This is a genomic window from Streptomyces sp. NPDC004111, assembly GCF_042874215.1.
GTDB lineage: Bacteria > Actinomycetota > Actinomycetes > Streptomycetales > Streptomycetaceae > Streptomyces.
In genome coordinates this window covers 318,745-375,742 of sequence record NZ_JBIAMU010000006.1, presented here as the reverse complement: position 1 = coordinate 375,742, position 56,998 = coordinate 318,745, and the positions used below count along the sequence as shown (strand labels likewise).

General features: G+C 73.1%; 46 protein-coding genes (1 of these 46 cut by a window edge). 16 read left to right on the top strand and 30 right to left on the bottom strand.

The window, feature by feature from the left end:
- The 13 genes from ACFYVL_RS15540 to ACFYVL_RS15480 form a co-directional block, all read right to left on the bottom strand.
- Positions 1 to 7,225: the 5' portion of an amino acid adenylation domain-containing protein gene (locus ACFYVL_RS15540; RefSeq protein ID WP_389244810.1), read on the bottom strand. It extends 3,650 nt beyond the left edge of the window; 7,225 of the gene's 10,875 nt are visible here — the first part of the coding sequence; its start codon is at positions 7,223 to 7,225; its stop codon lies beyond the left edge, outside the window.
- On the bottom strand, positions 7,222 to 7,911 hold the full coding sequence (locus tag ACFYVL_RS15535) for an FMN-binding negative transcriptional regulator (RefSeq protein ID WP_389244808.1): 690 nt from the start codon (positions 7,909 to 7,911) through the stop codon (positions 7,222 to 7,224). The genes ACFYVL_RS15540 and ACFYVL_RS15535 overlap by 4 nt, the downstream gene beginning before the upstream one ends.
- Position 7,912: 1 nt before the next feature.
- The gene (locus ACFYVL_RS15530) at positions 7,913 to 9,241 is read right to left on the bottom strand and encodes a lysine N(6)-hydroxylase/L-ornithine N(5)-oxygenase family protein (protein WP_389244807.1); all 1,329 of its coding nucleotides are present in this window, start codon (positions 9,239 to 9,241) and stop codon (positions 7,913 to 7,915) included.
- Positions 9,238 to 10,071 carry a phenylalanine 4-monooxygenase gene (locus ACFYVL_RS15525; protein WP_389244805.1) on the bottom strand — a complete coding sequence of 278 codons (834 nt, stop codon included), beginning with the start codon at positions 10,069 to 10,071 and terminating at the stop codon, positions 9,238 to 9,240. Before ACFYVL_RS15525 ends, ACFYVL_RS15530 begins: the two co-directional genes overlap by 4 nt.
- Before the next feature lie 473 nt (positions 10,072 to 10,544).
- On the bottom strand, positions 10,545 to 11,045 hold the full coding sequence (locus ACFYVL_RS15520; RefSeq protein WP_389244803.1) for a peptidylprolyl isomerase: 501 nt from the start codon (positions 11,043 to 11,045) through the stop codon (positions 10,545 to 10,547).
- Positions 11,046 to 11,120: 75 nt separating this feature from the next.
- A complete protein-coding gene (locus ACFYVL_RS15515) occupies positions 11,121 to 11,312 on the bottom strand; it encodes an MbtH family protein (protein WP_389244801.1) in 192 nt (63 codons plus the stop codon).
- Between the two features lie 148 nt (positions 11,313 to 11,460).
- Positions 11,461 to 12,045, bottom strand: a complete 585-nt coding sequence (locus tag ACFYVL_RS15510; protein ID WP_389244800.1) for a sugar kinase — start codon at positions 12,043 to 12,045, stop codon at positions 11,461 to 11,463.
- Positions 12,042 to 13,322 carry an ROK family glucokinase gene (locus ACFYVL_RS15505; RefSeq protein ID WP_389244798.1) on the bottom strand — a complete coding sequence of 427 codons (1,281 nt, stop codon included), beginning with the start codon at positions 13,320 to 13,322 and terminating at the stop codon, positions 12,042 to 12,044. The genes ACFYVL_RS15510 and ACFYVL_RS15505 overlap by 4 nt, the downstream gene beginning before the upstream one ends.
- Positions 13,323 to 13,690: 368 nt before the next feature.
- Complete coding sequence (locus ACFYVL_RS15500; RefSeq protein WP_389244796.1) at positions 13,691 to 14,542, bottom strand: ATP-binding cassette domain-containing protein; 852 nt, start codon at positions 14,540 to 14,542, stop codon at positions 13,691 to 13,693.
- A complete protein-coding gene (locus ACFYVL_RS15495) occupies positions 14,509 to 15,564 on the bottom strand; it encodes an ABC transporter permease (RefSeq protein ID WP_389244794.1) in 1,056 nt (351 codons plus the stop codon). Before ACFYVL_RS15495 ends, ACFYVL_RS15500 begins: the two co-directional genes overlap by 34 nt.
- Complete coding sequence (locus tag ACFYVL_RS15490; RefSeq protein ID WP_389244792.1) at positions 15,561 to 16,574, bottom strand: sugar ABC transporter substrate-binding protein; 1,014 nt, start codon at positions 16,572 to 16,574, stop codon at positions 15,561 to 15,563. The genes ACFYVL_RS15495 and ACFYVL_RS15490 overlap by 4 nt, the downstream gene beginning before the upstream one ends.
- A gap of 110 nt (positions 16,575 to 16,684) precedes the next feature.
- Entirely contained in the window at positions 16,685 to 17,701 is a 1,017-nt protein-coding gene (locus ACFYVL_RS15485; protein ID WP_389244790.1) for a substrate-binding domain-containing protein, read from the bottom strand.
- Positions 17,702 to 17,919: 218 nt separating this feature from the next.
- Positions 17,920 to 18,684 (bottom strand): GntR family transcriptional regulator, encoded by a 765-nt coding sequence (locus tag ACFYVL_RS15480; protein ID WP_389244788.1) that lies wholly within the window; start codon positions 18,682 to 18,684, stop codon positions 17,920 to 17,922.
- Positions 18,685 to 18,822: 138 nt separating this feature from the next.
- Between ACFYVL_RS15480 and ACFYVL_RS15475 the strand changes: the two genes are divergently transcribed.
- Complete coding sequence (locus ACFYVL_RS15475) at positions 18,823 to 19,824, top strand: Gfo/Idh/MocA family oxidoreductase (RefSeq protein ID WP_389244786.1); 1,002 nt, start codon at positions 18,823 to 18,825, stop codon at positions 19,822 to 19,824.
- A gap of 135 nt (positions 19,825 to 19,959) precedes the next feature.
- Here the strand turns inward: ACFYVL_RS15475 and ACFYVL_RS15470 are convergent, their stop codons facing one another.
- Positions 19,960 to 20,610 (bottom strand): NAD(P)-dependent oxidoreductase, encoded by a 651-nt coding sequence (locus ACFYVL_RS15470; protein ID WP_389244785.1) that lies wholly within the window; start codon positions 20,608 to 20,610, stop codon positions 19,960 to 19,962.
- A 110-nt stretch (positions 20,611 to 20,720) separates the two neighbouring features.
- On the opposite strand from ACFYVL_RS15470, the gene ACFYVL_RS15465 reads away from it, so the two are divergent.
- On the top strand, positions 20,721 to 21,665 hold the full coding sequence (locus ACFYVL_RS15465) for a helix-turn-helix domain-containing protein (protein WP_389244783.1): 945 nt from the start codon (positions 20,721 to 20,723) through the stop codon (positions 21,663 to 21,665).
- 151 nt (positions 21,666 to 21,816) lie between these two features.
- Here the strand turns inward: ACFYVL_RS15465 and ACFYVL_RS15460 are convergent, their stop codons facing one another.
- Genes ACFYVL_RS15460 through ACFYVL_RS15450 form a run of 3 tightly spaced genes read right to left on the bottom strand, consistent with a single transcriptional unit; the run spans position 21,817 to position 24,940 of the window.
- Positions 21,817 to 23,001, bottom strand: coding sequence for a cytochrome P450 (locus tag ACFYVL_RS15460; RefSeq protein ID WP_389244845.1), 1,185 nt, complete (start codon positions 22,999 to 23,001; stop codon positions 21,817 to 21,819).
- 35 nt (positions 23,002 to 23,036) lie between these two features.
- A complete protein-coding gene (locus tag ACFYVL_RS15455; protein ID WP_389244781.1) occupies positions 23,037 to 23,720 on the bottom strand; it encodes a response regulator in 684 nt (227 codons plus the stop codon).
- Complete coding sequence (locus tag ACFYVL_RS15450; protein WP_389244779.1) at positions 23,717 to 24,940, bottom strand: sensor histidine kinase; 1,224 nt, start codon at positions 24,938 to 24,940, stop codon at positions 23,717 to 23,719. The genes ACFYVL_RS15455 and ACFYVL_RS15450 overlap by 4 nt, the downstream gene beginning before the upstream one ends.
- 158 nt (positions 24,941 to 25,098) lie before the next feature.
- Between ACFYVL_RS15450 and ACFYVL_RS15445 the strand changes: the two genes are divergently transcribed.
- Positions 25,099 to 25,341, top strand: coding sequence for a hypothetical protein (locus ACFYVL_RS15445; protein WP_389244777.1), 243 nt, complete (start codon positions 25,099 to 25,101; stop codon positions 25,339 to 25,341).
- A 91-nt stretch (positions 25,342 to 25,432) separates the two neighbouring features.
- On the opposite strand, the gene ACFYVL_RS15440 is transcribed toward ACFYVL_RS15445, so the two are convergent.
- Positions 25,433 to 26,356: a DMT family transporter gene (locus tag ACFYVL_RS15440; protein WP_389244843.1), complete on the bottom strand. Its 924-nt coding sequence runs from the start codon at positions 26,354 to 26,356 to the stop codon at positions 25,433 to 25,435.
- Positions 26,357 to 26,588: 232 nt separating this feature from the next.
- Between ACFYVL_RS15440 and ACFYVL_RS15435 the strand changes: the two genes are divergently transcribed.
- Entirely contained in the window at positions 26,589 to 27,356 is a 768-nt protein-coding gene (locus tag ACFYVL_RS15435; RefSeq protein ID WP_389244775.1) for an SDR family oxidoreductase, read from the top strand.
- 155 nt (positions 27,357 to 27,511) lie between these two features.
- On the opposite strand, the gene ACFYVL_RS15430 is transcribed toward ACFYVL_RS15435, so the two are convergent.
- Both ACFYVL_RS15430 and ACFYVL_RS15425 read right to left on the bottom strand, forming a co-directional pair.
- Complete coding sequence (locus ACFYVL_RS15430; protein ID WP_389244773.1) at positions 27,512 to 29,170, bottom strand: SpoIIE family protein phosphatase; 1,659 nt, start codon at positions 29,168 to 29,170, stop codon at positions 27,512 to 27,514.
- Positions 29,171 to 29,536: 366 nt separating this feature from the next.
- Complete coding sequence (locus ACFYVL_RS15425; protein ID WP_389244771.1) at positions 29,537 to 30,058, bottom strand: MarR family transcriptional regulator; 522 nt, start codon at positions 30,056 to 30,058, stop codon at positions 29,537 to 29,539.
- A gap of 44 nt (positions 30,059 to 30,102) precedes the next feature.
- On the opposite strand from ACFYVL_RS15425, the gene ACFYVL_RS15420 reads away from it, so the two are divergent.
- A complete protein-coding gene (locus tag ACFYVL_RS15420; RefSeq protein ID WP_389244769.1) occupies positions 30,103 to 31,275 on the top strand; it encodes a PP2C family protein-serine/threonine phosphatase in 1,173 nt (390 codons plus the stop codon).
- A gap of 88 nt (positions 31,276 to 31,363) precedes the next feature.
- Here ACFYVL_RS15420 and alc read toward each other — a convergent pair whose 3' ends face one another.
- Positions 31,364 to 32,476 carry an allantoicase gene (gene alc, locus ACFYVL_RS15415; protein WP_389244767.1) on the bottom strand — a complete coding sequence of 371 codons (1,113 nt, stop codon included), beginning with the start codon at positions 32,474 to 32,476 and terminating at the stop codon, positions 31,364 to 31,366.
- 2 nt (positions 32,477 to 32,478) lie between these two features.
- Entirely contained in the window at positions 32,479 to 33,843 is a 1,365-nt protein-coding gene (gene allB, locus ACFYVL_RS15410; protein WP_389244841.1) for an allantoinase AllB, read from the bottom strand.
- A gap of 289 nt (positions 33,844 to 34,132) precedes the next feature.
- On the opposite strand from allB, the gene ACFYVL_RS15405 reads away from it, so the two are divergent.
- Complete coding sequence (locus ACFYVL_RS15405) at positions 34,133 to 34,939, top strand: IclR family transcriptional regulator (protein WP_389244765.1); 807 nt, start codon at positions 34,133 to 34,135, stop codon at positions 34,937 to 34,939.
- Positions 34,940 to 34,987: 48 nt separating this feature from the next.
- On the opposite strand, the gene ACFYVL_RS15400 is transcribed toward ACFYVL_RS15405, so the two are convergent.
- Both ACFYVL_RS15400 and ACFYVL_RS15395 read right to left on the bottom strand, forming a co-directional pair.
- Entirely contained in the window at positions 34,988 to 36,142 is a 1,155-nt protein-coding gene (locus tag ACFYVL_RS15400) for a serine hydrolase domain-containing protein (protein WP_389244763.1), read from the bottom strand.
- Between the two features lie 46 nt (positions 36,143 to 36,188).
- Entirely contained in the window at positions 36,189 to 36,860 is a 672-nt protein-coding gene (locus ACFYVL_RS15395) for a DUF4097 family beta strand repeat-containing protein (protein ID WP_389244761.1), read from the bottom strand.
- A gap of 245 nt (positions 36,861 to 37,105) precedes the next feature.
- On the opposite strand from ACFYVL_RS15395, the gene ACFYVL_RS15390 reads away from it, so the two are divergent.
- Positions 37,106 to 37,855, top strand: coding sequence for a helix-turn-helix domain-containing protein (locus ACFYVL_RS15390; protein ID WP_389244759.1), 750 nt, complete (start codon positions 37,106 to 37,108; stop codon positions 37,853 to 37,855).
- A gap of 37 nt (positions 37,856 to 37,892) precedes the next feature.
- On the opposite strand, the gene ACFYVL_RS15385 is transcribed toward ACFYVL_RS15390, so the two are convergent.
- Positions 37,893 to 38,576 carry an ABC transporter ATP-binding protein gene (locus ACFYVL_RS15385; RefSeq protein WP_389244758.1) on the bottom strand — a complete coding sequence of 228 codons (684 nt, stop codon included), beginning with the start codon at positions 38,574 to 38,576 and terminating at the stop codon, positions 37,893 to 37,895.
- Positions 38,573 to 39,652: an ABC transporter permease gene (locus tag ACFYVL_RS15380; RefSeq protein ID WP_389244756.1), complete on the bottom strand. Its 1,080-nt coding sequence runs from the start codon at positions 39,650 to 39,652 to the stop codon at positions 38,573 to 38,575. Before ACFYVL_RS15380 ends, ACFYVL_RS15385 begins: the two co-directional genes overlap by 4 nt.
- 112 nt (positions 39,653 to 39,764) lie before the next feature.
- Between ACFYVL_RS15380 and ACFYVL_RS15375 the strand changes: the two genes are divergently transcribed.
- The 3 genes from ACFYVL_RS15375 to ACFYVL_RS15365 are packed head-to-tail and all read left to right on the top strand — an operon-like array spanning position 39,765 to position 42,135.
- Complete coding sequence (locus tag ACFYVL_RS15375) at positions 39,765 to 41,132, top strand: sensor histidine kinase (protein WP_389244754.1); 1,368 nt, start codon at positions 39,765 to 39,767, stop codon at positions 41,130 to 41,132.
- A complete protein-coding gene (locus ACFYVL_RS15370; protein ID WP_389244752.1) occupies positions 41,129 to 41,785 on the top strand; it encodes a response regulator in 657 nt (218 codons plus the stop codon). The genes ACFYVL_RS15375 and ACFYVL_RS15370 overlap by 4 nt, the downstream gene beginning before the upstream one ends.
- Before the next feature lie 17 nt (positions 41,786 to 41,802).
- Positions 41,803 to 42,135 (top strand): hypothetical protein, encoded by a 333-nt coding sequence (locus ACFYVL_RS15365; protein ID WP_389244750.1) that lies wholly within the window; start codon positions 41,803 to 41,805, stop codon positions 42,133 to 42,135.
- Positions 42,136 to 42,191: 56 nt separating this feature from the next.
- On the opposite strand, the gene ACFYVL_RS15360 is transcribed toward ACFYVL_RS15365, so the two are convergent.
- Entirely contained in the window at positions 42,192 to 42,527 is a 336-nt protein-coding gene (locus ACFYVL_RS15360) for a DUF5955 family protein (protein WP_389244749.1), read from the bottom strand.
- Positions 42,528 to 43,053: 526 nt separating this feature from the next.
- Positions 43,054 to 44,673, bottom strand: a complete 1,620-nt coding sequence (locus ACFYVL_RS15355; protein ID WP_389244747.1) for a protein kinase — start codon at positions 44,671 to 44,673, stop codon at positions 43,054 to 43,056.
- 55 nt (positions 44,674 to 44,728) lie between these two features.
- On the opposite strand from ACFYVL_RS15355, the gene ACFYVL_RS15350 reads away from it, so the two are divergent.
- Together ACFYVL_RS15350 and aceB are read left to right on the top strand one after the other, a co-directional pair.
- The gene (locus ACFYVL_RS15350; RefSeq protein ID WP_389244745.1) at positions 44,729 to 45,373 is read left to right on the top strand and encodes an NTP transferase domain-containing protein; all 645 of its coding nucleotides are present in this window, start codon (positions 44,729 to 44,731) and stop codon (positions 45,371 to 45,373) included.
- A 276-nt stretch (positions 45,374 to 45,649) separates the two neighbouring features.
- Entirely contained in the window at positions 45,650 to 47,275 is a 1,626-nt protein-coding gene (aceB, locus tag ACFYVL_RS15345) for a malate synthase A (protein ID WP_389244743.1), read from the top strand.
- A gap of 283 nt (positions 47,276 to 47,558) precedes the next feature.
- On the opposite strand, the gene ACFYVL_RS15340 is transcribed toward aceB, so the two are convergent.
- The gene (locus ACFYVL_RS15340; protein ID WP_389244741.1) at positions 47,559 to 48,953 is read right to left on the bottom strand and encodes a helix-turn-helix domain-containing protein; all 1,395 of its coding nucleotides are present in this window, start codon (positions 48,951 to 48,953) and stop codon (positions 47,559 to 47,561) included.
- Positions 48,950 to 49,102: a hypothetical protein gene (locus tag ACFYVL_RS15335; RefSeq protein ID WP_389244739.1), complete on the bottom strand. Its 153-nt coding sequence runs from the start codon at positions 49,100 to 49,102 to the stop codon at positions 48,950 to 48,952. Before ACFYVL_RS15335 ends, ACFYVL_RS15340 begins: the two co-directional genes overlap by 4 nt.
- Before the next feature lie 240 nt (positions 49,103 to 49,342).
- On the opposite strand from ACFYVL_RS15335, the gene ACFYVL_RS15330 reads away from it, so the two are divergent.
- From ACFYVL_RS15330 to ACFYVL_RS15315, 4 genes are all read left to right on the top strand, one after another.
- Positions 49,343 to 50,287, top strand: a complete 945-nt coding sequence (locus ACFYVL_RS15330; RefSeq protein WP_389244737.1) for a DUF3068 domain-containing protein — start codon at positions 49,343 to 49,345, stop codon at positions 50,285 to 50,287.
- A 228-nt stretch (positions 50,288 to 50,515) separates the two neighbouring features.
- Positions 50,516 to 51,751 (top strand): glycosyltransferase family 4 protein, encoded by a 1,236-nt coding sequence (locus ACFYVL_RS15325; protein ID WP_389244735.1) that lies wholly within the window; start codon positions 50,516 to 50,518, stop codon positions 51,749 to 51,751.
- Positions 51,748 to 52,500 carry a class I SAM-dependent methyltransferase gene (locus tag ACFYVL_RS15320; protein ID WP_389244733.1) on the top strand — a complete coding sequence of 251 codons (753 nt, stop codon included), beginning with the start codon at positions 51,748 to 51,750 and terminating at the stop codon, positions 52,498 to 52,500. The genes ACFYVL_RS15325 and ACFYVL_RS15320 overlap by 4 nt, the downstream gene beginning before the upstream one ends.
- Positions 52,497 to 56,657: an alpha-(1->3)-arabinofuranosyltransferase family protein gene (locus tag ACFYVL_RS15315; RefSeq protein WP_389244731.1), complete on the top strand. Its 4,161-nt coding sequence runs from the start codon at positions 52,497 to 52,499 to the stop codon at positions 56,655 to 56,657. The genes ACFYVL_RS15320 and ACFYVL_RS15315 overlap by 4 nt, the downstream gene beginning before the upstream one ends.
- The last annotated feature ends 341 nt before the right edge of the window (positions 56,658 to 56,998 follow it).

Here is a 56,998-nt window from a genome sequence, read left to right as displayed (position 1 = left end):
TGACGAAGAAGCCGATCAGGCGCTCCACCTCGGCACGGGTGCGGCCCGCGACGGGGGTGCCGACGGCGACGTCTTCGGTGCCTGCGAAGCGGCCGAGGACGACGGAGAACGCGGCGAGCAGCGTCATGTAGAGGGTGGCGCCCTCGTCGTCGCCGAGCGCGCGGGCGGCCCGCACCAGGTCCCGCGGCAGTTCCCAGGAGCGGGAGGCGCCCGCGGAGCCGGCCACGGCGGGCCGGGGGTGGTCCAGGGGCAGTTCCAGCGGGCGGATCCCGGCCAGTTCGGAGCGCCAGTGCTCCAGGTGCTTCTCCAGCACCGCGCCGGTGAGGTGGGCGCGCTGCCAGGAGGCGAAGTCGCCGTACTGGATGGGCAGTTCGGGCAGTACGGGGGCACGGTCCGCCAGTGCGGCGGTGTACGCCTCGGCCAGTTCGCCCCACAGGACGGCGTGCGACCAGCCGTCGGTGGCGGCGTGGTGCACGGTGAGCAGGACGGCGTGGTCCTCGGGCGCGATCCGCAGCACCCGGGCGCGCAGCAGCGGGCCGCGGGCCAGGTCGAAGGGGTGCGCGGCGTCCCGGGCGGCGAGATCGAGCGCCTCGGCCTCGTCGGCCACCGCGGTGACGTCCAGCGGTATGCCGCCGGGCGGGCACACGACGGCCACCGGGGTGCCGCCCTCGTCGCGGAAGACCGTGCGCAGCGCCTCGTGGCGGTCGACGACGGTGGTGAGGGCCCGGCGGAAGGCGCCGGGGTCGAACGGGCCGCGGGCCCGGACGCCCATGGCGACGTTCCAGAAGCCGCTGTCGGGGGTGAGCCGGTCGAGGAACCACAGCCGCTGCTGGGAGAAGGAGAGCGGCCCGGTGCCGTCGCGCGGCACGGGGCGGATCACCTCGGCGCCGGTGACGAGTTCACCGGCCGCGCCGGCCATCCGGCGCGGGGTGCGCAGCTCGAAGAGGGACTGCAGGGCGACGTCGGGGCCGAAGCGGGCCCGGATCTTGGCGATGGCCCGGGTGGCGAGCAGGGAGTGCCCGCCGAGTGCGAAGAAGTCGTCGTCGGCGCCGACCCGTCCGGCTTCGAGGACCTCGGCGAAGATCTCGCAGAGCACCTTCTCGGGCTCGGTGGCGGGCGGGGTGTAGACGCTCTCGGCGACGGAGCGCTCGTCGGGTGCGGGCAGCGCCCGGCGGTCGATCTTGCCGGTGGTGGACAGCGGGAACGCGTCGAGCGCCACGAAGGCGGCGGGCACCATGTAGTCCGGTACGCCGCCGGCGGCGTGGGCGCGCAGTGCGGGCAGGACGCCCGCGTCGCCGCCGGGCTCCAGCACCACGTAGGCGACCAGCCGTTTGTCGCCGGGGGTGTCCTCGCGGACGGCGACGGTGACCTGGGAGACGGCGGGGTGGCGCAGCAGCACGGCCTCGATCTCGCCGAGTTCGACGCGGAAGCCGCGGATCTTGACCTGGGCGTCGATGCGGCCGAGGAACTCCAGCGCGCCGCCGGGCAGCCACCGCACGACGTCGCCGGTGCGGTACATCCGGGCGCCGGGCGGACCCCACGGGTCGGGGACGAACTTCTCCGCGGTCAGCTCGGGCATCCCGACGTAGCCGCGGGCCACCCGGGGCCCCGCGACGACGAGTTCGCCGGAGACGCCCAGCGGGACGGGGTCGAGGCCGGCGTCCACGACGTACACCCGGGTGTTGTCGATGGGGGCGCCGATCGGGACGCGGGAGCCGGCCAGCACGAAGCCGGGTTCCATCGGGAAGAGGGTGGCGAACGCGGTGGCCTCGGTGGGCCCGTAGGCGTCGACCACGGTCAGATGCGGGTGGGCGGCCATCACCCGGGCGACGATCTCGCCGGAGACGGCCTCGCCGCCGGTGAGTACCTCGCGCAGCCCCGCGAAGCAGGGCAGGCACTCCTCGACGAGGAGGCTGAAGAGCGGTGCGGGCAGGCACATCGCGGTGACGCCGTGCTCCCGGATCAGCCGGTCGAAGGTGCGCGGCTCCACGTGTTCGTCGGCGGCGATCACGATCTGCTTGCCGGCCAGCAGGAACGGCCACAGTTCGTAGGTGGAGATGTCGGTGGCCAGCGGGTAGTGCAGCAGCACCCGTTCGTGGTTGCCGCCCTGCCAGCGGCGGTCGGCGGCGAGCACGACGACGTTGCGGTGGGTGACCGCGACGCCCTTGGGTTCGCCGCTGGAGCCGGAGGTGTAGATGACGTAGGCGGTCGTGTCGGGGTGCGGGTCGATGCCCGGGTCGGTGTCGGGGGCGTCGCCGGGACGGGCGGCGTCGAGCACCGTCACCGCTTCGGTGCCGGGCACCGGGCGGTCGGCGATGACGACGCGCAGGCCGGAGGTGGTGACGATGCGTTCGGTGCGGCCCGGGGGGTTGCGCGGGTCGAGCGGGACGTAGGCGGCACCGGCCTTGAGCACGCCGAGGACGGCCGCGACCATGTCGGTGGAGCGGCCGGTGGCCACGCCGACGCTCTCGTCGGCGCCGACGCCGTGCGCGCGCAGGACGTGCGCGAACCGGTTGGCCCGCCGGTCGAGTTCGGCGTACGTCACCCGCTCGTCGCCGCACACCAGCGCCACCGCGTCGGGGGTGCGGGCGGTCTGTTCGGCGTACAGCCGGGGCACCGAGCCCTCGGGCAGCGGGGCCGCGGTGTCGTTCCACTCGGTCAGCACCCGGTGGCGGTCCGCGTCGTCGAGCATCGTCGCGGCGGACAGCGGCCGGTCGGGGTCGGCGAGTACCTGGGCGAGGACCACGGTGACGTGGTGCATCAACTGGCGGACGGTGTCGGCGTCGAAGAGGTCGGCCGCGTGCAGGACGGTGGCGGTGACCCGGCCGGCCGTCTCGACGGCGTGCACTTCGAGGTCCATCCGGGTGTGGCCGTGGTCGAGGCCGAAGTGGGTGACCTCCGCGCCGCCCCAGGACTGCTGCCCGGGTGCCCCGTCGAGGAGCTGGAAGGCCACCTGGGCCAGCGGGCCGCGGGAGAGGTCGCGGTGCGGGCGCAGCCGCTCCACCAGGTGCTCGAACGGTACGTCCTGGTGGTCGACGGCGCCGATGGCCGCTTCCCGCACCCTGCCGAGGAGTTCGCGGAAGGTGGGGTCGCCGGAGGTGTCGGTGCGGACCACGACGAGGTTGACGAAGAAGCCGATGAGGGATTCGACCTCGGCGTGGGTGCGTCCGCTGGTGGGCGAGGCGACCGCCACGTCGTCGGTGCGCGCGTACCGGGACAGTACGACGGTGAACGCGGCCAGCAGCGTCATGTAGAGGGTCGCGCCCTCGTCGTCGCCGAGCGCGCGGGCGGCCCGCACCAGGTCGGCGGGAACCTCCCACGGCACGGTGCCGGTCCGGCCGGTGGCGACGGCGGGGCGGGCCTTGTCGAGCGGGAGTTCCAGCGGGCCGAGCCCGTCGAGCCGCTCCCTCCAGTACGCGGTGCGCCGCTCCAGCACCTCGCCGGTCAGCCAGTTGCGCTGCCAGACGGCGAAGTCGCCGTACTGGACGGGTGGTTCGGCCAGGGCGGTGCCGCTGTACGCGGCGCCGATCCCGGCCCACAGCAGGGCCTGGGACCAGCCGTCGGTGGCGATGTGGTGGACGGCGACCGCCAGGACGTGGTCGTCGGGGGCCAGCCGCAGCAGGGTGGCGCGCAGCAGCGGCCCGGTGGCCAGGTCGAAGCCGTCGGCGAACGCGGCGGAGGCCGCGGCGCGGGCGGCGTCGGCGTCCGGGACGTCGACGACGGGCAGCGCGACCGGTGCGGGGTCGCGCACGAGCGCACCGGGGACGCCGTCCTCGACGGTGAAGACGGTGCGCAGGGCCTCGTGGCGGGCGACGACGGCGGTCAGGGCGGCGGCGAGGCGGTCCGGGTCGAGGTCGCCGCGCACCCGTACGGCGCCGCCGGAGGCGGCGGAGGCGCTGCCGGGAGCGAGCTGGTCGAGGAACCACAGCCGCTGCTGGGCGAAGGACAGCGGCAGCGGGCCGCCGCGCTCCACCGGGACCAGCGGCGGCGCGGTGCCGGCCGCCGTACGGGCCACCACGGCGGCCAGCGCGCGGGGCGTGCTGTGGTCGAAGACCTCGCGCAGCGGGACCTCGGCGCCCAGTGCACGGGCGATCCGGGCGACGACCCGGGTGGCGAGCAGCGAGTGCCCGCCGAGGGCGAAGAAGTTGTCCTCGGCGCCGACGTCGGGGACGCCCAGCACCTCGGCGAAGATGCCGCTGAGGATCTTCTCGGTTCCGGTGGCCGGGGCGGCGCGGCCGGTGGCCGGGGCCGCCTCGGGGGCGGGCAGGGCTGCCCGGTCGACCTTGCCGGTGGCGGCGAGCGGCAGGGTGTCGAGCAGGACGTAGGCGGTGGGCACCAGGTAGTCGGGCAGGGCTGCCGACGCGTGGGCGCGCAGGGCTGCGGCGTCCGGGGAGCTGCCGGGGCGCGGCACGGCGTAGGCGACGAGCTGCCTGCCGCCCGCCGCGTCGTCCCGTACGACGACGGCGACCCGGGCGACACCGGGGTGGGCGGCGAGGACGGTCTCGGTCTCGCCGGGCTCCACGCGGAAGCCGCGCAGCTTGACCTGTCCGTCGGCGCGGCCGAGGAACTCCAGGGTGCCCGCGGGCGTGCGGCGCACCACGTCGCCGGTGCGGTACATGCGGGTGCCGGGCGGGCCGAACGGGTCGGGCAGGAACCGCTCGGCGGTGTCCGCGGGGCGTCCGGCGTAGCCGCGGGCCAGACCGGGGCCCGCCACGTACAGCTCGCCGGGGACGCCGGTGGGCACCGGGCGCAGCCGGTCGTCCAGGACGTAGGCGCCGGTGTTGTCGAGCGGGGTGCCGATGGGCACGCGGCCGGCCGGGTCCGGGTCGCCGGGGGCGAGGGCGTGGACGGTGGCGAAGGTGGTGGTCTCGGTGGGGCCGTAGCCGTTGAGGACGGTCAGGCCGGGGTGGGCGGCGCGCACCCGGGCGACGGTGGCGGGCCGGACCGCGTCGCCGCCCGCGATGACCGCGTGCAGGCCCGCGAGGCAGTCCACGTCCTCCTCGGCGACCAGGTCGAACAGGCCGGAGGTCAGCCACAGGGCGGTGACGCCGTGTGCGGCGACGGCCCGCGCGACGGCCCGGGGCCCGATCGCGCCGGGCGGGGCGACGACCACGCGGCGGCCGGAGAGCAGTGGCGACCACAGTTCGTAGGTCGAGGCGTCGAAGGCGTACGGGGAGTGCAGCAGGACGCGGGCGTGCGCCCCGCCCGCCCAGCGTCCGTCCAGGGCGAGGGCGGCCACCGCGCGGTGCGGTACGGCGACGCCCTTGGGCGTGCCGGTGGAGCCGGACGTGAACATCACGTAGGCCAGCCCGTCGGGGTGGCCCGCGGTGTCGGGTGCGGTGTCCGGGAGACCGTCCGGGTCGGTGCGCAGGTCGGCCGACGGCAGGTCCTCGGCGCCGGGGACGGGCAGGTCGCGGTCGGTCAGCAGGAGTACGGCGCCGGTGGCGGCCAGGACGGTCCGGGTGCGCTCGGCGGGATTGCGCGCGTCCAGCGGGAGGTAGGCGCCGCCCGCCTTGAGCACGGCCAGTACGGCGACCACCAGGCGGGCGGAGCGGTCCGCGGCGAGGGCGACGACGTCCTGGGGTCGGACGCCGTTCCCGCGCAGCAGGTGCGCGAGCCGGTTGGCGGCCCGGTCGAGGGCGGCGTACGTCCAGCGGTCGGTGCCGTCGACGACGGCGACGGCGTCCGGGGTGCGGGCCGCCTGCGCGGCGAACAGCTCCGGCAGGGTGGCGTCGGGCAGCGGCACGGCGGGGCCGCGCGAGCCGGCCAGCAGGGCGGCCCGCTCGTCGGGGCCGGTCAGCGGCAGCGCGGACAGCGGTGTGTCCGGGGCCTTCGCCGCGGTCTCCAGGACGGTGGTGAGCTGCCGGGCGAGTCCTTCGACGGTCCCGGCGTCGAACAGGGCCCGGCTGTAGTTGACCAGTCCGCCGACCCGGCCGTCGCTCTCCTCGCCGAGGTAGACCTCCAGGTCCATGCGGGTGAAGGAGCGGTCGCCCGCGAAGGGTTCGGTGGTGGTGCCGGGGAACGGGGCGGGCCCGGCCATGGGGCCGGGTACGACCTGGAAGACGACCTGGGCCAGCGGGTTGCGGGACAGGTCGCGCTCGGGGACCAGCTTCTCGACCAGGTACTCGAACGGCACGTCCTGGTGGGCCATGGCGTCCACCGACGCGGTGCGCACCCGGTCGACGAGCTGCCGGAACGTCGGGTCGCCGGACAGGTCGGTGCGGGTCACGACGGTGTTGACGAAGAACCCGACGAGGTTCTCGACCTCGGCGACCGGGCGTCCCGCGACGGGCTGGGCGACGGCGACGTCCTCGGTGCGGGCGTGCCGTGCCAGTACGACGGTGAAGGCGGCCAGCAGCGTCATGTGCAGGGTGGCGCCCTGCTGCTCCCCCACGGTGCGGGCGGCGGCGACCGCGTCGGCGGGCAGCCGCCACATCACCGCGCCGCCCTCGGCGGACGCCACGGCGGGGCGGGGCCGGTCGAGCGGGAGGTCCAGCGGGGTGAGTCCGCGCAGGCTCTCGCGCCAGAACGCGAGGCGCCGGGCGAGTTCGGCGGGCGGCAGGGCGCGTCGCTGCCAGGCGGCGAAGTCGGCGTACTGGACCGAAAGTTCGGGCAGTTGCGCGTCGCGCCCTTCGGCCAGGGCGGCGTACTGGGCGGTGAGTTCGCCCCACAGCACGCCGTGCGACCAGCCGTCGGTGGCGATGTGGTGGACGGTGAGCAGCAGGATGTGGTGGTCGTCGGCCAGGCGCAGCAGGCGGGCGCGCAGCAGCGGCCCGGTGGCGAGGTCGAAGGGCCGGGCGCCCTCCTGGCCGGCCAGCCGCTCGGCCTCGGCCTCGTCGGCGACGTCCACGACGGGCAGCGGGACGGGCGCGGCGGGCAGTACGACGGCGGCGGGCACGCCCGCCTCGTCGGTGAAGACGGTGCGCAGGGTCTCGTGGCGGGCCACGGTCCGGCTCAGGGCCGGGCCGAGCAGGTCGGCGCGCAGCGGGCCGCGCACCCGGACGGCGGTGGCGAAGTTGTAGAAGGCGCTGCCCGGCATCAGCCGGTCCAGGAACCACAGCCGCTGCTGGGCGAACGACAGCTCCAGCGGCCGGTCGCGGGGCACCGGGGTGACGGTGTCCGTGCCGGTGGCAGCGGTACTGCCCTCGGGGGTCTTGCCGGTGCGTGCGCGCAGCCTGTGGAGGGCCGAGTCGAGACCCGGCCGTCGTCCCGTGCCACTGGTCATCCGCGCACTCCGGGCTCGTCGTCGCGGACGATGCCCCGGGACCGCATGAGTGCGGCCAGGTTGCGGTGGGTGCCCGAGTCGCTGCCCTCGAAGTCCTCGACGATCCGCCGTCGCATGGGCGCGGGCTTCTCCTGGCTGAGCTTGAACATCGTCTGCACCGATTCGACCCGTAGCTCGAAGGCGCCCACGCCGGGCGCGATCTTCCGGAAGTAGTCCACCGAGTCCTCCTGGTCCCAGCCCTTGCCGAACCCGGACTCCAGCCGTCGCGCGGTGTCCCGCACGATCGCCAGGATCTCGTCGGGGTCGGCGGTGGGGCGCAGCGTGCCGGTGATGTGCACGGCGGTGAAGTCCCAGGTGGGGGCGGCCGGGGTGACCCCGTACACGGTGGGCGAGACATAGCCGTGCGGGCCCTGGAACACGATGAGGGCGCGGTCGCCCTCGCGCATCGCGGTCCACTGCGGGTTCTGCACGTCCATGTGCCCGAGGAGGGTCGAGCCGGTGAGCGACCCGTCCTCGGCGACGGCTGTCTCGTCGGCGCCGTCGGGGCCGTGCCGGAACAGCACGGGGGCGTGGGTGCCCAGCGGGGCGGGTTCGCCCGAGGTGACGACCAGCGCGAGCGGGTTCGCCTTGATCATGGCCAGCACCGGGGCGGCCCGGTTGTCGGAGTACTGCGGGCGTTCGTGCACGTCAGTTCCCGTTCTCCGCTGTCCGCTCCTGGGCGCGCCGGTCGCTCGCGAGCAACTCCGCGATCTCGCCCGCGCGGACCGCGGTCATCGAAAGGAGGGTCGAGGCGATGCCGTGGGTGGCCTCGGTGGCGCCCTGGACGTAGATGCCGCAGCGGACGTCGTCGGTGGTGCCGATCCGGTAGTCGCGGCCGATCAGCAGTTCGCCCGTCCCGTCGCGGCGCAGCGATCCGGCGATGCCGCCGAGGAGTTCGGCCGGGTCGGGCGAGGTGTAGCCGGTGGCGTAGACGAGCAGGTCGGCGTCGAGGTCGGTGACCTCGCCGGTGGGCAGGAAGCGCACCCGGACCGCCACGCTGTCGTCGCGCAGGTCCACGGAGTCGATCCGGGAGGTGTGCATGACGCGCAGCTGTGCGTCGCCGGTGACCTTCTGCTCGTACTGGCGGCGGTAGAGGCCGTCGAGCACGTGTCCGTCGACCACGGCGTAGTTGGTGGCGCCGTGGTAGCGCAGCAGCGACTCCTTGACCTCCGGCGGGGCGGCGTAGAAGTCGTCCACGGCGGCGGGGTCGAAGACCCGGTTGGCGAAGGGGCTGGCGTCGGAGATGCTGTAGCCGTAGCGGGTGAAGACGGCGCACACCTCGGCGGCCGGGTACCGGTCCATCAGGTGGCCGGCGATCTCCGCGGCGCTCTGTCCGGCTCCGACGACCACGACGCGCTTGGGGCTGCGCTCGTCGAACTCCGGGAGACGGTGCAGCAGTTGGGAGCTGTGCCAGACCCGCTCGCCGGTCTCGGCGCCCTCCGGCAGCCGGGGGCGCAGGCCCTGGCCGATGACGAGGTTCCTGGTACGGGCGGCCACCCGGTCGCCCGCCATGACGTCCAGGGCGACGACCGCGCCCCCCTCGCGCACCGGGCGGACCCCGGTGATCTCGACGCCGTACTCGACCAGGTGCCGCACCCGGTCGGCGGCCCAGGCGAGATAGTCGTGGAATTCGACCCGCGAGGGGGTCAGAACGGCGTGGTTGATGAAATCGACCAGCCGCCCCTTTTCCTTGAGATAGGAGAGGAATCCGAAATCGCTGGTGGGATTCCGCATGGTGGCGATGTCCTTGAGGAAGGACACCTGCATCGAGGCGCCCTCCATGAGCATCCCGGTGTGCCAGCCGAAAGTCTGCTGCTTCTCCAGAAAGCGCACTCCGGCCGACTCGCCGGTCTCGTGCAGGGCGGCGGCGAGTGCCAGGTTGGCCGCACCGAATCCGATTCCCGCAACGTTCAGAATATCGGCCCCGTACCCCGGGCCACTCTCTTCCGAATTCTCCCGTACTGCTGTTCCGGTCATATCTCAGCCGCCAGTAGTCGTTCGATGGATGCCTCGTCGCAGGATTCCCAGAATCCGCCGGCCACGTCTTCGAGGTGCGCCATCGAGCGGGCACTGTAAAGGGTGTGCTGGTACTGGGTTATGTCGTAGTCGACGCCGGCCATGTCGGCAATGTCCAGCGGCCTGATCTCGGCGGACCTGAATTGGTCCAGTTCGCCGTAGGAGGAAACGATGCTGGCGCCGTAAGCGCGCGGCCCGTCGGCCGCGTCGATGAGACCGCATTCGATGGTGAACCAGAAGACCTTGGCGATGAATTGGATCGCGGTGTCGGTCTCCACGCGCCGTACGGCCTGTCCGGCCAGCCGGTAGAGGTCCGCGAAGCGGGTGTCGGCCAGTGCGCTGCCGTGTCCGATGACCTCGTGCAGCACATCGGGCTCGACCGAGTAGAACGGCGTCGCGCCGTCGCGTATGTACTGCGTCGAGTGGAAGTAGTCGTCCGCGAGCGAGCCGCAGAACCGGTGGAAGGGGACGACGCCACCGGCCGGCTGCAACCGGAACCCGGTCAGCCCGTCGAGGCGGTCGGCCACGTCCTGGAGCTGGGGAATTCCCTCGTTGCCCACGCCGAGCTGCTCGGCGGCGTCCAGGAATTCCGGTGCGGCGAGGGCGGAGTGACGTTCCCGCAAACGCGCGGCGACCAGGCGCCAGACGGCGTGCTCCGCGTCGGTGTACGCCACTGCGGGGATTGCTTCGCCGCGTGTGTAGGTTGCCGCCCTGGCCGCGATCTCGTCGCGTCGCCGTTGATAGGCAGAGGTGTCCGTCGATATTGACGTTAATTGCTCACGGCCGTCCACAACGATTCCCCAAAGCGTCGCCGACAAGAGGGGCCTGAAAGGCGCCTCCTGAAGATGTAACCGAACAAAGTGCAATTACTTCCAAGGATTCCTCGCCAACTCGATTGAGCGTACACCAGCGTACGAGCGCGCCACAAGGATCTTGGTCCGGCACCAGAACACCAAATACTTGACGGCTGTACCGGTTCTCCTGACTTTTCGTTCCAATAGATCCATTGAAGATGTTGACGGCAATAACGGCATTGGTAAACGCATGATCGACTATGCGGCTTTTGGGCTGGCCGAAAACAGGTGCCGGTGGCCGCCGCGGCACCACCGCATCCCGGGCGCGGCACGGGATGCGCCCGGCGCCGGCCCGGCGGACGGAGCGCAGGTCACCGGAACGAACGATGGCGCCGCCCCGGGGAAACCCGGTGCGGCGCCATCGTTCACGCAGAGTTCACGCCCTGCGGCGTGACGCGATCTTTACCAACTCAGCCCTCGACCTTGGCACTTGTGATGACCACGGACTCGACGGGAACGTCCTGGAAGCCCTTGCTGCGGCCGGTGGGCACCGCGGCGATGCGGTCCACCACGTCGAGGCCCTCGACGACCTTGCCGAACACCGTGTAGCCCCAGCCCTGTTGGGTGGGCGCGGTGTGGTTGAGGAAACCGTTGTTCGAGGTGTTGATGAAGAACTGCGCCGACGCCGAGTGCGGGTCGGAAGTACGGGCCATCGCCACCGAATAGTGCGTGTTCTGCAGGCCGTTGCGCGCCTCGTTCTCGATCGGCGCACGGGTCGGCTTCTGCGACATGTCCGCGGTGAAGCCACCGCCCTGGATCATGAATGTCTGGATGACACGGTGAAAGATGGTGTCCGTGTAGTGGCCGTCGTTGACATAGGCCAAGAAGTTCTCGACCGTCTTCGGCGCCTTCTCGGCATCCAGCTTGAGCTTGATGATGCCGAAGTTGGTGTTAAGTACGACCTGGGTCATCTTCTTCTCTTCCGCGAGCTGTCAAAATTCCACTCACCCTATACGATCCGGGCCCGGCCGGGCGCAGGGTGCCTCTCAGACGTCCCGGCGCACCGATCGCGGGGTCAAGTCCGTCCAGACTTCCGCAACATGGGCCAGGCACTCGTCCTTGCCGCCGGTGAAACCGACCTTGTTCCAGCCCGCCGGAATTTCCCCGCCGACGGCCCAGATCGAATGCTGCCCCTCGTGGTTGGCGACCACGTGGTACTGCTCGCTGCCGATGCTCATCGCTTCCGCCCGCTCCTTGGTCGAAGAATCCGTACCACGGCCCCTGTCGGCCGAGCGCCCATCTTGCGCCATGCCCCCGGCGGTCGCGCAACGGGGGGACGCACGACGGGCCGCGCACCGGACGGGGCCCCGCGGCGGGGCCTCACGCCTACGGGCTGGCGGTGGAGACCGCGTACACCCACGGCCGTTCGGGGACGCTGCGGTCCACGGTGATGTCCAGGGTGGGCAGCGGCTTCTTCTGCTCGAAGGTCAGCCCCGACCACTTGCGGTGCGAGGTGAAGACCCAGCCGATGGTCTGCCGGTCGTGCTCGCGGATGGTGATGTCGCCGTCCTTGAGGGCGGCGGTGGAGGTGCCGATCTCCTTGAGGAAGGTGTCCAGGTCCGCGGGCGTGGTGGCGAACCGGACGTGCATCCGGCTGGTCTTCCAGTTGTTGGTCTCGTAGTACGCCAGGTTCTGCGCCATCAGCGGGATCGGCAGCTGGTAGATGCGCCGCTGCACCTGGGAGGGCCAGCCGACGGTGAGACCGGCGGCGGACGCCTCGCGCTCCTTGTTCCGGCCGCTGTCGCGGCTCTGCTCGGCGGAGATCAGCAGATAGCCGGCCGGGATGCCGATGAGCAGCACGATGATGACCGCGGTGATGGTGCGGCGCACGATCACCTGGCGGCGGGTCTCCGGGGGCCGCTTGCCGCGGCCCTCGGGCTGGTGGTTCTGGCGGGGGATCGCTGACGTCATGGGGTGGTTCCCTGTGCGCCGTCGGCGCTGTTCGTACGGTCCGCGGCGCTGGTGTCCGCCGCGGGCCCGGTTGCGTGCGGGTGGTTCTGTGCGGTGGCGTCGGGCGCCTTGGCGGTGTCCTGGAGCGCGGAACCGGGGGTGGCCGCGGTGCGCAGGGCCTGCGCGTACCGCTCGTACCGCTCGTGGCGCTCGACCCGGCGGCGGTTGGCGCGGCGGAAGCGGCGGGCGACCAGCCGGGCCAGATCGGCGGCGCCGACCATGCCCGCCTCGGGGCCGAGCTGCGCCTTGGCGATCCGCGCCTCGGGGCGGTATCCGCGCCCGGTGAGGTGGCGCCGGAAGGCGTCCCTGGCCGGGCCGATCAGCAGGTCGTCGGCGGCGCTGACGCCCCCGCCGATGACGAAGCAGGACGGGTCGAGGGCGGCGGCCAGATTGGCGATGCCGACGCCGAGCCACTGCCCGATGTCCTGCAGCAGCTCGACGCACATGGCGTCGCCGTCCCGGGCCAGCTCGGTGATCAGCGGGCCGGTGATCTCGTGGATGTTCCCGCCGACGCGCTCGATCAGGTGGTACGCGACCGGGGAGTCGGCGGCGGCCAGCTCGCGGGCCTCGCGGACCAGGGCGTTGCCGGAGCTGTACTGCTCCCAGCAGCCGCGGTTGCCGCACGGGCAGCGGTGCCCGCCGGGCACCACCTGCATGTGGCCGAACTCGCCGGCCACCCCGTACTTGCCGCGCTTGACCTGCCCGTCCTCCAGGATGGCACCGCCGATCCCGGTGCCCAGGGTGATCATCACGAGGTGGTCCTCGCCGCGCCCGGCACCGAACCGCCACTCCGCCCAGGCGGCCGTGTTGGCGTCGTTGTCGACCAGGACGGGCACCGCGAGGCGGGCCGATACGGCGTCGCGCAGGGGTTCGTTGCGCCAGGCGAGGTGGGGGGCGAAGAGGACCTTGTTGCGGTCGGCGTCGACCCAGCCGGCCGCGCCGATGCCCACCGCGTGCACGTCGTGCCGGTCGGAGAGGTCGAGGACCAGCTCGACGATGGTGTCCTCGACGACCTTGGGGCTCTTCGACTTGTCCGGGGTCTCCGTGCGGAGGGTCTCCAGGATGTGGCCGTCGGCGTCCACGACGCCCGCCATCACCTTGGTGCCACCGATGTCGATCCCGACGGTCGGCACGCGGGGTGCGGTCAGGTGCGAGCGGCGTTCGCGGGGGCCCACCGTGCGCAGCACGGTGGCGCGGGCGGCGCCGCGGGTGGTGAAGTCCCGGTAGGTGTTGCTCATCGGCAGGGGCCTTCCGCGGAGGGCGCTGTCCCGGCGGACCGGGAGGGGCGGCGGGGGGAACGCACGACTCGGATCGTCCCTGCGGGGTCTCGGGGAGCCGGCCCGGCGGGGGCCGACGGCGGACGGCGCCCGCTCGGGGCGATTCTGCCACCCCCGGCTGTGCCGGACTTGTCCGGTGGTCCGGGTGCCGGGCCCGAAATGTCACCCTGCGCACGGAAACGGGTGCGGAGGGTGGGGCTGACGGGGCTGAGCCAGACGTACGGGCGCGGGCCCACGTCCCGTGCCGTGGCGCGTCTCACCCCGCGGACGGGCGCGCCGCCCGGGGCGACGGGGCGCCCGGGGCGGCGGGAGGCACGGGGCGGCCCGGTTCAGTCCGTGACGCCGTGCAGGTTCGGGGCCGGGGCGCGTTCCAGCTCGTGGCGGAGGTCGTCCAGCTCCGTGCCGCCCGCCATCTGGCGGGTCAGCTCGTCGAGGCTGATCCCGGCCTTGAGGTGGCTGCCCGACATGGCCCCGCGCTTGAGCAGCACGAACCGGTCGCCCACCAGGTACGCGTGGTGAGGGTTGTGCGTGATGAGCACGACCCCCAGCCCCGCGTCGCGGGCGGCGGCGACGTACTTCAGCACCACGCCCGACTGCTTGACGCCCAGTGCCGCCGTCGGTTCGTCGAGGACCAGCACCTTCGCGCCGAAGTAGACCGCCCGCGCGATGGCGACGCACTGCCGCTCACCGCCGGACAGGGTGCCGATCGGCTGGTCGACGTCCCGCAGGTCGATGCCCATCCGCAGCAGCTCGGAGCGCGTCGTGGCGCGCATCAGCTCCACGTCCAGCCGCCGGAAGGGGCCCCGGCCCTTCGTCGGCTCGGAGCCGAGGAAGAAGTTGCGCCAGACGGGCATCAGCGGGACGACCGCCAGGTCCTGGTAGACCGTCGCGATGCCCCGGTCGAGCGCGTCGCGCGGGTTGACCAGGGTGGTGTCCGCGCCCTCGATCCGGAAGGTGCCTGCGTCGTGCTGGTGCAGCCCGGCGATGATCTTGATCAGGGTGGACTTGCCGGCGCCGTTGTCGCCGAGTACGCAGGTGATCTCACCCGCGTGCACCTCCAGCGACACGTCCTCCAGCGCCTTGATGTTCCCGTAGAACTTGGACACGTGGTCGAGCTCGACCAGTGCGCCCGCTGCCCGCTCGTCCGTCATGCCCTCGCCTCCGCACGCTTGCGTACCCATGCGTTGAGCAGGGTGGCCAGAAGGAGCATCGCTCCGAGGAAGAACTTGAACCAGTCCGGGTTCCACTCGGCGTAGACGATGCCCTTGCTCGTCATGCCGAAGATGAAGGCGCCCACGGCCGAGCCGATCGCGGAACCGTACCCGCCGGTGATCAGGCAGCCGCCGATGACGGCCGCGATGATGTAGATCAGCTCGTTTCCGACGCCCTCGCCGGACTGCACGACGTCGTAGGAGAAGAGCAGGTGCTGGCCGGAGACCCAGGCGGCGAAGGCGACGCCCATGTAGAGACCGATGCGGGTCTTGTTCACCGGTACGCCGGTGGCCCGCGCCGCGTCCTTCTCGCCGCCCACCGCGAAGATCCAGTTGCCCGCACGGGTGCGCAGCAGGATCCAGGTGGCGAGCGCGATCAGCACGAACCACCACAGGATGGTGACCTTCAGGTTCACCGAGCCGATGGTGAGCTGCGAGGCGAAGACGGCCTTGGCGGACTCGAAGCCCTCCATGTCGCCGATGCCCTTGGTGGAGACGGTGCCGCTGATGAGCTTGGTGAGGCCCAGGTTCAGGCCGGTCAGCATCAGGAAGGTGCCGAGCGTGATGATGAAGCTGGGCAGTTTGGTGCGGGTCAGCATGAACCCGTTGAAGACCCCGATGAGCAGGGTCACCAGCAGGGAGACGAGGACGCCGACCCACACGTTGGCGGTCATCTGGTAGCTGAACATCGAGGAGATCAGCGCGGAGCTGGTCACCATGACGCCCGCCGACAGGTCGAACTCGCCGCCGATCATCAGCAGCGCCACCGGCACCGCCATGATGCCGATCGTGGAGGCCGCGTACAGCACGGTCCCGAAGCTGGAGGCGCGCAGGAAGCTGTCGGCGGCGATGGAGAAGAACAGGAACACCGCGACGGCGCCGACGATCGAGCCCAGCTCGGGGCGGCTCATCAGCTTGCGCAGCGGCGAGGTGTGGATCAGCCGTTCGTCGTGCCGTACGTCCGGTTCCGGTGCCGGAGCCGTGGCTGTCATCGGGTCCCCCGCTTCGTGTACGCCTTCAGCTCGGCCGCGCTGTCCTTGGTGATGATCTGCGGCCCGGTCAGCACCGGACGGCCGCCGCCGAGCATGTCGGCGTTGTATTTGTAGAGCCAGAGCAGGTCCACGGCCTCGTACCCCTGGAGGTAGGGCTGCTGGTCGACGGCGAAGCCGAGGGTGCCCGCGGCCAGCGAGTCGGCGACCTTGGCGTTGAGGTCGAAGGTGTCGATCTCGGCCCTGCTGCCGGCCTGCTCCTTGGCCTGGACCGCGGCGTCGGCGAAGGGGGCGCCGAGGGTGACCACGGCGTCGATGTCCTTGGAGGTCTGGAGCTTGGCCTCGATGGACGCCTGGACGTCCGGCATGTTGGTGCCGTCGACGTAGAGGTTCTCGACACTGCCCTTGAAGGACTTCTTCACGCCGTCGCAGCGCTGCTCGTGGCCGACGTTGCCCCGCTCGTGCAGGACGCACAGCGTCTTCTTCTTCGCGCGCTCCGTCAGCTCCTCGCCGACCGCCTCGCCCGCGACGACCTCGTCCTGGCCGATGTGGGTCAGCGCGCCGAAGGCCTTGGACTCGGCGGTGCCGGAGTTGATGGTGATCACCGGGATGCCGGCCCGGGTGGCCTTGGCGACGACGGCCTTCATGGCGTCGGGCTTGGCGAGGGTGACGATCAGGCCGTCGACCTTCTTGTCGATGTACGTGTCGACGAGCTGGGCCTGCTGCTGCGCCTCCGCGTTGTTTGCATAAAGGAATTCGATGTTGTCCTTGGCGGCGGCCTGCTTGGCCCCGTTCTGCACGATGTCCCAGAACGTGTCGCCTGCACCCGAGTGGGTGACCATGGCGAAGGTCCACTTGGGGGTGTTCACCGCGGCCCTGCCCTGGGCGGCTGCCGCCGCCGCGCGCTCCTCGGCCCGCTTGCCGCCCGTGCTGCTGCAACCGGTGAGGGAAGCCCCGAGCACCGCCGCGAGCACGGCGCCCAGCGCGCGTACCCCTGTCCGAACCCTTGCCACGACGTCGTGCCCTTCTCGCTGTACTCCTCGGTGCGGCCGGGGGGTATTCAGCCAGACCCCGGCCGCCCAAGTATCCGGCATGGGGGTGCGCCGTGTGGTCAGCGGGTACGTCATCGGGTGCCGCGAGCCGTGTACTTCTCCAGCGCGGGGACGTCCTTCGCCGTGACGATCGCGGGTCCGGTCAGGACGGGTTTGCCGCCGCCCAGAACGTTTCCATTGGTGCGATTCAGCCAGATCTCGTCGACGGCGAGGTACCCCTGGAGGTAGGGCTGCTGGTCGACGGCGAATCCGACGTCCTGTGACTTGAGACTCTTCACGACGGCCGCGTTGAGGTCGAAGGTGTCGACCTCCGCCGTGCTGCCGGACCCGGCCTTTGCTTTCACCGTCGCGTCCGCGAACGGGGCGCCCAGGGTGACGACGGCGTCGATGTCCTTGGCGGTCTGCAGCTTGGCCTCGATGGAGGAGGTGGTGGCGGGCATGTTGGTGCCCTCCACGTTGAGGTTCTCCACACTCCCCTGGAAGGCCTTCTTCACGCCCGCGCAGCGCTCCTCCAGGGAGACGTTGCCCTGCTCGTGGATGACGCACAGGGCCTTCTTCCTGCCCCTCCTGGTCAGCTCCTCGCCGACGCCCTCGCCCGCGACGGCCTCGTCCTGGCCGATGTGGCTGAGCGCGCCCAGGGCCTTCGAGTGCCGGCCGCCGGAGTTGATGGTCACCACCGGGATGCCGGCCGCGACGGCCTTCTTCACGGCCGCGCCCACCGCCTCCGGCTTCGCCAGCGTGACCACTATGCCCTGCACCTTCTGGTCGATGGCGGCCTCGACGAGCTGGGCCTGCTCCTTGCCCTCCTTGTTCGCGGAGTAGAGGAACTCGACGTTGTCCTTGGCCGCGGCGGCCTTGGCGCCGCTCTGCACGATGTCCCAGAAGGTGTCGCCCTCGCCGGAGTGCGTGATCATCGCGATCTTCATCCGGGGCGTGTCGGCCGCCCTGCCGCCCTCGCCCCCGGTCTGCGCCGGTTTCTCCTCGGATCCCTTGCCGCCCGATCCGCTGCACCCGGTGAGGGTGAGTGCGGCGAGTGCGCAGGTGGCGGCCAGGAGGGTCGCGTACCGGGCCGTGCGAGTGGTGGGCATGATGTGAGTCCGCCTCGTCTCCCCCGCCGCCCCGTTGACGGCTGGGGGTGTTCTAACGGGGGCGGTACGACGGCGTCAATGGTTTGTCCGGACATTCTTCACGGGCGAACAGGCGCACGGGGCAACAGAGTTGGGCACCGCACCGGCCGCACGCCCGCCACCGTGCGCTCCCCGCGCCCGTACGGGTGCGCCGCCCGGCGCCCGCCCGGACGCCCGCCTCACGCCCGTACGAGGAGCTGGAAGTCGAAGGTGTACCGGGACGCCCGGTAGAGGTGCGAGCCGAACTCGACGGCGCGGCCGGTGCCGTCGTAGGTGCGCCGCTCCATGGTCAGCAGGGGCGCCCCGGCGCTCTCGTCGAGCAGTGCCGCCTCCTCGGCCCCGGCCGCGCGGGCCCCCACCGTCTGCCGGGCGCTGTGCAGGGTGACCCCGGCGGCGCGCATCATCCGGTACAGGCCGGTGGCCTCCAGTGCCGCGCTGTCCAGGACGAGCAGTCCGGCCGGGAGGTGGTTGCGCAGGAACGCCATGGGCTCGTCGTGGGCGGAGCGCAGCCGGTCGATGCGGTGCACCTCGGCGCCCTCCGCGAGCCCGAGCGCGGCGGCGACCTCGGGGCCGGCCCGTTCGACGGCGTTGTGCAGGACGCGGGTGGCGGGGCGCTGCCCGGCGGCGGCGAGGTCGTCGTACAGGCTGCTCAGTTCGAGCGGGCGGCGGACCTGGCTGTGCACGACCTGGGTGCCGACCCCGCGACGGCGCACCAGCAGGCCCTTGTCGACGAGGGTCTGGATGGCCTGGCGGACGGTCGGCCGGGACAGGCCCAGACGCCCGGCGAGGTCGACCTCGTTGCCCAGCAGGCTGCCGGGCGGCAGCCGGCCCTTCTCTATGGCCGCTTCGAGCTGCTGGGAGAGCTGGAAGTAGAGGGGAACGGGGCTGCTGCGGTCCACACCGAGCTGGAGGGCGACAGTGGGAGCGGTCGCTTGTTTGGGCACGGCAGCGAGCGTAGTGCCGGTGCGGCGGCCCGTCACCAAGTCCCGTGCGAGGCCTGGAAGGTTGACCGGACGTCGGGTTGTCCTGATGTCCTGACATCTTCCTTGACAGTGCGTCACGCCTGTTGTCGAGTGGGGGACATGCGTATCGGACTCATGGGCACGGGCCGCATCGGATCCTTCCACGCGGAGGTGCTCTCCCGGCATCCGGCGGTGGACTCGCTGGTCGTCGCGGACGCGGACGCCGGCCGGGCCGCCGAGGTCGCCCGGCGCACGGGGGCCGCTTTCGCCCCGGCCGAGGACCTGTGGACGTCGGGGCTGGACGCGGTGGTGATCGCGTCGGCGACCGCCGCGCACGCGGACCAGATCGGCCGGGCGGCCCGCGCGGGACTGCCCGCCTTCTGCGAGAAGCCGATCGCCGTCGACCTGCCGGGCACCCTGGCGGCACTGCGCGAGGTGGAGGCCGCGGGCACGCCGCTCCAGCTCGGCTTCATGCGCCGGTTCGACGCCGGGTACGCGGCGGCCCGCGCCCGGGTGCGCTCGGGCGAGCTGGGCCGGCTGCACACGGTGCGCACCGTCTCCTCCGACGCCACCCCGCCCCCGGCCGCCTACCTGCCGCTGTCCGGCGGTCTCTACCGGGACTGCCTCGTGCACGACTTCGACATCCTGCGCTGGGTCACCGGGCGCGAGGTGGTCGAGGTGTACGCGGCGGGATCGGCGGCGGGCGACCCGATGTTCGCGGCGGCGGACGACGTGGCGACGGCCGCGGTGGTGCTGACCCTGGACGACGGGGTGCTGGCCACGGCGACGGCGACCCGCTGCAACGGCGCCGGGTACGACGTCCGGATGGAACTGGCCGGGGAGCAGAACCAGTTGGCGGTGGGCCTCGACGACCGCACGCCGCTCACCTCCACGGAGCCGGCCGGCCCGCCCGCACCGGCGAAGCCGTGGGCCGGTTTCCTGGAGCGGTTCGCCCCGGCGTACGAGGCGGAGCTGGACGCGTTCCTCCAGGTCGTACGGGGCGAACGGGCCAACCCCTGCGACGGCCGGGAGGCACTGCGGGCGCTGCGGGTGGCGGAGGCGTGCGAGGTGTCCCGCCGGGAGGGGCGGGCGGTGCGGGTGGCGGAGATACCCAGGCTCTGACCCGGGTGCCGGGCTGGATGCCGGTGCCGGACGGGATGCCGGTGCTGGACCGAGTGCCGGTGCCGGACCGGGTATCGGTGCCGGACCGGGTCCCGCCGCTCCCGCGCCGCCGCTCGCTCCCGCCCCGGGGTGCGCTCAGAAGCCGACCGTGAACCGCTCCCCCGCGTGCTGCGGGCGCTCGATCTCGTCCACCAGCGCCACCGCGTAGTCCTCCGCGCTGATCCGGCTGTTGCCCTCCGGGTCCAGGACCAGGTTCTCGGTGTCCGTGCGGTACGTGCCGGTGCGCTCGCCGGGCTCGATCGTCCCGGCCGGGCTGAGGTTGGTCCAGTCGACGTCGGTCACGGTGCGGTAGAAGTCCAGCGCGTCGCCGTGCGCGTGCATGATCTGCAGCAGGAACTCGGGCAGGCCCTCGGCGTCCCACACCTGCTTGCCGTCCGGGGTGCGCAGCGAACCCGCGCCGCCCACCGAGATCAGCCGGGGCGCCGGGGTGCCGAGCGCGCGCACGCCCGCCACCAGGGCCCGCGCCGAGGGGGCGATCGTCGCGATGTGGCCGGGGCCGTCGCCGCCGCCGACCGCGCTGACGACGACGTCCTGGCCCTTGGCGGCACCGGTGACCGAGGCCGGGTCGAGGACGTCACCGGTGACGACGGTGAGGTTCTGGTGGTCCGCGGTCAGCCCGGCGGGGTCGCGGACGACGGCGGTGACCTGGTGGCCGCGGTCGAGGGCCTCGCGCAGGATGCGGCTGCCGATGGTGCCGGTGGCGCCGAAGAGGGTGATCTTGGCCATGGGAGGTCCTTCCGGGGGTGGTGATTTTGGGGAAGCGGTGCGGGGTGTCGCTCCGTCTCTCCTTCAACATAGGAGGTGGAGGGCGTGAATGCCGGGTACGCTCCGGACACATGGTGGTGAAAAAGCGACAAGCGGGTGAATCGGGGGGCCGGCCCATCCCCGAGGTCAGGTTCCGCGCTCCCAGCTCGGTCCCGGCCGGTGTCGAGGTGCTCACCCTCGCCACGCTGCGCGGCAACGCCTGTGCGGGCTCGCTCTCCGCACCGCACCGTCCGGACTTCCACCACCTGCTGGTGCTGGACCGCGGGGTGCTCCCGCTGATGGTCGACTTCGCCTCGTACCGGCTGCTGCCCGGCGAGTGGCTGTGGGTGCGGCCGGGGCAGGTGCACCGCTGGGACGAGCTGGCCGGGGCGGAGGGGCTGCTCGTCCTGTTCGAGGCGGGCTTCCCCGATCCGGCGACCAGCGCGGCGGCCCGGCTGGACGACCCCTTCGGGCCGACGGTACTGCGCCCTGCCGAGCCGGTCCGGATCGCCGCCCGGCGTGCCCTGGACCACCTGGACCACGAGTTCCGGTCGCTGCGGGACGGCTCCCCGCTCCCCCTGGAGACCCACCTCGCCGTACTCCGCCATCTGCTCGCCGCCCTGGTGCTGCGGCTGGCCCCGCCCGCGGAGGAGGTGGTGACCTGCGACAGTCCCGACACCTATCTGCGCTTCCGGGCCGCCGTGGAGCGGGGCTTCGCCCGGACCCGGCGCGTCGAGGACTACGCCCGCGAGCTGGGCTACGCCCCGCGCACCCTGTCGCGGGCCACGCTCGCCGCGGCGGGGGTCGGGGCGAAGGAGTTCATCGACCGCAGGGTGGTCCTGGAGGCCCGCAGGCTGCTCGCCCACAGCGACCACAGCGCGGCCAGGATCGCGGGCCTGCTGGGCTTCGGGGACGCGGCGAACTTCGGGAAGTTCTTCCAGCAGCGCACCGGCAGCAGCCCGTTGGCCTTCCGCCACACCTCCCGCGGCGAGGACCCCGCGGGCCAGGTCCGCGACTCCCCGCGGGCCGCCCCCTAGTCACGGGTTCGTGCACGCGACGACGGACGACGGCATACGGCTGTGGCCGGGTTCCGCCGGAGGGTGGCCGCGAGCGGGGCGGCCGGGGCGCCCGACGCAACGGGGGCCCGGGATACGGCCGGGGTGCGCGGGGCTGTGGGCGGTGCCCCGCTCACCAGCGGACGGGGAACTTCCGTACGCCCCTGATCAGCAGTCCGGGCAGCCACTGGAGTGCGCCGCCGGCCGGGTCGGCGGCCAGGTCGGGGCAGCGTTCGAGCAGCGAGCGGACGGCGATGCGGCCCTCCATGCGGGCCAGCGGGGCGCCCAGGCAGAAGTGGATGCCGTGGCCGAAGGCGAGGTGGCCCTGGGTGGAGCGGCGGATGTCGAAGCGGTCGGGCTCGGGGTAGCGCGCCGGGTCGTGGTCCGCGGCTGCCGCGGCGACCAGGACGGCCTTGCCCGCCGGGACGGATATCCCGCCGATCTCGACGGGTTCGCTGGTGAAGCGGAAGGTGGAGGTCTCCACCGGGCCGTCGTAGCGGAGCATCTCCTCCACCGCGCCGTCGATCAGCCCGTCGAAGTCCGCGCGCAGGGCGGCCAGTTGCTCGGGGTGGTCCAGCAGGGCGCGCACCCCGTTGGAGATGAGGTTGACGGTGGTCTCGTGGCCGGCGACGAGCAGCAGGAAGGCCATGCCGATGAGTTCGTCGGAGGTGAGCCGGTCGCCGCCCTCGTCCCGGGTCCTGATGAGGCCGCTGAGCAGGTCCTCGCCGGGCGAGCAGCGCTTGTCCTCGATCAGTTCGGCGAGGTAGACGCTCATCTCCTGGGCGGCGGCGGTGCTGGCCTCGACACCGGTCGGCGCGACGACCTCGTTGGACCAGACGCGGAACCGGTCCCGGTCGAGGTCGGGCACGCCGAGGAGTTCGCAGATGACCGTCATCGGCAGCGGGAAGGCGAGCGCGTCGACCAGATCGGCCGAGGTGCGCCCCTTCTCCGTCATGGCGTCGAGGAGTTCGTCGGTGATCTGCTGGACGCGCGGGCGCATCGCCTCGACCCGGCGGGCGGTGAACTCGCGGGTGACGAGCTTGCGCAGCCGGGTGTGGTGCGGCGGGTCGGCCTCCAGCATGTTGGCGCTCATGGCGGTCTCGGGCTCGCCCGCCCGCTCGAAGTGGCGCCAGTTCTTGCTGAGCCGGGGGTCCGCGAGGGCCTTCCTGCCCTCCTCGTACCCGACTATCAGCAGCATCTCCTCCACGTCGTGGGTGCGGACGTAGTGGGCGGGACCGCTCTCGCGCAGCTTCGCGTAGAACGGATAGGGGTTCGCGGTGAACTCCTCGGTGTGCTCCCGCAGATCGACGACCGCCATGATGTGCCCCTCCCGTTGACTCACGCTCTCCTCCTTCACCCTACGTCGCCGCCTCCGTCGAGCAGCCCGGCGTCGTGGGCGAGCAGCGCGATCTGGACCCGGTTGTTCAGTTCCAGCTTGGCGAGGATGCGCGAGACGTGCGTCTTGACGGTGGGCACGCTCATGTACAGCTCGGCCGCGATCTCCGCGTTGGAGCAGCCGCGGCCGACGGCGACGGCCACCTCCCGCTCCCGGTCGGCGAGTTGGGCGAGCCGCTGCTGGGCGCGGCCCTGCCGGTCCTCGGTGCCGCCGGTGCCCGCGACATGGGTGATGAGCTGCTGGGTGACGGCCGGGGAGAGCACCGGGTTGCCCGCCGCGACCCGGCGCACCGCGGCGACGATCTCGGCCGGCGGGGTGTCCTTGAGCACGAAGCCCGCGGCGCCGGCCCGCAGGGCGCGCAGCACCTGTTCGTCGGCGTGGAAGGTGGTGAGGACGACGATCTCGGGGGCGCCGGGCCGGGCCCGCAGCTGCTCGGTGGCGGTGAGTCCGTCCACGACCGGCATCCGGATGTCCATCAGGACGACGTCGGGCTTCAACTCCTCGACCGCGGTGAGGGCCTGGGCGCCGTCTGCGGCCTCGCCGACGATGTCGATGTCCTCGGCGCCGCCGAGCATGAAGGTGAGTCCGGCCCGCACGAGCGGGTCGTCGTCCACGAGGAGAAGCCTGATGCTGGTCGTCATGGGCCCCACGGTAGCCAAGCGGTGATCGCGAAGCCGCCGTCGGGCCGGGGTCCGTGGGTGAGCCTGCCACCGGCGAGGGTGGCCCGCTCGGTGAGGCCGATGAGACCCTGCCCCGATCCGGGCACCCGGGGCACCGGGCCGACGGGGGCCGGGTTGCTGATCTCCACGGTGAGTCCGTCGCCCGCCCGGCCGGTGACGCGGACGGCGACCTCGGCGCCCGGCGCGTGCTTGCGGGCGTTGGTCAGGCCCTCCTGGGCGATGCGGTAGACGGTGCGGCCGAGGGCGGCGGGGACGGCCGCCGCGTCGTCGACCCCGTTGTGGAGGGTTGCCTTGGTGCCGGCCTGCCGGGACTCGGCGACCAGGGCGTCGAGGGTGTCCAGCGTGGGCTGCGGGCGGTCCTCGTCCCCGGCGCCGGGGCTGCGGAGCACGCCGATGATCTCCCGGAGGTCCTGCAGTGCCTCGTGGGCGCTGTCCCGGATGACTCCGGCGGCGCGGGCGACCTCGGCGGGAGGTGCGTCGGGCCGGAACTCCAGGGCTCCGGCGTGCACGCTGAGCAGGCTGAGCCGGTGGGCGAGCACGTCGTGCATCTCGCGGGCGATGGCCTCGCGGGCCAGCCGCTGGGCCTGCTCGGCCCGCAGCACGGCCTCGGTCTCGGCGCGCACGGCGCGCTCGTGCAGGGACTCCACCAGTTGGCGGCGGGAGCGTACGAACATGCCCCAGCCGACCACCAGCAGGACGATGACCACGGTGGCGACCACCGACACCCGCCAGGAGACGGTGGGGTCGGGCCGCAGCCAGGTCTGGAGCAGTCCGCTGACGATCGCGGCGCCGGCCAGCGGGCCCGCCACCTTCAGCGGCCGGTGGATGGTGACGCCGAACAGTGCGGCGATCATGGCGCCGGAGGCGGTCGGCGCGACGATGCCCAGCACGATGAGCGCGACGACGAGCCCGGTCGGCCAGCGCCGCCGCAGCCACAGCGCGCAGCAGGCGAGCGCCCCGGTGACCTGGTCGAAGACCAGTACGGCGCCGGGGCCGCCGATCTCGTAGGAGGTGGTGGCCACGCCGACCCCCATGAGCGCGGCCAGGAGGAACATGGCGAGGTCGACGATCCAGTCGCGCGGTGTCCGGCGCACCCTCGCACCGTTCCCCTTGCCGTCCCCGGACGCCCCGTCCGGGCCCAACGCCGACGGCAGCAGCCACCGGTATTCCTGATCGCTCATGTGTACAAAAGTACGCAGGTGGGCGGGGTGCGGGGGGACTTGGGGCCCAGGGCGCGACCAAAGTCGCCGAGGTCGCGACTTTCGGCGTGGCGGTACGGGGGTGCGGCAGCCCGACGGAGGATTCCGGGTGACGTCCCGGAAAGGCCAGGCTGTGGCGCATGAAGCGAATTCTGGAAGTCGTCGGTTTCCTGCTGGTGCTGTGGGGCGTCGGCGGGCTCATTCACGAGTGGTTCGACTGGTTCAAGCTGTGGACGATCGTGGACAAGCTGGGCTGGTTCGAGGGTTATGAGATCTACGCGAACATCGTGGTGGCCGCGGCGGGCCTCGCCCTGATCGTGGCGGCGGAGCGCACCGGCAGGTCCGGCGACCGCGACAAGGACACCAGCAGCACCTCCCGCTGACGGCCGGTACGGGCGGGACTTCCCCGAGCACCGCCCGTCCCCCGCAACCGGGCACCGCCCCCTCGTCGCCCTCCCCCGGGGCACCGTCACCTCACTCCGGGGTCGAGGCCCGCCGCCCCCAGGCCGTGCCCGCCAGCACCAGTACGCCGCCCAACAGGCCGACCGCGCCCAGGCGTTCGCCGCCGATCGCGATGCCGACGGCCGCCGCCCACAGCGGCTCCGTACCGAGCAGCAGACTGACCCGCGAGGGCGAGCTGCGGCGTACCGCCCACATCTGCACGGCGAACGCGAACAGCGTGCAGAACACTGCCAGGAACAGCAGCCCCGCCCACTCCCCCGCACCGAACCCGGCGGCCACCCGCCACGGCGAGGGGCCGGTCCCCGGCACCGCCGCGAGCACCACGAACACGGCCACCGCCGCACCGAGTTGCACCGTGGTCAGGGAGAGCGCGTCCGCGCCCGCGACCGCCTTGCTCCGGGACATCAGCAGCACGTGCGCGGTCCGGGCGAGCGCGGCCAGCAGCATCAGCAGGTCGCCGGCCGAGGGCTCGGTGAAGCCGCCGCCCTGCGTCAGCAGCACCACGCCGAGCACCGAGAGCCCGGCGGCGGCCAGGAACGCCCGGGACGGCGCCGTCCGCGTCACGGCGGCCTCGGCGAGCGGCGTGAAGATCATCGTGAGGCTGATGATGAGCCCGGCGTTGGTCGCCGAGGTGTGCACGACGCCGTACGTCTCCAGCAGGAAGATGCCGCTGAGCACGAGGCCGAGCAGGCCCGCGCCCCGCCACTGCGCGGCCCGCAGCGCCCGCAGCCGCCGCCACCCGGCGACGACGAGGACCGGCAGCACGATCGCGAACCGCAGCACCAGGACGGCGACCACGGTCTGCGTGGTGGTGATCCCCTTGGCGGCGAGGTAGCTGGCGCCCCAGACGGCGGCGACCGCGAGGACCGGCAGGTCGGCGAACCGGGTGGCGCGCAGGGACGCGGGGGCGGGTACGGCGGAGGGGGTGGCGGCCACGGTGCGGTCTCCCACGGACGGTGCGGTGTGGAGGCTTCGGCGGCTCGCACGCGGAACGCTCACCGTACCGGCAGGCGATCTTGCCGGGAAGGTGTTCCGGCGCACTTCACGGGCCGTGGAGTCGGTGTCCGAATGGCGCCAGCACGGGGTCCGGCCGACGGCTTTCCTTGAACTCGCAAGCACCGCACGGCGCTTGCGGAACACCGGGAAGACGAAGGAAGAGGAACGCGACATGGCTACGACCACGCACCCGACGACCGGCACCGCGACCACCACCAGGGCGGCCCTGGTCACCGGCGGCAGCCGGGGCATCGGGGCGTCGATCGCCCTGCGGCTCGCCCGGGACGGCGCCGACGTGGCGGTCACCTATGTGACGAACGAGCAGGCGGCCCAGGACGTGGTGCGCAGGATCGAGGCGCTCGGCCGGCGCGGTCTGGCGGTACGGATGGACTCGGCGGACGCGGAGTCGGTCACGGCGGCCGTGGCGACGGCGGCCGACGCCTTCGGCCGGCTGGACGTCCTGGTCAACAACGCGGGCATCGGCGTGCTGGGCCCGATCGAGGGCCTGACGCTGGCGGACGTGGACCGGGTGCTCGCCGTCAATGTGCGGGCGGTGTTCCTGGCCTCGCAGGCGGCGGCCTCGGTACTGGAGGACGGCGGCCGGATCGTCTCGACCGGCTCGGCCCTCGCCCGGTACGCGGGCGGCCCCGGCGGCAGTCTGTACGCCATGAGCAAGTCGGCGCTGACCGGGCTGACCAAGTCGCTCGCCCGGGAGGTCGGCGACCGGGGCATCACCGTGAACCTGATCCACCCCGGCGCGGTCGACACGGACATGAACCCGGCGGACGGCCCGTTCGCGGAGCCGCAGCGCGCGAACACGGCGCTCGGCCGGTTCGGACGCCCCCAGGAGGCGGCGGCGCTGGTCGCCTTCCTCGCGAGCGACGAGGGCGCCTATGTGACGGGCGCCGAACTGGTCATGGACGGCGGCCACTCGGCCTGACCACCGCCCCGGGTGCCCCGGGGAACCGAGCGGTACGAAGACGGCGGCGGCCGGCCCCACGGGTCAGCGGCCGTCGTCGCCGTACGCCCCGCGCACCCGGCCTCCGTCGGTCCCGCACGCCCCGGCCGCGTCCCGGTCTCCGGCGCGTGCCCCGGCTAGTCCTCGTTCCCCGCGCCCGGCTGCGCACGTGGGGCCGCGATGCCGAGGAGGGCGATGTCGTCGTGCTCGCGGGTGCCCAGCCACCGCGCGGTCAGCGCCTCCACCCGGTCGATCACCGCGGCCACCGGCAGACCCGCGCAGTCGGCGAGGGTGGCGCGCAGCCGGGCGTCGCCGAGCATCTCCGACCCGGGGCCGCCCCTGGCCTCGGTGACGCCGTCGGAGTAGAGCAGACAGACGTCCCCGGCCCGCAGCACGGCCCGGCAGGTGCGGGTGGTGACGGTCGGCAGCGCCCCGATGAGCGTGCCCCTGGTCGGTACCTCCTCGACGGTGCCGTCGGTGCGGACGATCAGCGGCGCCGGGTGTCCGGCGGCGGTCAGCCGCAGCGCGACCTCGCCGTGGCCGCGCGGGGTGGCCCCGGCGAGCACCATGGTGGCGAAGCGGCTGTCGGCCTCGTCCAGGAGGGTGGCGTTGAGGAGTTCGAGGAGACGGCCGTGGTCGCTCTCCAAGTACCGCAGTGCGGCCAGGGTGTTGCGGATCTTGCCGGTGAGCACGGCCGCCCGTGCGCCCTTGCCGCAGACGTCGCCGAGCACGAGGAAGGTCTCCGCGCCGGGGCCCGCCCCCGGGTGGACGTCGTAGAAGTCGCCGCCGATCAGGTCGGTGGCCCGGGAGGCCCGGTAGGCGGCAGCCAGGTCGAGTCCGCCGGACCTGCGCAGCACCGGCGGCAGCAGGGAGCGCCGGAGCACCTCGTTGGTCTCGGCGGTGTCGGCCTGGAGGGCCGCCGCCGCGATGGCCGCCCCGGCGCGGGCGGCGTAGACCCGGGCGAAGAGCAGTTCCTCGTCGGTGAAGGCGGGGGCCCGGCCGCGGCGCAGCAGGACGAGGGCGCCCGCGGTGCAGGCGTTCGCGGGCAGCGGCGCGAGAAGTGCCGGGCCCCGTGAGCCGAAGCCCTCGGGGGCCAGCCAGCGGGGCACGGCCCCGGGTTCCGCCCAGCGGACGGGTGCGGGCAGCGTCCCCGCCAGGGCCTCCACGAGTCCGGGCAGCCCGGCCGGTTCCTCGGTGAGTACGCGTTCCCCGGTGAGGCCGCCGCCGACCGCGGAGGCCAGCCAGAGCCGGTCGGCGGGGATCCCGCCGACCGGGCCCGCGCCCACGACCACCACGGCGGCGTCGGCCAGGGACTGGCTGGCCAGTTCGGCCGTGGCCCGCACCGAGGCGCGCCAGCCGGGGGCGGACACCAGCCGGGCGGAGGCCACGGCGAGGAAGTCGGTCCGGTCGCGTTCCTCCTGCCAGCGGCGCTGCCAGGCCAGTTCGCGGGTCACGTCGGTCAGCAGCCAGGCCTGGTGCCCGTCGGGCAGCGGCATCCGCCGGGCGGTCAACCGCCGTGTGCCGCAGGCGCCTTCGGCCGTTGTGCGGCCGGCGTACTGGGCCGCCGCCAGCCAGCCCGGCACCAGGGGTGCGCGCAGTGTCCCGAACTCGCGCAGCAGCGGGAAGAGCTGGCGGGCCGACTCGTTCACCAGGCGTACCAGGCCGGTCGCGTCCAGCATCACCACGGCGCCGAGGCCGCCCTCCACCAGGGCGTGCGCCATCGCCGCGCCGTTGTCGGCGGCGATCGGGGGCACCCCTTCGAAGGGGCGGTCCGTGGAGCGTGGGGAGGAAGTCACAACTGCGGACGAAGCACGGTGCGGCCGAGGGGCCGTCCGGCTCCTGCCACCCTCTCTGCGTGGTCGGCACACGACGACAATTGTTGCCGCACGGCAACCGTCTCGCGCCGGGCCCTGGCGTGGCAAGCCGCACCCACAGGACCTCCACAGCAAAACCTGAACCATCCCCCAATATCGGGATGTTACGACCCTGCGTGTACACGAGTCCCACACAGCCGATACGATGCGCGCGCGGACCGGCTCGCCGGGTTGTCGCCGGGCGGAGGCCCGCAACAGTCGGGAAAGGGCGGTGCCGTGACGGGTACGACGCGCACCACAGCGGCTCGTGGCCGGAACCTCCCGCACGGGGTCGCGCCGCCGGACGCGCTAGGCGGACCTGGCAGGCCGCGCGGCCGTGTCCTCCATCGCCAGCGGCCCCTCCTCCACCGCCGCGCGGAACTCCTGGAGCCCGTACGTGAGCGCCTCGCGCGCACCGGCCGGCATCGCCGCGACGGCGGCCACCAGCGCCTCCTCGCGCCGTGCCCGCAGGTCCCGCAGGTAGCTGCGGCCCGGTCCGGTGAGCCGCAGTTCGACCTCGCGCCTGCTGACCGCGCTGGCCGAGCGCTTCAGGTAGCCGAGCGCCTCCAGCCGGTCGCAGAGCCTGCTGACCGAGGGCGGCGCCGCGCCCAGCACCTCGGCCAGGGTGCGCAGATTGATACCCGCGTCGCGCTCCAGGATGTGCAGGACCCGCAGTTGCGAGGAAGAGACCGGCGCGGGGGACACGGCGTCCCGGCCGCGCTCCCAGAGCACTTCGAGCAGCGCGATCACCTCACAGGCCACCCCCGTGGCCCCCGCCGCCCCGCCTTCCGGACCGCCCGCTCCACCGCGGCGTGAGTCCTGGAGGTTCACGCTGGCCCTCCCCGTACATCCTTCGAGAAAGTGACTTTCCGGCCTTGGACAGACTCGCGTCCGTGGAACGCACCCTGCGTGCCGCCGCTCCCCACGCACTGCTCGACACGGTGCGCACGGTCCTCACGGACCTCTACGGCTCCCTGGGAGTCGACCTGCTCATGGCCGACTACGCCATGACGATACTGCAACCGGTCGGAGCGCTCCCCCGAACCTCCGAGCCCGTATCGGCACACACGGGTGCGCCGGGGCGGGCCTTCGGTGCCCAGCAGCCGTATTCGTGCGCGGGCTCCTTCCCGGATTCGGTGACCGCACACCTTCCGGTGACGGTCCGCGGCGACCGGCTCGGCGTGCTCTCGGTCACACTGCCCGAGGAGCGGTACGACGCCGAGGTGGTGGCCGAGCTGGAGGACGTCGCGGAGGCGCTGGGGCACCAGATCGTGGTGGCCGAGCGGGACACCGACCTCTATCTCCAGGCCCGCAGGGCGGAGCGGCTGACGCTGGCGGCGGAGATCCAGTGGCAGCTGCTGCCGGGCCGCTCCTGTGCCAGGGCCGAGTACCAGCTCGGCGCGCAGCTGGAGCCGGCGTACGCGATCCACGGCGACAACTTCGACTGGTCGACCTCCGCCGACCACCTCACCCTCGCCCTCACCAACGGCATGGGCGAGGGCATCGACGCTGCCCTGCTCACCAGCCTCGCCATCAACGCCCTGCGCAACGCGCGCCGGGCCGGGCTGTCCCTCACCGACCAGGCGTGTCTGGCCGACCAGGCGGTCTACGGCAGGCACCGGGGCGCGCTGCACCTCTCCGTACTGCTGCTGCGCTTCCACCTGCCGACCGGGAACGTGGAGATCGTCGACGCGGGTTCGCCGCGGGTGTGGCGGCTGCGGGAGGGCGTCGTGGAGTGGATCGACCTGGAGCAGCAGCTGCCGCTGGGCATGTTCGAGGACACCGTGTACACGGCGCAGTCCCTGCAGGTGCTGCCCGGCGACCGGCTGCTGTTCGTCAGCGACGGGGTGTACGACGTGGCGTCCCCGGCCGGTGAGCGCTACAGCGAGCGGGCCCTGGCCAGGGCGATCCAGTCGACCCGGCTGCTGCCGCCGCCGCAGGTGCCGCGCGCGGTGCTGCAGGAGCTGGCGGGGCACCGGGGCGCGGTGCTCGCGGAGGACGACGCGATGATCGTCTGCATGGACTGGCACGGCCGCCCCGCGTCCTGACGCATGCCCGTGCGCGGGTGCACGGGTACGGCAGTGGGGCCCGCCGGTGTCGGCCGGCGGGCCCCACTGCCGTGCGTGACCCGGCTCGTCAGTCGCCGAGTTCGTGGTGGCGGGCGGCCAGCGCGGCGGCGCCCCGCTCGGTCAGCGAGCCGAAGAGGCGCAGCCGGGAGATGCCGCCGTCGGGGAAGATGTCGACGCGCACCTGGTCGGCTGCCGGGGCGGAGGCCAGCACGAAGCGGTGGTTGGTGTCGGGCTGGAGGCGGGTGCGGGGCAGGATCTCGGTCCACTCCCCCGCGCCGTCGCGCACCGACAGGGCCGCCCAGCCCGCCGAGTTGCCCTTGAGGTAGGCGGTGTCGATCTCGACGGCGCGGATCTCGGCCTGCTCGACCAGGTGGTAGCTGATCCAGTCGTTGCCCTTGTCGCGGCGGCGCCGGGTCTCCCAGCCGTCGTCCATCTTGCGGGAGCGGCCCGGCTGGATGGTGTTGGTGGCGGGCGAGTAGAAGCGGTCGGAGGCGTCCTCGACACGTCCGCCGTTCTCCAGGGCGACCAGGTCGAAGGTGCCGAGGGTGGTGAGCCACGCCGGGTCGGGGACGACCTCGCCGTACACCCGCAGGCGGGCGATGCCGCCGTCGGGGTGCTGGTTGACCCGCAGGTGCGTGAAGCGCTGCTCGACGGTGACCTCGAAGCCGTTGGCCGCGTGGCCGCCGATCGCGGTGCGCGGGACGAGGGTCGTCCACTTCACGTCGCCGGACAGCAGGTCCTCGGGCGACGGGGAGCCGGGCACCGAGGTGCCCTCGACGGACACGGCCTGCGGGTAGTTGCCGCGGAAGTGGGCGGTGTCGACGACGACGCCGCGTACGACGCCGGGGGCGCCCAGACGCACCAGCGCCCAGTCGTGGTCGTCCTCGGTGGGATGCGGCTGCTCGGCACCGACACCGCGGCGGCGGCGGGTCTCCCAGCCGTCCATGATCTTGCCCTTGTGCCCGAAGTGCTCGGGGTCGAAGTGGGCGGGCTCGGGGACGAGCAGGTTCTCGCGCTCGGCGAAGAACTCGTCGTTCGCGGCGATCACGCCCGCGCCGAGCCGGCGGTCGGCCAGGTCGGCGAGGTGGGTGAAGGGGAAGACGGCCGTGCGGTAGTCGGCGTACGGGTCGCCGCCGCCGTACGGGCTGGCGTCACCGGTGAAGGAGGGTATCTCCGTCATGGCTACTTGTTCCTTTCGAGCAGGCGGCCCGCGGGCTCGGTCAGCGTGCCTTCGTCGTTGATGCGCTCACCGCGCAGCCAGGTCTGCTTGACCACGCCGTGCAGGGTCTTGCCCGCGTACGCCGTGACCTGGTTGCGGTGGAAGAGGTGTGCCGGGTCGACGGTGAAGGTCTCCTCGGGGGCCAGGACCGCGAAGTCGGCGTCCCGGCCCGCCTCGATGGCGCCCTTGCGGGTCAGTCCGGCGAGCGCGGCGGGCGCGGCGGACATCCAGCGGACGACGTCGTCGAGGGAGTGGCCGCGCCTGCGGGCCTCGGTCCAGATGGCGGGCAGGCCGAGCTGGAGGGAGGAGATGCCGCCCCAGGCGGACGCGAAGTCCGGGGTCTTGAGGTCGGTGGTGCACGGCGAGTGGTCGGAGACGACGCAGTCGATGGTGCCGTCGGCCAGTCCCGCCCAGAGCACGTCCTGGTTCTCGGCCTCGCGGATCGGCGGACAGCACTTGAACTCGGTGGCCCCGTCGGGGACCTCCTCGGCGGTGAGGGTGAGGAAGTGCGGGCACGACTCGACGGAGATCCGTACGCCCTCGCGCTTGGCGGCGGCGATCAGCGGCAGCGCGTCGGAGGAGGACAGGTGCAGTACGTGCACCCGGGCGTCGAGGCGCCTGGCGAGGGCGATGAGGCCCTCGATGGCGGTGTTCTCGGCGTCGCGCGGCCGGGAGGCGAGGAAGTCGGCGTACTTGCCGCCGGACCTCTGCGGGGCCTCGGCCAGGTGGTGGGGGTCCTCGGCGTGCACGATGAGCAGGCCGCCGAACCCGGCGATCTCCGCCATGGAGCGGGCCAGCTGGTCCTGGTCCAGCTCGGGGAACTCCTCGACGCCGGAGGGCGAGAGGAAGCACTTGAAGCCGAACACCCCGGCGTCGTGGAGCGGCTTGAGGTCGGCGACGTTGTCCGGGATCGCGCCGCCCCAGAAACCGGTGTCGATGTGCGCCTTGGGCCGGGCCACGTCCTGCTTGACCCGCAGGTTCCCGGGCGTGGTGGTCGGCGGCAGCGAGTTGAGCGGCATGTCGAGGAGGGTGGTGATGCCACCGGCGGCGGCGGCCCGGGTGGCGGTCCAGAAACCCTCCCACTCGGTGCGGCCCGGGTCGTTCACATGCACATGGGTGTCGACCAGGCCGGGCAGCAGGGCGTGCTCGCCGAGGTCCTCGACGCGGGCACCGGCCGGCAGTGCGGCGCCCCCGGGGCCGTAGGCGTCGTACGGGAGCACCGCGACGATCCTTCCGGCCGCGACGGCGACGGAGGCGGGGCGGGTGCCCTCGGGGGTGACGACGCGCTGCGAGCGCAGCACCAGGTCCGGCACGGTTTCGGCGGTCACGTCCGACACTCACGGCTCCTTCGCGTAGAACAGGCGGGTCGGCTGGGTCAGCGACGCTCCCACGTTCTTCAACGTTCTGTTGAAGCGGAGTCTTTCCCCGGGCCGCGACATCGTCAAGGGTCGGCCCGCTCCGGGCCGGTCCGATGTGACGACCGACACCACCCTTGGATGTTTCCACAGAATGGAATTAGGATTCCGCTCTGTAGAACGTAGCTCCCACCATGAGGGGCACCCGGGACTACCACAGGTAGTCTGCTGCCTTGCCTGCCAGCCCCGAAAGGACCGCTCCGTGCCGACGTCCAGCGCCAGCGCCACCGACGCTTCCAAGCCTGCCGCCGCGAGTGGCGGCGTGCAGTCACTGGAGCGCGCCTTCGACCTCCTTGAGCGAATGGCCGACGCGGGCGGTGAGGTCGGGCTGAGCGAACTCTCCGCCAGCAGCGGACTGCCGCTGCCGACCATCCACCGGCTGATGCGCACGCTCGTCGCCTGCGGCTACGTACGACAGCAGCCCAACCGGCGCTACTCGCTCGGCCCCCGGCTGATCCGGCTCGGCGAGAGCGCCTCGCGGCTGCTCGGCACCTGGGCCCGCCCGTACCTGGCGCGGCTGGTCGAGGAGACCGGCGAGACCGCCAACATGGCACTGCTGGACGGCGACGAGATCGTCTACGTCGCCCAGGTGCCCTCCAAGCACTCGATGCGGATGTTCACCGAGGTGGGCCGCCGGGTGCTGCCGCACTCGACGGGCGTGGGCAAGGCGCTGCTCGCGCACACCCCGCCGGACGAGGTGCGCGCCCTGCTGGCCCGTACCGGAATGCCTGCCGCCACCGAGAAGACGATCACCACCCCGGAGGGCTTCCTGGACGCCCTGGAGCAGGTGCGCCGGGTGGGGTACGCGGTGGACGACAACGAGCAGGAGATCGGGGTGCGCTGCCTCGCGGTCTCCGTACCGAACTCGCCGACCGCCGCCGCCGTTTCGATCTCCGGGCCCGCGGGCCGTGTCACGGAGGCGGCCACGGACCGCATCGTGCCGATCCTCCAGGAAGTGGCCCAGGACCTGTCGGTCGCCCTGACCAGCACGAGCCCGCCCCAGTCCTGACGGACCGGAGCGGGCCTGCGCGCGGCTCCGTCACCGGGGCCGCCCTGCCTACCGGGACGCCCCCGTACCGTCGGCGGCGTCATCGGCGCTGACGTCGGCGACCGCGTCCTGGCCGTTGCCGAACACCACCTCGACGAGGCTCTGCACGGCCTGCTGGAAGGCCGCCGCCAGGGACAGTGCGGCATCGTCCACGTAGTTCAGCGTGGCGGTGAGGGTCTTGCTGCCGTCGGGGGTGCTGTACATCAGCGCCCCGTGGCCGGCCATGCCGCCGTTGTGGGTGACGACGGTGCCGCCGCCGTCGCCCAGCGGCTGCACGAACACACCCAGGCCGTAGCCCGCCTTGGGGTGCGGGTCGCACATCTCGGCCAGCAGCGGGGCGGGCAGCAGCCTGCCGCCGAGCAGTGCGGAGATGAAGGTGTGCAGGTCCTGCCCGGTCGAGATCATGTCGCCGCCGGTGGAGATCCACGACGGGTTCTGCCGGGTGACGTCCACGGTCCGCGTCACGCCGTCCTCCTCGTAGCGGTAGTAGGCGTGGGCGTGCGGCTCGGGGATCTCCGGACCGGTCTCCGGCAGGGACGTGCCGGTCAGCCCGAGCGGCTCCAGGATCAGCCGCCGCATCTCCTCGGGGAGCGGGTTGCCGGTGACCCGCTCGACCACCAGCCGGGCCAGTACGTAGTTGGTGTTGGAGTAGCTCCAGTCGGCCCCCGGCTCGAACCGGGGCTTCTTGGCAAGGGCGTAGCGGGCCAGTTCCTCGGGCCGGCGGGTCGTGAAGCGGCCGTCCACCCACTCCTTGCCCGAGGTGGTCGCGGGGAGGCCCGGGACGTGGGTCCCGTCCTCGAAGTACTCGCCGGTGAAGTTGAAGATCCCGCTGGTGTGCTGGAGCAGCATCCGCACCGTGATCCGCGGGTCCGCCCCCAGCTCGGGCAGGTGGTCGGCGACCGGGTCGTCCAGGGTGATCCTGCCCTCGGCCACCAGCAGCAGGACCAGGGCCGCGGTGAAGGTCTTGGTGTTGCTGCCTATCCGGACGTGCCCGTCCAGCGGTGGCCTCTCCGTGCCGCCGAGCTCGCGGACCCCGGCGCTGCCGGACCACGCGCCCTCCTTGTCGTGCACGTGCAGCGTGACTCCGGTGAAACCTGCGTCGACGACTTCCTGGATGACCTTCTGCAGTTCCGGACGGTCCTGGGCGGTCGTGGTGCGGGACATGGCGGGCTCCTTCAGGGATGGATTTCAGGGTGGGCGCGGGTGGGTGTCAGTTGCTGCGGGCGGTGATGTCGCCGTAGGAGGTGGTGGCGTGGATGGTGAGGTCGGCGTCGGGGCCCTGGGTGTGGGTGAGGGTGTTGGTGATGCGGCCGTGGGAGGTGCCGGCGTCGAGGGTGGCGGAGGTGTTGCGGGCGGCGGTGACGGTGATGGCGCCGGCCTGGGTGTGGAGTTCGAGGGTGCCGCGGACGGCTTCTTCGATGGTGAGGTCGCCCTTCTGGGTGGTGAGGCGTGCGGGGCCGGTGGTGCGGCCGAGGGTGATGTCGCCGTCGTTGAGGGTGAGGTGGGCGTCGGCGGTCTCGTCGAGCTTGATGCGGGCCTGGGCGGCGTCGAGGGTGACGTGGCCGAGGCGGCCGACGCCGCGCAGTTCGCCGGCGGCGAGTTTGGCGTGGAGGTGGGAGCCGGCGGGGAGCTGGACGGTGATCTCGACGGCGCCGGAGTTGCCGAGGAGGCGGTTCTTGGCGGGTGCGGTGCCGATGCGCAGGGTGTTGTCGGTGTGCTCGACGGTGATCTGTTCGGCGGCCTTGGTGTCGCGGCTGCGGGCGGGGTTGGCGGGGCGGATCTCGACGGTGGTGTCGGTGCGGTCGGCGGCGATGAGGCGGACGGTGCCGGCGGGGATGTCGAGGTGGGCGGTGACGGGGGCGGTGGTGGCGAAGGTCGGCATGGTGTCTCTCCCTGGTGGGTGGCGGGCCCTGGGGCGGCCCGTCGTTTCCGATGAGGGAAAAGCTACGTAGCTTTCCAATTCCTGGCAACACACTCGTTGCACATGGATGTCATTCATGCAGCTCAGAGCGCATAAAGTGTTGCAACGGCTAGGAATACAACGCAACGAACAACAGTCATTGCGTTGCAATGATTGGAAAATGAACGCTATAGTGGCGGCTCCACGGACCCACGAAGGAGATCGCGATGCCGGGAGGCAGACTCACCCAGCAGGAACGTCAGCAGATCGCGCTGGGACTGGCCGACGGCCTCGCCTACGCGGAGATCGCCCGCCGCCTCGACCGCCCGACCTCCACAGTCACCCGCGAGGTGATGCGCAACGGCGGCCCCGCCGCCTACCGCGCGGACCTCGCGCACCGCGCCACCGAGCACCGCACCCACCGCCGCAAGCGGACCGCGCCCCGGGACCCGCAGGCGCTCCCGCACGCCCACGGGCGCGACGCCGAGGCGGTGCAGGCGTACGAGGAGGTGTTCACCACCGTGTTCATGGCCTCGGGTCTGCCCAGGATGACGGCCCGGGTGCTGGTCAGCCTCTACACCACCGACGCGGGCAGCCTCACCGCGTCCGAGCTCACCCAGCGCCTCCAGGTGAGCCCCGCGACCGTCTCCAAGGCGGTCACCTTCCTGGAGAGCCAGGGCCTGATCCGGCGGGAGCGCGACACCGGCCGCCGCGAGCGGTACGCCGTCGACGACGACGTCATGTACCAGTCGGTGATAGCGAGCGCCCGCGCCACCGCCCAGGTCGGCGACACCGCGCGCCAGGGCGTCGGCGTGCTCGGCTCCGGCACTCCGGCCGGAGCCCGGCTGGAGAACATCGCCCGCTTCGTCGACTTCATCTCCGAGACCATCACCCGCGCCGCCGACCAGGCCCGCGAGATCCTGCACACGAAGTCCCAGGCACCCGCCGAGCCGGAGAACGGCAAAAGCACCACCTGAGCCGACCCGGCCCCGGTGGTGCTCGCGCCACGACCTCCTAGACCGCCGCCCCCGCCGTCAGCCGGCCGTCCTCCATCCGGACCGTCCGGTCCGCCACCTCCAGGTGCGAGTGGTCGTGGGTGACCAGCACCGTGGCCACCCCGCGCTCGCTGGTCAGCACCCGCAGCAGGTCCAGGACCGCCGCACCGCGCTCGTGGTCCAGTGCGCTCGTCGGCTCGTCCACCAGCATCACGGCGGGCTCGTTCATCAGCGCCCGCGCGATGTTGATCCGCTGGCGCTGGCCGCCGGACAGCTGGTGCGGGCGGCGGTCCGCCTTGTCCGCCAGGCCCACCGAGTCCAGCAGGTCCAGCGCCCGTGCCCGCACCTGGCGCGGCTTGCGACCCGACACGTGGGCCATCACCTGGAGCTGCTCTGCGGCCGTGAGCGAGGCCAGCAGGTTCGGCTGCTGGAAGACGATGCCGATCCGGTCCCGCCGCAGCTCCGCCTTCTCGGCGCGGCTCAGCGGCCCGGTCTGCGAACCGTCGACGACGACCCGGCCCGAGTCCGGGGTGACAAGGGTGGCGGCGACGGCGAGCAGGCTGGACTTGCCGGACCCGGAGGGCCCGACGACCGCGGCGAGTTCACCCGCGGCGACCTCCAGGGAGACCGCGTCCAGGGCGGTGAGCCGCGCGTTGTCGCCGTCGGGGTAGGTGAGGGTGACGTCGTGCAGGGCGAGGGTCATCGGGCACTCCCGAGCGCGGTGAGGGGGTCGACGGCGGTGATGCGCCGGATGGACAGGGCGGCGCCGACGACGCCGAGCGCGATCATGACGAAGGCGGGCACCAGGAGCGTCGCCGCGTCGAGGACGAAGGGCACGGCCCCGCCGATCGCCGCGCCGAGCAGCGTGGCGACCGCGGTGCCGAGCAGCGTGCCGAGGCAGAGCATCACGACCGCCTGGCCGAGCGCGTCCTTGAGCAGGTAGGGGGTGGACGCGCCGAGCGCCTTGAGCACCGCGATGTCGCCGCTGCGCTGGATCGTCCAGACGGTGAAGAACGCGCCGACCACGAGGGCCGAGATGGCGAAGAGGAAGCCGCGCATCAGCTGGAGCGAGCCGTTCTCCGCCTGGTACGAGGGGAGCGCCGCCAGCGAGTCGGCCAGCGCCACGGACTGGGTTCCGGCGGCCTTGTCGCCCGCCGCCCAGTCGGCGCCGCTGCCGCTGAGCGCGACCACGGTGGCCTGCTCCTCCGTCGACTCACCGCTGTGGCCGAGCTTCTGCCAGTCGTCCAGCGAGGTCCACACGACGGGGGTGTGGCTGTACATGGCGTCGCCCTCGACGGCGGCGACCGTCTCCTCGACGGACCCGAGGCGGACCGTGTCGCCCGCCTTCACGTCGAGTTCCTCGGCCGCCTTGGCGGAGAGGACGATCCGGCCGGGGCCCAGCTTCGCGGACGCGGGGGCCAGCTCCGCCGACGGCTGCACACCGAAGGCGGCGACGGCGACCGTACGGTCCTGGGCCCAGCCGTTGACGGTGCGGATGCCGATCGGCTCCGCACTGTCGATGCCGGGCCGCCCGGCCCAGTCGCGCCACACGCCCTCCCCCACCGAGGAGTTCGTGAACGACACCTTCTGGCCGTCCGGCGGCGCCGCGAAGGCGAGCCTGTCGGCGGGCAGTGCGGTGAGGGCCGCGGTGTTGTCCCTGGCCAGCCCGGCGGTAAGCCCCGAGAGCAGACCGACGAGCAGGGTGATCAGGACCACGACCGAGCCCATGAGGGCGAAGCGGCCCTTGGCGAAACGGAGATCTCTCCATGCGACGAACATGGTCCCCACTGTGGTCGCGCGGGCGCGGCGGAACATCGGGCGCCGGATCGCTTTGATATCAACCTTTTGATTGACCGCCCCGCGGGACGCCCCCTTTAGCCTGGAAAGAACCATGACTGCCCGCCCCCTCCCCTCCGAACCGTCCGCCGCGCCCTCCGCGGGTTCCGCCACGGGCCCCTTCGCCGGCCCCGCCGCCGGCCACTGGTCCGCCGCCGCCCCGGCGGCCCGCCACGCGCCGGCCGCCGCCCTCACGTTCACGCCCGTGCTGCGCGCGCTGCGGCTCTGTCTGCACGCGCTGCTCGCCGGGCTGCTCGTGCTGGCCGCGCTGAAGGCCGTCGCGGCGGGCGGGCCGCAGGCGTACGCGGTGGTGGCCGCCGCCCTGGTGATGGCCGGGGTGTACACGGCCGGCACGCTGAGCCCCGCGGTCCGCCACTCGCAGCGGGCCGCCGCCGTGTGGCTGGCCGTGCTGGGGCTGTCCTGGCTGGCGCTGCTCGCGCTGTCGCCGGACGGACTGTGGGCGGCGTTCCCGCTGTACTTCCTCCAGCTGCACCTGCTGCCGATGCGGTGGGGGCTGTCGGCCGTGGCGACGACCGCGGCCGCCGCCATCGCCAGCTTCGTCCTGCACGGCCAGCCGACCACCCCGGGCACGTTCATCGGGCCGCTGCTGGGCGGCGCCGTCGCCGTCGCGACCGTACTGGGCTACCAGGCCCTGTACCGGGAGAGCGAGCGCCGCCGCGAGCTGATCGACGAGCTGCTGTCCACCCGGGCCGAGCTGGCCGAGGCGGAGCGGGCCGCGGGCACCCTCGCCGAGCGCGAGCGGCTGGCCCGCGAGATCCACGACACGCTCGCCCAGGGCCTCTCCAGCATCCAGTTGCTGCTGCGGGCCGCCGAGCGCGGGCTGCCCGCCGACGGCCCGGCGCTCGCCCACATCCGGCAGGCCCGCGAGGCCGCCCAGGACAATCTGGCCGAGGCCCGCCGCTTCGTCAGGGCGCTGAGCCCGCCCGATCTGGAGCACGGTTCGCTGGCCGCCGCGCTGGAGCGGCTGTGCGCCCGCCCGGCCGGCGAGGATCCGGCGGGCCGCTCCCCCGCCGTGCAGTTCTCGGTCAGCGGCACTCCGGTGGAACTGCCCACTCCGTACGAGGTGGCCCTGCTGCGCATCGCCCAGTCGGCGCTGGCCAACACGGTGCGGCACGCGGGCGCGGACCGGGTCGAGATCACCCTGAGCTTCATGGAGACCTCGGTGGCGCTGGACGTGGTCGACGACGGCCGGGGCTTCGACCCGCGCGCCGCCCGCCGGGCCGCCGCCACCGCCCGTGCCGGGGCCGCCGCGTCCCCCGAGGAGTCCGAGGGCGGCTTCGGGCTGCCCGCGATGCGCGCCCGCGCCCGCTCGCTCGGCGGCACCCTGAGCGTGGAGTCCGCCCCCGGCCAGGGCACCGCCGTGGCCATCACCCTCCCCCTGCCCGCAGGAGCACGTACATGAGCGGCGACCCGTCCCGCGAGTTCCGTCCGATCCGGCTGCTGCTGGCCGACGACCACCCGGTGGTACGGGCGGGCCTGCGCGCGGTGCTCGACACGGAGAGCGACTTCGTGGTGGTCGCCGAGACCTCCACCGCGGAGGAGGCCGTCCGGCGGGCCGCCGGGGAGGACGTCGACGTGGTGCTGATGGACCTCCAGTTCGGTCCGGGCCGGATGCACGGCTCGGAGGCCACCGCCGCGATCACGGGCCGCGCGGGCGCGCCCCGGGTGCTCGTCCTGACCACGTACGACACCGACGCGGACATCCTGGCCGCCGTCGAGTCGGGTGCCGCGGGCTACCTGCTCAAGGACGCCCCGCCGGAGGAGCTGGCGGCGGCGGTACGGACGGCCGCGGCCGGGCAGTCCGCGCTCGCGCCGGCCGTCGCGCACCGGCTGATGGACCGGATGCGCACCCCCGCCGAAGCCCTCACCAAGCGGGAGCTGGAGGTCCTCCAGCTCGTCGGCGAGGGACTGTCGAACCAGCAGATCAGCAAGGAGCTGTTCCTCAGCCAGGCGACCGTGAAGTCCCACCTGGTGCACATCTACGCGAAACTTGGCGTGGACTCCCGTACGTCCGCCGTCGCGGCGGCGACGGCCCGCAGGCTGATCAGACGGTAAGGAACAGAAGAATCCCCATGACCTACTTCATGTACGACGTGCAGGGCAACGCGGTGGACGAGCCCTCCGCGGAGACCATCCGCACCCTGGTGGTCGACGGCCTGGCGGAGCCGGAGGCGGCCAACCCCGAGGTGTCGCTGACGCACGAGAGCGGCTGGTCGCTGACCGCGTTCGCGGGCGGCCTGATGCTCTGGGAGAACGTCGAGGAGGCCGAGGAGGGCGCGGACGGCGGCTCGCACGCCCTGACCCTCGACGACGTGGCGGCGGAGGAGGCGGCCCGGCTGTTCGCACTGCTGGCGGCGGGCGAGGTCGAGAAGATCGCGGGCCTGGGCTGGCAGCAGACGGGCTGAAACCCGTCGTCGCCCCGGGCCGTCCGGGGGCGTGCCGCACCGGACCGGGACGGGCTTCAGCCGGACTGGTCCGGTTCGCGCTGGGCGGGGATGTCGTCGCCGAAGCGGGAGGGGCGGCTCTCGGCGAAGCGGTCGACGGCCGCCCTGACCTGGCCGACCGAGGGTGCCAGGGCGCTCACCGAGCCGATGGCCCCGGCGATCAGTAAGAGCGAGCGGCGCAGCCGCAGCACGTCGGGCGCGCCGCCGTGGACCATCGCCGCGAGCTCGGCGAGTTCGTCCTCGGCGACCGCCCGGTCCGACAACTCGGCCGGAAGGGCTGCCAGTTCGCGGCGGAGGCGGGCGACGACCGTGTGCAGTTCCGCCACGCGCGGGTCGTCACCAGTCCTGGTCACGCACCGCTCCTCAACGCTTCGCAACAAAGCTCTCCCCTTCGCACGCTCGCACACCTCTGTGCCGTGCCCCCGGTCGTTCTCTGCCGAACGACCCCGGGCGTCCGGCACGTTAACGCTCCCGCCGCGTGAGCGCTACCGTACGGACCGTGATTCGGCCCCGGAGGTTGAGAGGCCGGCCGTCACATCACTGATGCGGTCCTGCCCCGGTACGGGCACGGGACTCGCGCGGCGCACCCCGGCCCGCCCCGGCGGATCTACGGTGGAGGCACAGCCCGCACAGACGTGCGGGGCACCATCGAGGGGGTTGTGATGGCAAGCGGTTGCCGCGACTGCAGGACGTGCACGAAGAGCCTGCTGGGGCGGACGGGGCGGAACGTGCTGTACGTGGTCACACTGTCCTGGCTCGTCAAGCCGATCTTTCTGCGCAACTGTCCGCAGTGCGGCCATGTGATGCGCCGTCACCAACGGCGCACCGACGGTTCCTTCCAGGACTGATCCCCGCCCCGGGCACGCCGGCCGGCACAGCTCAGGGCGACTTCGCCTCGTCGGGAGTGGCGTTGCGCGCGGACGGCGGGACCTTCAGCGGCGGGGCCGGGGTGCCCTTCTTGCGGGTGTCCAGGACCTCCGGCGGTACGGAGGAGGAGTCGGGCCCCGGCGGGTAGGTGGCGGGCGGCGGCTGCGGCAGCGGGGTCTGCCCGCCGGGCTGCCGGGTCTGCTCCTGCCGGCCGTCCGGCGGGGGCGCGTCCTGGTTGCCCAGCAGATGCACGGCACCCGCGCCCGCACCGCCCGCGACGAGCACCGCCGCCACGGCACCGAGCACCCGCGTGCGGCGCGGCCGGGGGCGCGCCCCGCGGCCCGCCGGGGCGCCCCCGGTACCGGCGCCCGGCCCGGCCCCCGCGCCGCGCCCCGACCCGAAGGCGGGCGTCTCCTCGGCCGACGAGTACGGCTGCGGACAGGCGTACGACGCGTAGGGCTGCGGCTGCTGCGGCGCGTACGGCTGCGGCTGTCCGGGGGCGTACGGCGAGGGCGGCGGTACGGCGCCGGGCGCGGCCCGCGGCGGGTGTCCGGCCGGGGTGCCCGCCGACTGCGGCGGTCCGAACACCCCGGGCGGGGTGTGCGGCGCGGCGGGCGATCCGTAGGCGGACGGGCCGGGGGCGGGCGATCCATAGGCGGGTGATCCGTAGGCGGGCGACCCGGACGCGGGCGATCCGTGGGCGTACGGGCCGGGGGTGGCGGGGCCGGCCTCCGGGGCCGCGGGCCTGGCGGAGATCGCCGCGGACAGTGCGGGCGGCAGCCAGTCCTCCGCCCGGCGCAGCCCGGTGCCCCCGGCCGCTGCCCGGCAGAGCCCGATGACCTGGTCGGTGGTGGGCCGGTCGGCGGGATTCTTGGCGAGGCAGCGGGATATGAGGTCGTGCAGCCGCGGGGGCACCCCGGCGAGGTTCGGCTCCGCGTGGATGATCCGGTAGAGCACCCCGTGCGGGGTGCCGTCGCCGAAGGCCGGGTCCCCGGTGGAGGCGTGCGAGGCGATCAGGCCGAGCGAGAAGACATCGGTCTCCGGGCCGATCTGCCGCCCCTCGGCCTGCTCGGGCGACATGAAGGCCGGGGTGCCGACGGCGATGCCGGTCGCGGTGATCGAGGCGCCGCCGGCCGCGTGCGCGATGCCGAAGTCGATGACGCGCGGGCCGTCGGCCGCGAGCAGCACGTTGGACGGCTTGAGGTCGCGGTGCACGATGCCGCAGGCGTGGATGGCCTGGAGTGCCTCGGCCACCCCGGCCACCAGCAGCAGCACGGAGTCGACGGGCAGCGGTCCGTGCGCGTCGACGGCCTCGGCGAGCGAGGGCCCGGGGACGAACGCCGTGGCCAGCCACGGGGTCTCCCCCTCGGTCTCGGCGTCGATGACGGGCGCGGTGTGCAGTGCGGCGACCTGCCGTGCGGCCCGGACCTCCTGGCGGAACCGGCGCCGGAACTCCGCGTCGCCGGTGAGGTGGGGTTTGATCACCTTGAGCGCGACGGCCCTGCCGCCCGGCGTGTGGGACAGGAAGACGTCCCCCATCCCGCCCGCTCCCAGCCTCGCGACCAGCCGGTACCTGCCGACCACCCGTGGGTCCTGCTCCTTCAGCGGCTCGAAAGCCCCGTCCCCACTCACTTCGACTGCCCCTCCTGTGGCGTGCCCCCGACCGTATCTGAGGTATCCAGGGACCATGTCACGTACATCCAGCACCCCCGACACCGTAGGGCTCCTTCTCGCCGCGGGTGGTGGCCGCCGGCTCGGCGGCCGGCCGAAGGCCCTCCTCCCGTACCGCGGCCGGCCGCTGGTGGAGCACGCGGTGCGGGTGCTGCGGGAGGGCGGCTGCGGCCGGGTGCACGTCGTCCTGGGCGCGTCCGCCGAGGAGGTACGGGCGCGGGCCCGGCTGGCGGACTGCGTCCTGGTGGAGAACCCGGACTGGGCCGACGGCATGGGCTCCTCCCTGCGCGTCGGCCTCAACTCCCTCGCCCAGCATGGGAGTTACCGGTCGGCCCTGGTGTCGCTGGTCGACCAGCCGGGGATCGGGGCGGCGGCCGTGGCGCGGGTGCTGGCGGCGGCGGGGACGGGGTTCGCGGCGGCCTCGTACGACGGGAGGCGCGGGCACCCGGTGCTCCTCGGAGCCGAGCGGTGGGCCGGGATCGCGAGGACTGCCGAGGGCGATCGCGGGGCACGCGCCTATCTGAAGGAGCACGCGGACGAACTCACTCTCGTCGAATGTGGAGATGTGGCGGAGGCGTACGACATCGATCTCCCCGAAGACCTCGCACGGCTGGAGGACGGCGGGGGCGCCCCCGGCCCGGCCGCCGGGGGCGCGGAGTGACCGGCGGCCCCGGGCGCCCGGACGCGTACGGCGTACGGGCACGCGAAGTGAGCGGCGCGGCACTCAGGGACACGTTCTGTCGCCCCGAAGAATCTCGACATCAACAAACCATTGAACTTCCACCATGAGGAAACTAATATCCACTGTTCAGAAGCGCCTGATCGACCGAAACACATCAGACGGCGCCCGCGCCCGTATCTCGGCACCCTCGGCACCCCGTGCCGCGGCGACTGCCCGGCGGACGCGAAGGCACCGCCCGCGAAGGAGTGACAGCTCATGTCCGCACCAGCGCCGTCCCCGCTGGCCATCGTCGACGCCGAGCCCCTGCCGAGGCAGGACGAGGTTCTGACCGACGCGGCCCTCGCGTTCGTGGCCGAGCTTCACCAGCGGTTCACGCCCCGCCGCAACGAGCTGCTCGCCCGTCGCGGTGAGCGCCGCGCCGAGATCGCCCGCACCTCCTCGCTGGACTTCCTGCCGGAGACGGCCGCGATCCGCGAGGACGACTCCTGGAAGGTCGCCCCGGCCCCGGCCGCGCTGAACGACCGCCGGGTGGAGATCACCGGTCCGACCGACCAGAAGATGACCATCAACGCCCTGAACTCGGGCGCCAGGGTCTGGCTCGCCGACTTCGAGGACGCCTCGGCCCCCACCTGGGAGAACGTGGTCCTCGGCCAGCGCAATCTGATCGACGCGTACACCCGCAACATCGACTTCACGGACCCGAGGTCGGGCAAGTCGTACGCCCTGAAGGACAACGCCGAGCTGGCGACCGTGGTCATGCGCCCGCGCGGCTGGCACCTGGAGGAGCGCCACCTGCGCGACGCGGACGGCAACTCCGTGCCGGGCGCGCTGGTCGACTTCGGCCTGTACTTCTTCCACAACGCCCAGCGCCTCATCGACCTCGGCAAGGGCCCGTACTTCTACCTGCCGAAGACGGAGTCGCACCTGGAGGCCCGCCTCTGGAACGAGATCTTCGTCTTCGCCCAGGACTACGTCGGCATCCCGCAGGGCACCGTCCGCGCGACCGTCCTGATCGAGACGATCACGGCGGCGTACGAGATGGAGGAGATCCTCTACGAGCTGCGCGACCACGCGGCGGGCCTGAACGCGGGCCGCTGGGACTACCTCTTCTCCATCGTGAAGAACTTCCGCGACGGCGGCGCCAAGTTCGTCCTGCCGGACCGCAACGCGGTGACGATGACGGCCCCCTTCATGCGGGCGTACACCGAGCTGCTGGTGCGCACCTGCCACAAGCGCGGCGCGCACGCGATCGGCGGCATGGCCGCGTTCATCCCCTCGCGCCGCGACGCCGAGGTCAACAAGGTCGCCTTCGAGAAGGTCAAGGCCGACAAGGACCGCGAGGCCGGCGACGGCTTCGACGGCTCCTGGGTCGCCCACCCCGACCTCGTGCCGATCGCCATGGCCTCCTTCGACGCGGTGCTCGGCGAGAAGCCGAACCAGAAGGAGCGGCTGCGCGAGGACGTGTCGGTGGCGGCCGGTGACCTGATCGCCATCGACTCGCTGGACGCGAAGCCCACGTACGAGGGCCTGGTGTCCGCCGTCCAGGTCGGCACCCGCTACATCGAGGCGTGGCTGCGGGGCCTGGGCGCCGTCGCCATCTTCAACCTGATGGAGGACGCGGCCACCGCCGAGATCTCGCGCTCGCAGATCTGGCAGTGGATCAACGCGGGCGTCGTCTTCGAGAACGGCGAGAAGGCGACGGCGGAGCTGGCGCGGAAGGTGGCGGCCGAGGAGCTGGCCAAGATCCGCGAGGAAGTGGGCGAGGAGGCGTTCGCCGCGGGCAAGTGGCAGCAGGCGCACGACCTGCTGCTGACGGTGTCGCTGGACGCGGACTACGCGGACTTCCTGACGCTGCCGGCGTACGAGCAGCTGCGCGGCTGAGGCGGGTGGGGGGCCGGGCGGGCTGTCGGGGTACGGCCCGGTGCGGTCCGGCCGCCCAGGTGAGTCACGGCCCGGCCCAGGCATCCCCGCCTGGGCCGGGCCGCACCCGTTTCCGCCTGCGGCGGGCTCTTGCCCCTCCCCGCCCCTTCCCTGGACCGCTGGCCGCGGGGCTGGTGGTTTCCGGGAGGTTCTTTGGTTGCTCGCGCAGTTCCCCGCGCCCCTTTCAGGGGCGGGGTGGGGAACAAGCCCCGCGCAGCGGTCGGTTCAGCGGACCGGTGGGGGTTCAGCGGACCGGTTCCGCCAGTTCGCCGCGCAGCCGCTGCGCCCTGAGCACCAGTTCCAGCTCGAAGCGGCGGTCCGGATCGTCCACCTCCTCCCCCCACAGCTCCCGGATCTGCCGCATCCGGTACCGCACCGTCTGCGGATGCACCCCCAGCCGCGCCGCCACCTCCGGCGCCCCGCCCCGCGTCTCCAGCCACGCCAGCAGCGTCTCCGCCAGCCGGCGGCCCTGCGTGGGGCCGCAGTCCGCCAGCGGAGCCAGGCAGCGGGCCGTCAGGTCGCCGATCAGCTCCTCCGGGGGCAGCAGGACCAGGGCCTCGGTGTGCTCGGTGCAGTGCAGCAGGCCGCCGGCCGGAAGCAGTCCGCGTTCCATCAGGCCCACCGCCGCCGACGCCCAGCGCAGCGACTTCGCCGCCTCGGCCAGCGGGACTGCCGGGCCGATCGCCCCGGTCCAGCCCTTGGTGGCCCGCCGCAGCTGTTCCGGGCGGCCGGGCAGGGAGGGGTCCGGGACCACCATCAGGGGCTGCTCGCACTCCATGTCGAGCAGCACCTCCTCGCCCACCGCCGGGGCGACGCTCTCCCGCGAGGGGCGCAGCAGCACCCCCACCGCGACCCGCTCCGGCAGCGTCCAGCCGATCCGGGCCGCGTGCGAGGCGAACTCGGCGAGGGAGGCCGCCGCCTCGCCCTCGTCCCTGGCCTTGCGTTCTCGCAGAATCGCCTGCGCCAATTTCCTTTGGAGGCGCAGCCGTTCGCCCGCCTGCCGGGCCGCGGCCTCCGCGAAGCCGCGTACCGACTCGTCCACGAGCCCGTCCAGAAAGGCGAATCCGGCTTCGGCGAGTTCGTACATCGCGGGCGGCGGAATGCTCACCTGCTGGCCGATCTCGGCGAGCCGCCGCCAGGCGAGCCGCACCCCCAGCCGGTAGACCGCCTGGAGGGAGTTGAGGGAGCGGCCGTGCAGGCCCTCGCCGCGGCCGAACTCCTGGAAGACCTCCAGGTGGAGGTGGGGGCGGGTGCCGTCGCCGCGCGCCAGGTGCTGGACGAAGTCCTCCAGGGCACGGCGGATGCCGACCAGCGCCATCAGATCGCCGTGCTCGTCGACGAGCAGCGGCATCCGGGGGTGCTCGCGGCAGATCTCGTCGAGGATCTGCTGGGCGAGCGAGGGCACCTCGGCCATCGCCCGGTCGGCGAACTGCTTGATCTGCAGCCGCGGTACGTCCGCCCAGGCGGAGTGGCCGGGCACGGCCTCCCCGGATGCGGCGCCGGCCGCCGCGTCGTCCGGCGGCCCGCCGCCCGGCATCCGCCCGGTCAGGGCACCGCCACTCGTCACTCCACCACCGGCCACCTCGTCACCCGCCACTCCGTCGCCCGCCACCGTGGGGGAAATCTCGCTTGCGGTCATTTGCGCGGTGTCGCCGACTCGTAGCTGATCAGCGGCACGTTGGGCTGCTCCGGAGTGGCGTTCAGCAACGCCACGATGCCGAACGCCGCACCCACCGCGAGTGCGGCGGCAGCGAGGGAAGTCAGTAGCGCGGAAAGAAGTCTGGGCATGACGGGAGGCCTCTCTGACGCTGGTCCCCACCGGCAGCCTGACAGCAGGTCCACAGTGTCATCAGGAGATTGACAGCTCGTCAAGACCACGCCTACGGTTCCCGGCCCATACACACCGTGCACGTGTTCCACCTCCGCGTCACCTTCCGCGTCGCCCCGCGACACCCCGAAAGCCCTGGTCGCACCTCCTCGACGCGTGAGCCCGCCCCCTCTCCGACACGGTCCCCCTGGAGCGCCCGTATGCGTCGCACCGCCTCGCCCCTGTCCCTGGTCCTGCTCGGCACCGGCGTCTTCCTGCTCGTGCTCGCACCCCTGCTGGCCTGGTACGTCAGCCCACGGGCCAAGAGCACCCCGATCGACATCGACACCACGACCGTGTTCACCGGCACCGGCAGCTACTTCGACACCAAGCGGATCAGAACGGTCGACGACAAACCGCTGACGATCACCCGGCAGGTGCGCGGCGCCGTCGCCGACAGCGAGCGCAGCGGCAACGCCGTGTGGGACGTGTCCACCTCGATCGACACCGAGGACACCCTGCCCGCGGCCGACACCACCGACTCGCTCCAGTGGACCCTGGAGCGCTGGGTCACCGACCGGCGCACCAACGAGCCCGTGCACTGCTGCAAGGAGCAGCCGACCTTCGACGGGGAGGCGTACCTGAAGTTCCCCTTCGACGTGGAGAAGCGCTCTTACCGCTGGTGGGACGGCACTCTCGGTTCGACGGTCACCCTCCGGTTCGCCGGTACGAAGAAGATCCAGGGGTACGAGGGCTATCTGTTCACCGGTTCCGTGCCGGCGACCAAGACCGGCACCCGGATGGTGCCGGGGCGCCTGGTCGGCCTGCCGGACCGGGGGCAGGTGCTGGGTGAGGAGTGGTACGCCAACCACGGCATCGAGCTGGTGGTGGACAAGCGCACCGGGCGCATCGTGAACGCGATGATCGGCCCGCGCAAGACGGTGCGCGCGCCGGGCTCGAAGAAGGACTCCATGGTGCTGCTGGACAGCCGGCGGATGGAGTTCACCGAGGAGACGCAGCGGGCCCAGGTGACCCTGGCGGGCGCCGACAGCGACAAGCTGAAGCTGGTCGGCCAGACGCTGCCGATGGGCGGCGGGGCGGCCGGGCTGGTGCTGGCGGCGACCGGGCTGTTCTTCGTCGTCCGGGGCCGGCAGACACCGGCGTAGACGGCCAACTCGCTGTCGCGCCGCACATTGTGATGAGGCATCAGCCGGATTCGGTGCGGAAATTGTCACGCAGGTGAGTAGCCGCGTCGAACGGTGTGGCGAAAACTACCTACCCACCCCACGGCACGCACCATGTCGCACTCGGACGTTCCTCCAGGCACCGCACGGTCGAACCACACGTTCCACCCGCGCCCCCGAAACGAACCCTCGACACGAGTTGGAGCTCGGATGCCCCAGCACGTACCCCCCACCCTGCACGCCGTCCCACCCCTGCGGGCACTCCGCTCACCCGAGCCACCGGAGACCCACGAACCACCCTCACATCCGCGCAGAATCGTCTTCCTGTCCCGCCGCGACCTGGGCAACCCGGCCGCCGGCGGTTCGGAGCTGCTGGTCGACCGGCTGGCCGACGGGCTCACCACGCTCGGCCACCAGGTGACCCTGCTGTGCGGCGGACCCGCCGCGTACCGCAACTACCGGGTCGTCTCGGCGGGCGGTGACCTCGGGCACTTCCTGCGGGCTCCGAGCGCCTTCACCCGGCAGGTCGGCGGCTGCGACCTGCTGGTCGAGGTCTGCAACGGGCTGCCCTACCTCACTCCGCTGTGGCACCGGGGCCCCACCCTCTGCCTGGTCAACCACGTCCACACCGAGCTGTGGGGGATGCGCTTCCCCGGCCCCGCCGCCGGGATCGGACGCCGCCTCGAACACTGGGCGCTGTCCGCGGCCCAGCGCGACAACCTGCTGGTCGCGGTCTCGGCGTCCACCGCGAACGCGCTCGGCGAGCTGGGCGTGGACCGCGACCGGATCCGGGTGGTGCACAACGGGGTCGAGGACCCCGGGGTGCCCGCCCCGCGCTCGGCCGAGCCGGTGTTCCTCGCGATGGGCAGGCTCGTCGAGTACAAGCGGATCGATCTGCTGCTGCGGCTGTGGGAGCGGGTGCGCCCGGTGACCGGCGGCAGGCTGGTCATCGTCGGCGACGGCCCCGAACGCGGGCGGCTGGAGGCCATGGCCGGCCCCGGCGTGGTCTTCAAGGGGTACGTCTCGGAGGCCGAGAAGCACCAACTGCTGTGCGAATCATGGCTGTTGCTGCATCCGTCGGCCGTCGAGGGCTGGGGCCTGGTGGTCACCGAGGCGGCGACCCGGGCGACCCCCTCGATCGGTTTCGACGTCCCCGGACTGCGCGACTCGATCGAGGACGGGGTGACCGGGGTGCTGGCGCGCGGCGAGAGCTCGTTCGCCGCCGCCTGGTGCGCGCTCTCGCTCAGCAGGGAGCGCCGCGAGACGATGGGCCGGGCCGCCGCCGCCCGTGCGGAGGCCTACCGCTGGTCCAGTACGGTCGCCCAGTTCCGCGCGGTGGCGGCCGAGGCGGCGGCCCGGCACGCGGGGCCGCCGGCCCCGCGCCCGACGGCGCTGAGATCCGCGCCCGCGCCCGCCGTGACCGCAGAGGCGGCCACCCTGCGATGAGGAGCGCTCGCCCCACCCCGCTCAGGGACCCCTCCTTCCGCCGGTCCGCCGCCCTCTTCCGGGCCTTCCTCCGCGAGCAGCAGGACCCCGATCACTGCTACTCGCTGCTGGCCAGGGACGCCGTCAACCAGGTCCAGCGGTACGTCCCGCTGGAGGGCCGGGTGGTGGTCGACATCGGCGGCGGCAGCGGCCACTTCGCCGAGGAGTTCCGGCGGCGCGGCGCGGAGTGCTTCCTGTTCGAACCGGACCGCGCGGAGCTGACGCCCGACGGGGGCAAGCCGCCGGAGGGCGCGGTGCTGGCGGACGGCTATCTGCTGCCGCTGGCCGACGGCGTCGCCGACGTCTGCTTCTCGTCCAACGTGCTGGAGCACGTCGACGACCCGCAGACGTTCCTGAGCGAGATGGTGCGGGTGACCCGTCCCGGCGGGCTGATCTACGTCTCGTTCACCAACTGGTACTCGCCCTGGGGCGGCCACGAGTGGGCACCCTGGCACTACCTGGGCGCCGAGCGGGGCCGCCGCCGCTACGAGCGGCGCACCGGCAGGCCCGCCAAGCACACGGTGGGCGAGAACCTCTTCCGGGTCCACATCGGTACGACGCTGCGCCAGGTCAGGGCGCGCGGCGATGTCTCCGTGGTGTCGGCGCGGGCCCGTTACTGGCCGCTGCTGCCGTCCCTTGCCCCCAAGGTTCCGGTGCTGCGCGAGTTCACCACCTGGAACCTCCTCCTCATTCTCCGGCGGTGCCCATGACCAGTACCCTCCCGGCTCCGCCCCACCCGCCGTCGCACGCCGCGCCACCACCGGGCGGCCCCCGGCGGGGCGACGACGACGGCCCCAGGTCGCGGCGCTGGCTGTTCGGGTTCTGGGGCGCGGTCCTGGTGGCGTTCCTGGCGGTGGCGCCGGGGCGGATGACCTTCGAGACGAAGCTCGGGGTGGTGGCGGACCCCTTCAAGTTCCTCGGTGACCTGGGCGAGTTGTGGCACTCGCGGGCCGGGTTCGGCGGGATCTTCGACCAGTACGTGGGCTACGCCTTCCCGATGCTGCCGTACTACGCGCTGACCGACCTGGTACAGCTGCCGGTGTGGCTGGCCGAGCGGCTGTGGCTGTCGCTGGTGGTGACGGTCGCGTTCTGGGGCGCGCTGCGGCTCGCGGAGCGGCTGGACCTCGGTACGTCGCGGGCCAGGCTGCTGGGCGCGGCCGTGTACGCGCTGTGGCCGACGTACACCATCGTGATCGGCTCGACGTCGGCGGCGGCGCTGCCCGGCGCCCTGCTCCCGTGGGTCCTCCTCCCGCTCACCAACAACCGCCTGAGCGCCCGGAGTTCGGCGCTGCGCTCGGCCCTCCTGATCCCCTTCATGGGCGGGGTGAACGCGGCGTCCACGCTCGCCGCCCTGCTGCCCGTCGGCCTCTACCTGCTCAGCCGCCCGGCCGGACCCCGGCGCCGCACCCAGATCCTCTGGTGGGTGCCCGGGGTGCTGCTGGCGACCCTGTGGTGGGTGGTGCCGCTGCTGCTGCTGGGCATCCACGGCGAGAACTTCATGCCGTACGTGGAACAGTCGCAGACCACCACCGGCACCATGTCCGCCACCGAGCTGCTGCGCGGCGCCGGCAACTGGACGGCCTATCTGCACTTCGGCGACGCCTGGCTGCCGGCGGGCTGGACGGTCGCGGCCTCGGTGCTCGCGATCCTCGGCTCGGCCTGTGCGGCGGCCCTCGGTCTCGCCGGGCTGGCCCGTCGCGACGTGCCGGAGCGGCGCTGGCTGCTGCTCGTGGTGGTCTCGGTCGTGCTGGTCACCCTCGCCGGGTACGGGGGCGCGCTCGGCGCGCTGTTCCCGGGCACCGTGCAGGACTGGCTGGACGGCTGGCTGGTCCCGTTCCGCAACATCTACAAGTTCCAGGCGGGTCTGGCGCTCGTGCTGGTCCTCGGGCTGGTGCACGTGGTGTCGGTGGCCGCCGAGCGGCGCGGCACCCGGCGGGTGCCCGGCCGCCGGTACGCGCCCGCGCTCGCGGCCCTGCTGGTGCTGCCCGGCCTGCTGCTGCCGTACGTGAACGGCAGCATCCTCCAGCCCGGCGCCTTCAAGGCGCTGCCCACCCACTGGGAGCAGACGGCCGACTGGCTGAGGAAGAACTCCGCCGAGAGCCGCGCCCTGGTCGTCCCGGCGACCGCGCACGGCATCCAGACCTGGGGCTCGACCATCGACCAGCCGCTGGACGTGCTCGCCGAGTCCCCCTGGGCGCAGCGCGACTTCGTCCCCTTCGGCACCCCGGGCAACCGGCGTGCGCTGGACGCGGTCGAGCAGGCCCTGATGTCCGGCGGCGAGGTCCCGGGCCTGTCGGACTACCTGGGGCGCGCGGGACTGCACTACGTGGTGGTGCGCAACGACCTCGACCCGGACCAGATCGGCTACGTACCCCCGCAGACGGTGAAGCGGACGCTGGAGTTCTCGGGCTACCGGCGGGTCACCGGTTTTGGTCCCGTGCTGACCGGCGGCCGGATCCCGGACGACACCCCGGTGCAGGTCGAGGGCCTGTACCCGCGGCAGCAGGCGGTCGAGGTGTACGAGCCGCCGGCCGCGGCGAAGGCGCCGGGGCGGGCCGGGCTGAAGCCGGTCGCGGACACCGCCGTGGTGAGCGGCGGCCCCGAGTCGCTGCTCCAGCTGTCGGCCGACCCCTCGATGCGCAACCGGCCCGCGGTCCTCGCCGGGGACAACTCCCCCGGTCTGGGCTCCCCCGCGGTGCGGGCGGCGGGCGACGGGCTGCGCCGGGCGGACACCCGGTTCGGCCTGGTCAACACCAACACCTCGTACACGTACACCGCGACCGAGCGGAATCTGCCGGGGAGTGTGCAGGATCCCGGCCGGGAGCCGCGCCAGATCCTGCCGACGCAGGGGGCGCAGCACCAGACCACGGCGGTGCTCCGGGGCGCGAAGTCGGTGACGGCGTCCAGCAGCGGGAACTGGCTGTTCCACCTCCCGCAGTACGACCCGGTGAACGCCTTCGACGGCAACCCGGACACCGCGTGGGCCGAGGGCAGTCCGGCGAAACCGGCCGGACAGTGGCTGCGCATCGACTTCACGGCCCGGGTGGACGTCCCGTCCTCGCTGCGGGTGACTCCGCTGCCCTCGGACGGCGTGCGGGCCGCGCCGACCGTCGTACGGGTGGACACCGACCGGGGCAGCGAGACCAGCCCGCTCCAGCCCAACGGCCAGCCGCAGAGCATCAAGGCCCCCGCGGGTGCGGCGAGTTGGCTGCGCATCACCATCGAGGAGGCCCAGCAGGGCCGCCCCGGACTGATGGGCGCGGGCTTCACCGCGGTGGACGTCCCCGGCGTACAGGTGACGAAGCTGCTGGCGCTGCCGGAGGACTCCGCCACCCGGACCGACCCGGGCCAGGACGCCGACGTGGTGTCCCTGCACCGGGGCAGCGACCCGGGCGGACTGTCGCCGGTGTCGGCGGAGGTGGGGCTGCACCGGCAGTTCACCATCCGCCAGGACGGCGCGTACTCGCTGCGGGCGACGGCGCTGCCGGTTCCCGGGGAGGCGCTCGACCAGCTCCTCTACAGCCAGGCCCCCGATCAGCGGCGCCAGTTGACGGCGACCGCCGACTCGACGGCGAAGCTGGGCTCCTCGCTGAGCCCGCGCAACCTCGTCGACGGCGACCTCACCACCTCGTGGATCTCCGGCAACAAGTCGGTGCTGCACCTGCGCTGGCCCGAGAAGCGACCGGTGGGCGAGATCGTGTTCGCGGCGGCGGGCGGCCTGTCCACCCGTCCCGAGCAGGTCGAGATCGGCTCGCCGGACGGGGCGGCGACGGCGTCCGTGGACCAGAACGGGCTCGCCCGCTTCGAACCGATCACCACCGACCGGCTGGACATCACCATCACCAAGGTGGCGCCGCTGACCATCCACAACCCGATCGCCGAGGGGGAGTTGCAGCTCCCGGTCGGCCTGAGCGAGGTCTACGTCCCCGCGCTCGACGACTACCGCGTCCCGCAGCCCAGCCCGGAGCGCACCTTCGCGCTGCCGTGCGGGCAGGGCCCGATCCTGTCCATCGACGGCACCCTGCACGCGACGAGCGCCCGCGGCAGCGTCCGGGACCTCACCGAGCGCCGCCCGATCGAGGTGTCGCTGTGCGCGGGCGAGCAGGCCGGCGGCACCGCCCAGCTGTCGCCCGGCACGCACCGGGTGGAGGCGGGCGACGTGGGGCCGCTGGCGATCACCGACATCACCCTGCGCCGCGACGGCTCCACGCCCGCGCCCGAACCGTCCACCGCCGTGCGCGACCTGGACCTCGGCGACTGGTCGGGCGACTCCCGCACGGCCACGGTGGGCGCGGGCCAGGCCTCGTACCTCCAGATGTACGAGAACGAGAACTCCGGCTGGCGCGCCACCCTCAACGGCAAGGACCTCGCCCCGGTGCGGCTCGACGGCTGGCAGCAGGGCTGGCTGGTCCCGGAGGGCGCGGGCGGCACGGTCCGCCTGGAGTTCGAGCCCGCCCGCTGGTACCTGGGCGGACTGATCGGCGGCGGCGTGGCACTGCTGGCCCTGATCGGGCTGGTGGTGTGGACGCGCAGGGACCCGGTGCCGGACGCCCCGGCACCGACGGCCCCGGCACCCGGGCCGGTGCTGGGCCTCGCGGCGCTGACCGTGGTCATGGTGCTGGTGGCCGGGCCGCTGGCGCTGCTGGTCCCGGCACTGGCGGCGGTCGCCCACTTCCGGCCCACCCTGCTGCCACCGATCGCGCTGGTGGCGATGGCGGGGGCGGGGATCACGGCGGCGTGGGGCGCGGGCATGCCGGTGTCGTCGGAGACCGGCGCCTTCGGCCCCTTGGCCCAGGCCCTGGCGCTGACCGCGGTGGTGGCGGCGGTGGTGACGCTCGGAGACCGGTGGAGGAGGCGCGGGGCGTGAGGGGTCGGGGGGAGCGGGTGGCGGGCCCTGTGGGGGCGGGGGTGTGCGGGGCGGGGCCGGTGATGCGCCTCGCCCGCCCGTCCGGCCGGGCCGGGTCCGCGGCTGCCGCCGCGTGGCGCCGGCCACGGCACGCCGGGCGGGGTCGCGCCTGCGGCGGGCCTGTGCCCCTCCCGGCCCCTTCCCCGAACCGCTGGCCGCGGGGCCGGAGCTTCTCCCCGCGGGAGCGTCGTGGGTTGCGGGGGCCGGTTCCCCCCCCCCCGTGGGGGGGGGGGGGGCAGGGCGGGCGGGCCCCAAAAACCCCCGGGCCCCCCCCCCCCCCCCGGGGGGCCCCCCCCCCGGGG

Excerpts from the sequence above, each read along its gene's own strand:
- ACFYVL_RS15375 (WP_389244754.1), top strand. The coding sequence starts at position 39,765 with ATGACTGCCCGCCCCCTCCCCTCCGAACCGTCCGCCGCGCCCTCCGCG.
- ACFYVL_RS15495 (WP_389244794.1), bottom strand. The coding sequence starts at position 15,564 with ATGACAGCCACGGCTCCGGCACCGGAACCGGACGTACGGCACGACGAA.
- ACFYVL_RS15475 (WP_389244786.1), top strand. The coding sequence starts at position 18,823 with ATGCGTATCGGACTCATGGGCACGGGCCGCATCGGATCCTTCCACGCG.
- ACFYVL_RS15460 (WP_389244845.1), bottom strand. The coding sequence starts at position 23,001 with ATGGCGGTCGTCGATCTGCGGGAGCACACCGAGGAGTTCACCGCGAAC.
- ACFYVL_RS15515 (WP_389244801.1), bottom strand. The coding sequence starts at position 11,312 with ATGAGCATCGGCAGCGAGCAGTACCACGTGGTCGCCAACCACGAGGGG.
- ACFYVL_RS15455 (WP_389244781.1), bottom strand. The coding sequence starts at position 23,720 with ATGACGACCAGCATCAGGCTTCTCCTCGTGGACGACGACCCGCTCGTG.
- ACFYVL_RS15465 (WP_389244783.1), top strand. The coding sequence starts at position 20,721 with ATGGTGGTGAAAAAGCGACAAGCGGGTGAATCGGGGGGCCGGCCCATC.
- ACFYVL_RS15500 (WP_389244796.1), bottom strand. The coding sequence starts at position 14,542 with ATGGGTACGCAAGCGTGCGGAGGCGAGGGCATGACGGACGAGCGGGCA.
- ACFYVL_RS15450 (WP_389244779.1), bottom strand. The coding sequence starts at position 24,940 with ATGAGCGATCAGGAATACCGGTGGCTGCTGCCGTCGGCGTTGGGCCCG.
- ACFYVL_RS15340 (WP_389244741.1), bottom strand. The coding sequence starts at position 48,953 with ATGACCGCAAGCGAGATTTCCCCCACGGTGGCGGGCGACGGAGTGGCG.
- ACFYVL_RS15365 (WP_389244750.1), top strand. The coding sequence starts at position 41,803 with ATGACCTACTTCATGTACGACGTGCAGGGCAACGCGGTGGACGAGCCC.
- aceB (WP_389244743.1), top strand. The coding sequence starts at position 45,650 with ATGTCCGCACCAGCGCCGTCCCCGCTGGCCATCGTCGACGCCGAGCCC.
- ACFYVL_RS15445 (WP_389244777.1), top strand. The coding sequence starts at position 25,099 with ATGAAGCGAATTCTGGAAGTCGTCGGTTTCCTGCTGGTGCTGTGGGGC.
- ACFYVL_RS15320 (WP_389244733.1), top strand. The coding sequence starts at position 51,748 with ATGAGGAGCGCTCGCCCCACCCCGCTCAGGGACCCCTCCTTCCGCCGG.
- ACFYVL_RS15330 (WP_389244737.1), top strand. The coding sequence starts at position 49,343 with ATGCGTCGCACCGCCTCGCCCCTGTCCCTGGTCCTGCTCGGCACCGGC.
- ACFYVL_RS15510 (WP_389244800.1), bottom strand. The coding sequence starts at position 12,045 with ATGACGTCAGCGATCCCCCGCCAGAACCACCAGCCCGAGGGCCGCGGC.
- ACFYVL_RS15370 (WP_389244752.1), top strand. The coding sequence starts at position 41,129 with ATGAGCGGCGACCCGTCCCGCGAGTTCCGTCCGATCCGGCTGCTGCTG.
- ACFYVL_RS15400 (WP_389244763.1), bottom strand. The coding sequence starts at position 36,142 with ATGTCCCGCACCACGACCGCCCAGGACCGTCCGGAACTGCAGAAGGTC.
- ACFYVL_RS15385 (WP_389244758.1), bottom strand. The coding sequence starts at position 38,576 with ATGACCCTCGCCCTGCACGACGTCACCCTCACCTACCCCGACGGCGAC.
- ACFYVL_RS15395 (WP_389244761.1), bottom strand. The coding sequence starts at position 36,860 with ATGCCGACCTTCGCCACCACCGCCCCCGTCACCGCCCACCTCGACATC.
- ACFYVL_RS15520 (WP_389244803.1), bottom strand. The coding sequence starts at position 11,045 with ATGACCCAGGTCGTACTTAACACCAACTTCGGCATCATCAAGCTCAAG.
- alc (WP_389244767.1), bottom strand. The coding sequence starts at position 32,476 with ATGACGGAGATACCCTCCTTCACCGGTGACGCCAGCCCGTACGGCGGC.
- ACFYVL_RS15325 (WP_389244735.1), top strand. The coding sequence starts at position 50,516 with ATGCCCCAGCACGTACCCCCCACCCTGCACGCCGTCCCACCCCTGCGG.
- ACFYVL_RS15315 (WP_389244731.1), top strand. The coding sequence starts at position 52,497 with ATGACCAGTACCCTCCCGGCTCCGCCCCACCCGCCGTCGCACGCCGCG.
- ACFYVL_RS15470 (WP_389244785.1), bottom strand. The coding sequence starts at position 20,610 with ATGGCCAAGATCACCCTCTTCGGCGCCACCGGCACCATCGGCAGCCGC.
- ACFYVL_RS15485 (WP_389244790.1), bottom strand. The coding sequence starts at position 17,701 with ATGCCCACCACTCGCACGGCCCGGTACGCGACCCTCCTGGCCGCCACC.
- ACFYVL_RS15435 (WP_389244775.1), top strand. The coding sequence starts at position 26,589 with ATGGCTACGACCACGCACCCGACGACCGGCACCGCGACCACCACCAGG.
- ACFYVL_RS15380 (WP_389244756.1), bottom strand. The coding sequence starts at position 39,652 with ATGTTCGTCGCATGGAGAGATCTCCGTTTCGCCAAGGGCCGCTTCGCC.
- ACFYVL_RS15350 (WP_389244745.1), top strand. The coding sequence starts at position 44,729 with ATGTCACGTACATCCAGCACCCCCGACACCGTAGGGCTCCTTCTCGCC.
- ACFYVL_RS15390 (WP_389244759.1), top strand. The coding sequence starts at position 37,106 with ATGCCGGGAGGCAGACTCACCCAGCAGGAACGTCAGCAGATCGCGCTG.
- ACFYVL_RS15505 (WP_389244798.1), bottom strand. The coding sequence starts at position 13,322 with ATGAGCAACACCTACCGGGACTTCACCACCCGCGGCGCCGCCCGCGCC.
- ACFYVL_RS15530 (WP_389244807.1), bottom strand. The coding sequence starts at position 9,241 with ATGACCGGAACAGCAGTACGGGAGAATTCGGAAGAGAGTGGCCCGGGG.
- ACFYVL_RS15335 (WP_389244739.1), bottom strand. The coding sequence starts at position 49,102 with ATGCCCAGACTTCTTTCCGCGCTACTGACTTCCCTCGCTGCCGCCGCA.